Source organism: Tistlia consotensis USBA 355 (assembly GCF_900177295.1).
In the GTDB taxonomy this organism is placed as follows: Bacteria; Pseudomonadota; Alphaproteobacteria; order Kiloniellales; family DSM-21159; genus Tistlia; species Tistlia consotensis.
This window is the reverse complement of sequence record NZ_FWZX01000010.1, coordinates 1-54901: the sequence shown is the minus strand read 5'-3', so window position 1 is coordinate 54901 and position 54901 is coordinate 1. Positions and strand designations below refer to the sequence as shown.

Here is a 54901-nt window from a genome sequence, read left to right as displayed (position 1 = left end):
GGTCGACGTGGCTGCCCGAGATGATGCAGCCGCCCGAGACCATCGAGCTGGTCGCCGAGCCGCGCCGGTCCTCCTCGTCGTGGATGAACTTGGCCGGCGGCGTGATCTCGGCATGGGTCCAGATCGGCCAGCGGCGGTCGTAGAGGTCGAGGCCGGGATTGAAGTCGGTCAGGTCGATGTTGGCCCGCCAGTAGGCGTCGATGGTGCCGACGTCGCGCCAGTAGACCTCGGCCTCCGGCCCGTCGCGCACGCAGGAGTCGCTGAGCTTGTGGGCGACGGCACCGCCCTCGCGGACGATCGCCGGGATGATGTCCCTGCCGAAGTCGTGGCTCGAGGCCGGGTCCGCCGCGTCGGCGCGCAGCCGCTCGATCAGGTGCTCCGAGCGGAACACGTAGATGCCCATCGAGGCGAGCGCCTTGTCCGGCGCACCGGGCATGCCGGGCGGATCGGCCGGCTTCTCCAGGAAGTCGATGATGCGCTGGCTCTCGTCGATGTGCATGACGCCGAAGGCCGAGGCCTCCTCGCGCGGCACCTCGACGCAGCCGACGGTGACGTCGGCGCCGCTCTCGACGTGCTGGGCCAGCATGATCTCGTAGTCCTGCTTGTAGATGTGGTCGCCGGCCAGGATCAGGATGTACTCGGGCGCGTAGCTCTGGATGATGTCAACGTTCTGGAACACCGCGTCGGCGGTGCCGAGGTACCAGTTGCGCTCGTCGACGCGCTGCGAGGCCGGCAGGATGTCCAGACCCTCGCCGCGGTCGGTGCTCAGGAAGTTCCAGCCGCGCTGCAGGTGGCGGATCAGCGAATGCGCCTTGTACTGGGTCGCGACGCCGATGCGCCGGATGCCCGAGTTGATCGCGTTCGACAGGGCGAAGTCGACGATCCGGCTCTTGCCGCCGAAGGGGACGGCGGGCTTGGCGCGCCTGTCGGTCAGCTCCTTCAGGCGGCTGCCGCGGCCGCCGGCCAGGACGAAGGCCATGGAGTACCGGGCGATCTGATGGTGCGACGCGTCGGGCATTTCCGTCTCCCTTCCCCTGATTGTTCTCTTTGTCCGCCTGCCGGCCGAGCGCCCGGCCGGGCAGCCGCTCAGAATTCCGTCTCGGCGTTCCAGATCTCCTTGGCGTAGCCGCGGATCGCGCGGTCCGACGAGAACCAGCCGCAGCGCGCGACGTTGAGCACCGCGCTGCGGGTCCAGGCCGCGCGGTCACGCCAGGCCGCGTCGATCGCGCGCTGGCGCTGCCAGTAGGCCTCGAAGTCGGCGCAGACCAGGAAGCGGTCGTGGCCGCGCAGATCCTCGACGATCGCCCGGAAGCGCTCCGGCTCGTCGGGCGAGAAGCGGCCGCTCGCGATCTGCTCGACCGCCTCCGCGAGCCGCGGCGAGGCGGCGATGCAGGCGGCGGGGGCGTAGCCCTCGGCCCGGCGCCGGGCGACCTCCTCCGCGGTCAGGCCGAAGATGAAGATGTTCTCCTCGCCGACGCGGTCTCGGATCTCGACGTTGGCGCCGTCCAGCGTGCCGACGGTCAGCGCGCCGTTGAGGGCGAGCTTCATGTTGCCGGTGCCCGAGGCCTCGAGTCCCGCCGTCGAGATCTGCTCGGAGAGGTCGGCCGCCGGGATCAGCCGCTCGGCCATCGAGACGTTGTAGTTCGGCGGGAAGGCGACCTGCAGCCGGCCGCGCACCGCCGGGTCGTCGTTGACCGTGCGGGCGACGTCGTTGATCAGCTTGATGATCAGCTTGGCCATCCGGTAGCCGGGCGCCGCCTTGCCGCCGAAGACCTTCACGCGCGGCGTCCAGTCCACCTCGGGCGCCTGCCGCATCGCGTTCCAGAGCGCGACCGTCTCGAGCAGGTTGAGCAGCTGCCGCTTGTACTCGTGGAAGCGCTTGATCTGGACGTCGAGCAGGGTCTCGGGGGCGAGCTCGATGCCGGCCTGCTCGGCGAGCCAGGGCGCCAGCCGCACCTTGTTGGCGCGCTTGGCGGCGGCGAAGCGCTCGCGGAAGGCCGCATCGTCGGCGAGCGGCACCAGGGCCTCGAGGCGGTCGAGGTCGGCGACCCAGCCGTCGCCGATCGCCTCCTGCAGCAGGGCGCGCAGCGGCGGGTTGCAGCCGTGGAGCCAGCGCCGCGGCGTGACGCCGTTGGTCTGGTTGACGATGCGCTCCGGGTGCAGGGCGTGCAGCCCGCCGAACACCGTCTCCTGCATCAGCCGGGTGTGCAGCGCCGAGACGCCGTTGACGCGGCGCGCCGCGACGAAGGCGAGCGTGCCCATGCGGACCTCGCCGTCGCCGAGGATCGCCGTGCCGTCGTCGGACGGGCGTCCGGCGGCCGCGCTCTCGCGGGCGTGGCGCGCGTCGATGCGCTCGACGATCTCGAGGTGGCACGGCAGGACCCGCCCCAGCAGCTCCGCGGGCCAGCGCTCCAGCGCCTCCGGCAGCAGCGTGTGGTTGGTGTAGTGCAGACAGCCGCGCGCAATGTCGAAGGCCGCGTCGAAGGCAAGGCCGCGCTCGTCGACCAGCAGGCGGATCAGCTCGGGCCCGGCGATCGCCGGATGGGTGTCGTTGAGCTGGATCGCGACCTTGTCGGGCAGCGCGGCGAGATCGCCGTGCCGGCGCTCGAAGCGCTGCAGGATGTCGCGGATCGAGGCGGCGGTGAAGAAGTACTCCTGCTTCAGGCGCAGCTCGCGCCCCTGCGGCGTCGAATCGTCGGGATAGAGCACCCGGCTGATCGTCTCGGCCAGCACGGCGGGGGTGGCGGCGCCCAGGAAGTCGCCGCGATTGAAGGCCTGCAGCTCGAACTCGCGGGTCGGCTTGGCGCTCCAGAGCCTGAGGGTGTTGACCCAGCGGCCCTGCCAGCCCGGCACCGGGGTGTCGTAGGCGACGGCGATCACGGTCTCCGCGGGATGCCACGCGCCGGCATCGCCCGCGCCCGGCCCGACGCTGCCGCCGAAGCCGATCGGGAAGCTCGCCTCCGGTCGCTCGAACTCCCAGGGATGGGGCTGCGCCAGCCAGTCCTCGGCCTCCTCGGCCTGCCAGCCCGCCTCGAAGCTCTGCCGGAACAGGCCATGGTCGTAGCGGATGCCGTAGCCGAGGCCGGCGACGCCGACCGCCGACATCGAGTCGAGGAAGCAGGCCGCCAGGCGCCCGAGGCCGCCGTTGCCGAGCGCCGCGTCCGGCTCGTCGCGGACCAGCGCGTCGTAGTCGACGCCGAGCCCGGCCATGGCCTCCCGGGCCGCGCTCTCCAGCCCCAGGTTGGCGACCGCGTCGTCGAGCAGTCGGCCGATCAGGAACTCCATCGAGAGGTAGTAGACGCGCTTGCGGTCCGCGGCGTTGATGCGCTCGGCGGTCTGGAACCAGGGCACGACGATGCGGTCGCGGATCGCGTAGGACAGCGCGAGGCGCCAGTCCGCCAGACGTGCCGCCGTGGCTCCCCGGCCGATCGAGAAGACCAGGTGCTGCCCGACCCGCTCGCGCAGCTCGGCGGCGGAGACCGCGCCGGCATCGGGGGGAACTGTCAGCCCGACCTCGTCCATCTGCTCCCTGTCCCTTTCTCCCGCGGCGCCAAGAGGCCATAGCGGGGTGTCGCTGTCAATAACTAAATCAGAGTGGTTTTATAATCTGGCTTTCCGTCACGGCTCCTTCTCCCAGGGCGGCACCGGCGAGAAGCAGCCGACAAGATAGTCGATGAACAGGCGCACCTTGGCCGGAAGGTTCCGCTTGTCGGCATAGAGGGCCAGGATGTCGGAGCTCTCGTCGGCATAGTCGGGCAGCAGCCGGACCAGCCGGCCGCTCTCGAGGTCGCCGCCGATCAGGTAGGTCGAAAGCCGTGCGACGCCGATTCCGGCGAGCGCCGCGTGGTAGATCGCGTCGGCGCTGTTGGCCTCGAAGTTGCCGCTCGGCAGGCAGAGGGTCTCGCCGTCCGGCAGCTCCAGGTGCCAGTCGTTCCACTTCGCCACGGTCGAGAGGCGCAGGCAGTTGTGCCGGGCGAGATCGGCCTGGCGCTCGGGCGGGCCCTGGCGCGCGAGATAGGCCGGCGCGGCGCAGATGACCCGCCGGTTCCGGGCGATCTTGCGGGCGAAGACCGAGCTCTGGTCGAGCTGCTCGGTGAAGCGCACGGCGACGTCCGCCTCGTCCTCGGCGAGGTCGATCCGCCGGTCGGTCAGCTCCAGCGACACCCGGAGGTCGGGGTAGCGGTCGAGGAAGGCCGGCAGCACCGGGATCAGCTGGGCCTTGCCGAAGGCCACGGTCGCGACGACCCGCAGCACGCCCTGGGGATGGGCGCTGACCGCCGAGGCGAAGCGCTCGGCCTCGGCGACGCGCGCCGCGACGTCGGCGCAGGAGCGGTAGAAGGCCTTGCCCTCGCCGGTCGGCGAGAGGCCCTGGCTGGTGCGGTTCAGCAGCCGCACCCGCAGGCGGTCCTCGAGGTGGCCGATCTGCCGGCTGACCGCCGAGGGCGTGTGGCCCAGCTCGCGCGCCGCCGCCGAGAAGCTTGCGCACTCGACGACCTTGGCGAAGAGGATCATCTGGCTCGAGAGATCCATGCCCTGCCTTCCGCTGTGCCGGCGACGCACAGGCGCTTCGACCCGCGAGCGACTTCGCGGCGCCGGCCGCCAGTCCTATTTGTGCAGTGCAACATGAGAGGCCCGGTGCCGCGGCGACCGAAGGACAGTCGCCGGCCGGAGGGCGCCCGCCAACGATGCGGGCCGCCCCGGCGTGACGGACGGCCGGACCTCGCGACGGAAAGGAACTGCATCATGACCGCCAACTTCCTCGACCCCTCCGATTTCCCTGCCAGCCCGCTGCGGCGTTTCGGCCAGGCGATCGCGGAGCTCCGCCAGCGGGCCTTGCTGGCCGCCGACCGTCGAGCCCGGATCGCCCGCATCGTCCGCGAGCTCGAGAGCTACTCCGACCGCGGGCTCGCCGATCTCGGCGTCGCGCGCTGCGACATCCCCCGGATCGCACGAGCCAGCGTCGACGGCGCGCGGCCGGCGCGCTGACCGGCTCCGGTCTTCCCGTTCGTTCGTGGCGGCAGACCGGCCTTGCCGGCCGGCCGCGTCGGTTAGGCTCTGGCCGGGACGACGGCGCCGAGCCCGGCCGCCGTCCGTGCCAGGGCGGTGACCGCTGCCCAGTCGCCGGCCGCGACCAGCCCCCTGGGCGCGACCCAGGAGCCGCCGACGCAGAGCACGTTGGGCAGCCTCAGGTAGTCGGGCGCGTTCGCCGCGCCGATGCCGCCGGTCGGGCAGAAGCTCAGCCCCTTGAGCGGGCTGGCCCAGGCCTCGAGCACCGGCACGCCGCCATTGGCCTCGGCCGGGAAGAACTTCAGGATCTCGAGGCCCCGCTCGGCGCCGGCCATCGCCTCGCTCGGCGTCGCGACGCCGGGCAGCATCGGCAGGCCGGCCTCCTCGGCGGCGTCGAGCACCCTGGCGCTGAGCCCGGGCGAGACGCCGAAGCGGGCCCCGGCCTCGCGGGCGGCGCGCACGTCGGCCGGGCTGCGCAGCGTGCCGGCGCCGACCACCGCGCCGGGCGCGGCCTCGGCCATGATCCGGATCGCCTCCAGGGCCGCCGGGGTGCGCAGCGTCACCTCCAGGGCCTTGAGGCCGCCGGCGACCAGCGCCCGGGCCAGCGGCGCCGCATGGGCGATCTCCTCGACGACCAGCACCGGCACGACCGGGGCAAGGCGGCAGACTTCAGCGATCGACAGCGGCATGCTCATCCTTTCAGCTCCTTGATCCGGCCGACCAGGCCGCGGGTCGAGGCGTCGCCCGCCAGCGGCGCGTCGTCGCGCAGCGCGGGGATCAGGGCGCCGGCCAGGGCCTTGCCGAGCTCGACGCCCCACTGGTCGTAGGAGTTGACGTCCCAGATCGCGCCCTGGACGAAGACCTTGTGCTCGAAGAGCGCGATCAGCCGGCCGAGCGAGAAGGGGTCGAGCTCGCCGAACAGGATCGTCGTCGAGGGCCGGTCGCCGGGGAAGGTGCGGTGCGGCACCAGCCGCGCGATCTCCTCCGGGCTCCGGCCGGCGGCCGTCATCTCGGCCTCGACCTCCTCGGCGCTGCGGCCGAAGGCCAGGGCCTGGCCCTGGGCGAGGCAGTTGGCGAGCAGCAGGGCGTGGTGCTCCGGATCGGCCCGGCGCGGCCGGGCGGCGGCGACGAAGTCGACCGGCACGACGTCGGTGCCCTGGTGCAGCAGCTGGAAGAAGGAGTGCTGGGCATTGGTGCCCGGCTCGCCCCAGATCACCGGGCCGGTCGCCGTCGCGACCGGGCGGCCGTCGCGGGTCACGCGCTTGCCGTTCGATTCCATGTCGAGCTGCTGGACGTAGGCCGGGAAGCGCTCGAGCCGCTGGTCGTAGGGGATCAGCGCGACGGTCGGCCAGCCCAGGGCGTTGCGCCGCCAGATCCCGACCAGGCCGAGCAGCACCGGCAGGTTCCTGGCCAGCGGCGCCTCCCTGACGTGCTGGTCCATCGCCGCGGCGCCGGCCAGGAAGGCGCGGAAGCGCGCGGCGCCGATGCCGATCGCCAGCGACAGGCCGATCGCCGACCAGAGCGAGTAGCGCCCGCCGACCCAGTCCCAGAAGCCGAAGACCCGCTCGGCCGGGATGCCGAACGCGGCGCAGCCGGCGAGGTTGGTCGAGACCGCGGCCATCTGCCTCTCGGCATGGGGGCCGAGCCAGTCGCGCGCGAGCCGCGCGTTGGCCATGGTCTCCAGCGTCGTGAAGGTCTTCGACGAGACGATCACCAGGGTCCGCGCGGGATCGAGGTCGGCGACCGTGTCGGCGAGGTGCGCGCCGTCGACGTTGGAGACGAAGTGCAGCCGCGGCCCGTCGCGGTCGGGGCTGAGCGCACGGGCGGCCATGGCCGGGCCCAGGTCCGAGCCGCCGATGCCGATGTTGACGACGTCGCTGACGGGGCCGCCGGCGCCCGCGACCTCGCCCCGCCGCACCGCTTCCGCGAAGCCCAGGAAGCGGTCGAGCGTGCCGGCGACGTCGTCGCCGGCCGGCGGCTCGGCGCCGCCGCGCAACGCCATGTGCAGCACCGCCCGCTCCTCGGTCAGGTTGACCGGCTCGCCGGCGACCAGGGCGTCGCGCAGCGCCTCGACCCCGGCGGCGCGGGCGAGCTCGACGAGGGCCGCGAGCGCCTGCCCGTCGAGCTTCTCCTTGGAGAGGTCGATCGTCAGGTCGTCGAGGCGGAAGCAGAGCCCGCCGAAACGCCCCGCGTCGGCTGCGAAGAGCTCGCGCAGGTGGATCGGCCGGAGCCGCTCGGCCTCGGCCCGGACGGCGCGCCAGGCCCTGTCCAATGCGTCTGGGCGGTCCATCGTCGCTCCTCTTCTTCTTGTTCTTCAGACCGCGACGGCGGCGCCGGTCTCGGCCGGGCCGACGGCGGCGCGGAAGGCGCCGAACAGCTCGCGGCCGATGCCCTCGTGGTTCGCCGAGAGGTCCGGCCGGGCCGGCTCGCGGGCGGCGAACTCGGTGGCGTCGACCAGCACCTCCAGCGTGCCCGCCTGCGCGTCGAGCCGCACCCGGTCGCCGTCGCGCAGCCGCGCGATCGGCCCGCCGTCGGCGGCCTCCGGCGTCAGGTGGATCGCCGCCGGCACCTTGCCGGAGGCGCCCGACATGCGCCCGTCGGTGACCAGCGCCACCTTGTGGCCGCGGTCGAGCGTGACGCCGAGCGCCGGGGTCAGGGAATGCAGCTCGGGCATGCCGTTGGCCTTCGGGCCCTGGAAGCGGACCACGACGACCAGGTCCCGGTTCAGCTCGCCGGCCTTGAAGGCGGCCTTGACCGCGTCCTGGTCGTGGAACACGCGCACCGGCGCCTCGACCAGGTGGTTCTCGGGCTTGACCGCCGAGACCTTGACGACGGCGCGGCCGAGGTTGCCTTCGAGCAGCTTCAGCCCGCCGCTCGGCTGAAAGGGGTCGGCGGCCGGCCGCAGGATCTCGCGGCTGCCGCTCTCGACGGCGCCGGCGCCCCAGACGACCTGGGCCTCGCCGTTCGCGCCGGGCGCCAGCCGCGGCTCCTCGGTGTAGCGCCTCAGGCCCGGCCCGGCGATGGTCATGACGTCGTCGTGCAGCAGGCCCGCCTCCAGCAGCTCCCCGATCATGTAGCCGAGGCCGCCGGCGGCATGGAAGTGGTTCACGTCGGCGAGGCCGTTCGGATAGACCCGCGCCATCAGCGGCGTCGCCCCCGAGATCTCGGCCATGTCCTGCCAGTCGATCTGCACGCCGGCGGCGCGCGCCATGGCGACCAGGTGCAGCACCAGGTTGGTCGAGCCGCCGGTCGCGTTGAGCCCGACCATGCCGTTGACGAAGGCGCGCTCGTCGAGCACCTCGGAGACTGGGGTGAAGGCGTTGCCCCGGGCGGTGATCGCCAGCGCGCGGCGCGCTGCCTCGGCGGTCAGGGCGTCGCGCAGCGGCGTGTTCGGGTTGACGAAGCTGGCGCCCGGCAGGTGCAGGCCCATGAACTCCATCAGCATCTGGTTGGTGTTGGCCGTGCCGTAGAAGGTGCAGGTGCCCGGCCCGTGGTAGCTCGCCATCTCCGCCTGCAGCAGCTCGTCGCGGCCGATCTCGCCGGACGCGAAGCGCTGGCGGATCTTCGACTTCTCGTCGTTCGGCAGGCCGGAGGTCATCGGCCCGGCCGGCGCGAAGACCGCCGGCAGGTGGCCGAAGGTCGCGGCCGCGATGACCAGGCCCGGCACGATCTTGTCGCAGACGCCGAGGAAGATCGCCGCGTCGAAGCAGTTGTGGCTGAGCGCGACCCCGGCGGCGAGCGCGATGACGTCGCGCGAGAACAGCGACAGCTCCATGCCGGGCTGGCCCTGCGTGACGCCGTCGCACATCGCCGGCACGCCGCCGGCGACCTGCGCCGTGCCGCCGGCCTCGCGCGCCGCCTTCTTGATCAGCTCGGGGAAGCGCTCGAAGGGCTGATGGGCCGAGAGCATGTCGTTGTAGGCCGTGACGATGCCGATGTTGCCGCTGGCCTGGCCGGCGATCGCCGCCTTGTCGCGGCCGCTCGCGGCGGTCACGTGGGCGAGGTTGCCGCAGCTGAGGTGCGCGCGCGCCGGCCCGGCCTCGATGGCGCGGCGGCAGCGCGCCAGGTAGCGGCCGCGGCTGGCGCTCGAGCGCCGGCGGATGCGCTCGGTCACGGCTTCGATGGTGGGATGCATGGCGGCCTCCTGAAGGTCATTCGGCGAAGTGGACGAGGGCGCCGTCGAGCAGCGCGCAGACCGGCGCCGCGCGCGGATCGCCGATCGAGACGGCCCGCTCCAGCGCGGCGCGCTTGTCGGCACCGGCGATGAGGATGTGCCGCTCGCCGGCGGCCGCGAGCACGCGGGCCGGGAGCGTGATGCGGGGCTCGCCGCTGCCCGGCTGCACGGTCGCCACCGCGGCCGGCGCATCGGGGGCCAGGGCGGCCTCGAGCCCGGGCGCGCCGGGGAACAGCGAGGCGGTGTGCAGGTCCGTGCCCAGGCCGAGCACGGCGAGGTCGAGCGGCAAGGCCAGCCGTTCCAGCGCGGCGGCCGTTGCGGCCAGGCTTTCCCCGGGCTCGGCGCCGCCGTCGTAGAGCGGCACGAAGGTCGCAGCGGCGGCCCGGCCGGCGAGCAGCGTCTCGCCGAGCAGCCGCCGGTTCGAGCGCGGGTCCGAGGTCGGCACCCGGCGCTCGTCGGTCAGGGTCACCGTCACCGCCTGCCAGGGCAGCCCGGCGGCGCCGAGCCGGCTCAGCATCGGACCGGGCGTCGTGCCGCCCGGTACCGCGATGCGGGCCCGGCCGGTCTGCTCGACGCGTTGGCGCAGGCGATCGGCCAGGCGCCCGGCGAGCCCCGCGGCGAGGGCCTCGCGCGTCGGATAGACCAGGATCTCGGGGGCGGCCTGGCTCACGCCGCGATCTCCCGCCAGCGCCGGCCGTCGCGGTGCATCAGCATCAGCGCATCCTCGGGGCCGGAGGAGCCGGGATCGTAGGGTGCCGGCCGGTCGCCGCGCTCGTCCCAGGCGGCGATGATCGGGTCGACCCAGGCCCAGGCGGCCTCGACCTCGTCGCCGCGCATGAACAGCGTCTGGTCGCCGCGGATCACGTCCATGACCAGCCGCTCGTAGGCGTCCGGCATCCGGAGGTGGGCCTGGGCGAGCCGGTCGGCGAAGGTCATGTCGAGCTCGGCCGGGGCCAGGCGCAGGCCGCCCGGGCCGGGATCCTTGATGGTCATGCCGAGGGTGATGCCCTCGTCGGGCTGCAGGCGGATCGCCAGCACGTTCTGGCCGGTGCGGCCGGCCGAGCCCGGGAAGATCGAGTGGGGCGCGGGCTTGAAGGCGATCGCGATCTCCGAGACCCGGGCGCGCAGCCGCTTGCCGGTGCGCAGGTAGAAGGGCACGCCGGACCAGCGCCAGTTCGCGACCTCGGTCTTCAGGGCGACGAAGGTCTCGGTGCGGCTCTCCGCCGATTCCGCGTCCGCGGCATAGGCGGGCGTGCCGTTGGCCGCGGCGTACTGGCCGCGCACCACCGCCTCGAGGTCGGTGACCGGGGCGAGGGCGCGCAGCACCTTCAGCTTCTCGTCGCGCACGGCGTCGGGCTCGAAGCGCGCCGGCGGCTCCATGGCGATCAGGCAGAGCAGCTGCAGCAGATGGTTCTGCACCATGTCGCGCATCGCGCCGATGCCGTCGTAGTAGGGGCCGCGCTTCTCGACGCCGACGCTCTCGGCCACGGTGATCTGGACGTGGTCGATGTGCCGGGCGTTCCACAGCGGCTCGAAGAGCGCATTGGCGAAGCGCAGGGCCATCAGGTTCTGGACCGTCTCCTTCCCCAGGTAGTGGTCGATCCGGTAGATCTGGTGCTCTCCGAAGTGGCCGGCGAAACAGGCATTGAGCGCGCGCGCCGAGGCGAGATCGTGGCCGAGCGGCTTCTCGATGACGATCCGCGAATCGGGCCGCGCCAGACCGGCGCCGTGCACCCGCTCGGCGACCTGGCCGAAGAAGCGGGGCGCGACCGAGAGATAGAAGGCGCGCGGCCGCTCGTCGGCATCGGGCAGGGCGGCGCTGAGCTGGCCCCAGCCGTCGCTCGACAGGGCGTCGAGGCGGACATAGTCGATCGTCGAGAGGAAGCGCCGGCGGGCATCGGGGTCGAGTTCGCCGGCGCCGACGAACTCCTCGAGCGCGGCGTCCGCCATGCGCCGGAAGCCGTCCCTGTCCAGCTCGCCGCGCGCGGCGCCGACGATGCGTGCCTCGTCGGGCATCTGGCCGTCGTGGAGCCGGTGGTAGAGCGCCGGGATCAGCTTGCGCCGGGCCAGGTCGCCGGTCGCGCCGAAGACGACGAGATCGAAGGGGTCGACCGGGACGATGCGTGCGACCATCAGGTGATCTCCTCGGCGAGGGACGGCAACTCGGCGCGCCGCGGCAGGTCGGCGCCGCGGCGGGTGCAGGTGATCGCGGCGGCGCCGACGGCGAAGTCCAGGAGCCGGCCGACCTGCTCGCGATCGAGCGCGTCGAGCGCGGCCCGCCGGCGCACCCCGGCCTCGGCGAGACCGGCGATCAGCGCGGCCTGGAAGGTGTCGCCGGCGCCGACCGTGTCGACCACGGCGACCGGCCGCCCCGGCATCGCGACCCGGCCGGCCGCCGAGAAGGCTTCGGCGCCCTCCGCGCCGCGGGTCACGACGACCAGGCCGGCCCCGGCCGAAAGCCAGTGCCCGGCGATCTCGGCGGCGCCGGTCCCAGGATAGAGCAGCGCCAGGTCCTCGTCGCTGACCTTGACCAGGTCGCTGAGGCGCAGGAAACGGTCGACCCGGTCGCGCCAGAGGCCGGTGTCGGGCTCGACGGTGAGCCGGACGTTGGGATCGAGGCTGACCAGGCGGCGGCCGGCCTCGCGCTCGATCAGCGCCAGCAGGCTGGAGCCGACCGGCTCGACGGCGAGCGAGTAGGAGCCGGCGTGCAGCCCCCAGACCTCGGGGCCGAGCGCCGGCAGCTGGTCGGGCCGGACGCTGCGGTCGGCGGCACCCTCGCCGTAGAAGGCGTAGACCGGCACGCCGTCGGCGCCGAGATCGACGAGGCTGAGCGTGCTCGGCCGCGCGCTGCGGACCAGGAGGTCCGTCGCGACCCCCTCCCGGTCCAGCGCCTCGACCAGCCGGGTGCCGAGCCGGTCGGTCGAGATGCCGGTGAAGAGCGCCGCCGGCTGGCCGAGCCGGGCCAGCCCGACGGCGACGTTGAAGGGCGAGCCGCCGATCCGCGCGTCGAAGCGGAGGCTGTGCTCCGCCTCGACGGCGAACAGGTCCCAGAGCGCCTCGCCGCAGACCAGGAACATCAGTGCACCGCGGGGCTCGGCGTTCCGGGGCGCGGCGCGGCGCCGGCGGCGAGGCCGGCCGGCTGGGCGACCTCCTCCGGCGGCTCCATCGCGCCGGTCATGATCGCGACGGCATCGGACATCGAGAAATCCTCCGGCCGGATGACGGCGTGGCGGCGGCCCAGACGATGGATATGGATGCGGTCGGAGACCTCGAAAACGTGCGGCATGTTGTGGCTGATCAGGACGATCGGCAGGCCCTTGGCCTTGACGTCCTGGATCAGGTCGAGCACGCGACGGCTCTCCTTGACGCCGAGCGCGGCGGTCGGCTCGTCCATGATCACCGCGGTCCGGGCGAAGGCCGCCGCCCGGGCGACGGCGACGCCCTGGCGCTGGCCGCCCGACAGGGTCTCGACTGGCTGGCCGATGTTCTGGATGGTCAGCAGGCCGAGCTCCGAGAGGCGCTGGCGCGCCTGGCGGTGCATCTCGCGCCGGTCGAGCAGCCGGCACCAGCGTCCGAGCGGGCCCTTCTGGCGGATCTCGCGCCCCAGGAACATGTTGTCGGCGATCGACAGGGCCGGCGACAGCGCGAGGGTCTGGTAGACCGTCTCGATGCCGGCGTCGCGGGCGGCCATCGGGCCGTCGAAGCGCACCGCCTGGCCGTTGAGCTCGATCGTGCCCTCGTCCGGGGTCACGGCGCCGCAGAGCGCCTTGATCAGGGTCGACTTGCCGGCGCCGTTGTCGCCGATCACCGCGAGGATCTCGCCGGGGTAGAGATCGAAGTCGGCTCGGTTCATGGCGGTCACGTTGCCGTAGCGCTTGACGAGACCGCGCGCCTTCAGGACCGGGTTCATGGCGAAACCTTTCTCAGCCACTGGTCGATCGCGACCGCGACGATGATGAGGGCGCCGACGGCGAACTGCTGCCAGAGGACGTCGACGCCGGAGAGGTTGAGGCCGGAGCGGAACACGCCGACGATCAGCGCGCCGACCAGCGTGCCGAGGATCGAGCCACGCCCGCCGAACAGCGAGCAGCCGCCGATGACAACGGCCGTGATGGCGTCGAGGTTGCCCTCGTAGAAGCTCTGCGGGCTGACCGAGCCGACGCGGCCGATCGCGACCCAGGCGCCGAGCGCGCAGAGGAAGCCGGCCACGACGTAGACCGAGATCAGGACCCGGCCGGTCGGGATGCCGGACAGCGTCGCCGCGTCGCGGTCATCGCCGATGGCGTAGACGTGGCGGCCCCAGGCGGTCTTGTTCAGCAGGAACCAGAAGAGGCCGAAGAGCAGCAGCATCAGGATCGCGCCGCCGGTGAACTGGGCGCCGCCGAGGGCGAAGCGGTCGCCCCAGAACTTGAGCAGCGGCGCCGCCGCGTCGATGTCCTGGCTGCGGATCGACTCGCCGCCCGAGAGCCAGAGGTTGAGCGCGAAGAAGATCTTCCACGCGCCCAGGGTGACGATGAAGGGCGGCAGGCGGAACAGCGTCACGAGCACGCCGTTGAAGGCGCCGCAGAGCACGCCGATCAGCAGGCCGACCGGGATCGCGACGAGCGTCGGCACGCCCAGGTTGACGGCCAGGCTGCCCATGACCACGGAGCTCAGCACCATGATCGCCGCGACCGAGAGGTCGATGCCGGCGGTCAGGATGATCAGCGTCTGGGCGACGCCGAGGACGCCGATGATCGTCACCTGCTGGATGATCAGCGTCATGTTGAACGCGGTGAAGAAGTTGCCGGCGACCGTGCCGAAGACGGCGACCGACAGTGCGAGCACGACGATCGGGACGGCGGTCGGGTTGACGTGCAGGAAGTGATGGAGCTGCTGCAGGGGGCTGCGCTTCACGGCTTCGAAGCGGGCGACCTCGCCGCCCGTGCCGGCCGCCTTCTCGAAATCCTGCATGTCTCTGGCCTGGGCCATTGGATTCCTCCCGTTGCTGAACGACAGGGCGGGCATCGTTGCCCGTACCGCACGCGGGTGACCGCTCAGCCCCAGCAGAGCTTCAGGCCCTCCTCGGAGGTGATCGAGGGGATGCCGTCGATCGGCTTGTCCGTGACCAGCTGGACGCCGGTGTCGGTGAAGTCGAGCCCCGGCGTCGGCTTAGGCCTGGCGCCGGTCCTGGCGTAGTCGACCACCGCCTCGATGCCGAGCGAGGCCATGCGCAGCGGGAACTGCATGGAGGTCGCGCCGATCACGCCCGCCTTGACGTTCTTGACGCCCGGGCAGCCGCCGTCGATCGAGACGATCGTCGCCTGGCTGTCGAGCCCGAAGGAGCGCAGCGCCTCGTAGGCGCCGGCCGCCGCCGGCTCGTTGATCGTGTAGACGAGGTTGAGCGACGGATTGCGCTGCATCAGGTTCTCCATCGCGCGGCGGCCGCCCTCTTCGGCGCCCTGCGTGATGTCGTGGCCGACGATGCGGCCGTCCTTCTCGTCGCCGATCTGCTTCGGGTTGCCGATGTCGATGCCGAAGCCCTCGAGGAAGCCCTGGTCGCGGGCGACGTCGACCGAGATCTGGTTGGCGTTGAGGTCGAGCATGGCGATCTTGGCGTCCTCGGCCTTGTCGCCGAGCCGCGCCTTCGCCCACTCGCCGATCAGCTGGCCGGCCTTGAAATTGTCGGTCGCGAAGGTCGCGTCGGCGGCCGAGGCGGGATCGAGCGGCGTGTCCAGGGCGATGACCAGCAGGCCGGCCTTGCGGGCCCGGGCCAGCGCCGGCACGACCGCCGCCGAGTCGGAGGGCGTGATCAGGATGCCCTTGGCACCGGCGGCGATCAGGCTCTCGATCGCCTCGACCTGGCTCTCGACGTCGCCGTCGTACTTGCCGGCATAGGAGCGCAGCTCGACGCCGAGCTCCTTGGCCTTCGCCTCGGCGCCCTCGCGCATCTTCACGAAGAAGGGGTTGGTGTTGGTCTTGGTGACCAGGCCGACGATGGTGTCGGCCGCGGCAGCCGGTCCGGCGGCCAGGCAGGCGGCCAGGACGGTCGAAGCCATGAGGCGCAGTGCTCGTGTCATGTCGCTTCCTCCTCGAGCTTGGTTCCCTCCGCGGCGCCCGGTCCTTCTTGGCGGGATCGGCTGCGCCGTCGATGACAGGAAGCCATGGGCGGCCTCCTGGGTCAATAAATAAATCACATTGAGTTTGTTATTTGCTTCTCGTCCGGACCATGGTATATCGCGCAGCATCGGCAGCGGTATCGATGCGGCGGGGAGGCGGCATGAGGGGCGGCGACAGCAGTGGGCTCAGGGCCTACAACGAACGGCTCATCCTGAACGCGATCCTGCGCGCCGGCGCCCTGTCGAAGGCGGAGATCGCGCGCGCGACCGGGCTGAGCGGCCAGGCCGCCTCGGTGATCGTCAACCGCCTGCTCGAGGACGGGCTGCTGATCAAGCGCGACAAGGTGCGCGGCCAGGTCGGCCAGCCCTCGACGCCGATCGCCGCCAACCCCTCGGGGGCCTTCTCGCTCGGCGTCAAGATCGGCCGGCGCAGCGTCGACGCGGTGCTCGTCAACCTGCTCGGCGAGGTCATCGCCAGCCGCAGCCAGAGCTACCGCGTGCCCTATCCCGAGGCGACCGTCGAGACGGCGGCCCGCCAGGCGAACGGCCTGCTCGCCGAGCTCGACGAGGCCCGCCGCGAGCGGGTCGTCGGGCTCGGCATCGCGATGCCCGGCGAGCTGCACGGCTGGGCCACGGAGCTGGGGCTGGCGGCGGACGCGCTCGCCGGCTGGCGGGAGATCGATGCCGCGCGCGCCCTGGAGGAGGCGACGGGGCTGTCCTCGGCGCTCTACAACGACGGCACCGCCGCCTGCGCCGCCGAGATGATCGTCGGCGACGGCATCGTCCGGCGCAGCGCGCTCTACGTCTACCTCGGCACCTTCATCGGCGGCGGCGTGGTGCTCGACGGCCGGCTCTATCGCGGCGAGCAGCTCAACGCCGGCGCGATCGGCTCGATGCCGACCTGCGCGGGCGACCCGCAGGCGCGGCCCGAGCAGCTGATCCACCGCGCCTCCGTGATCGCCCTGGAGCGCGTGCTGGAGGCCGCCGGGATCGAGGCGGCGAGCGCGCTGTCCGGCGCGGACCTGCCGGCGGCCGAGCCGATCTTCGAGGCCTGGGCCGAGGGGGCCGTCGCCGTGCTCGCCCGCTCGGTGGTCTCCGCGCTCGCGGTCATCGACTTCGAGGCCGTGGTGGTCGACGGCCTGCTGCCGCCGTCCTGGCGCCGGCGCTTCACCCTGCGCCTGGCGGAGGCGCTCGAGGGATTCGACTGGACCGGCCTGCAGCCCGCCGAGATCCTGCCCGGCTCGATCGGCCCGATGGCCCGCGTGCTCGGCGCCGCCATGCTGCCGCTGAAGGCGCGCTTCTCGCCCGACGCCGAGCTCGTCGTGCGCAGCGTCGCGAGCCTGGTCGTCGGCCCGAACGGGGCCGCAGGCGAAGCCTCCGCCTGACCCGGCCGCGGCTCAGCCGCCGAGCCGGTAGAAGGCGGCGGCGTTGCCGCCGAAGACCGCGGCCCGCTCCGCCGCGTCGAGCCCCGACAGCAGCGACCGGGCCGCCGCGTGCCAGGCCCGGTAGCTGCCGGCCAGGGTCAGCACCGGCCAGTCGCTGCCCCAGATCAGCCGCTCGGGGCCGAAGCAGTCGAGCAGGTGCTCGACGTAGGGGCGCAGCCGTGCGGCACTCCAGCCCGGCCCGTCCTCGGTCGCGAGGCCTGACAGCTTGCAGACGGCCGGGGTCTCGCACGCCAGGCGCTCGATCCAGGGTGCCCAGTCGGCGAAGCCGCCGTCGCGGATGCGCGGCTTGGCGCCGTGGTCGATCACGGTCGGCAGGTCCGGGTGGCGTTCCAGCAGGCGCAGGACCTTCGGCAGGTGATGGGGATGGACGAGCGCATCGAAGCTCAGGCCGCAGGCGACCAGCGCCTCGAAGGCCGGCGCGCGCTCCGCGCGCAGCATCCAGTCGGGGTCGGGCAGGTCCTGGATCATCGGGCGCAGGCCCTTGAGCCCCGGCCGCTCGGCCAGCCGGGCGATGCGCTCCGGCGCGTCCGCCGCCTCGAAGTCGCTCCAGCCGACGACGCCGGCGACGAAGGGGTGGCGCCCGGCGAGGTCGAGCAGCCAGCCGGTCTCGGCCTCCGTCGGGGCCGCCTGGACCAGCACCGTGCGCGCGACGCCGCAGGCCTCGAGCTCGGGGGCCAGGTCCTCGGGCCCGAAGTTGCGGTAGAGCGGCGCGAGGTCCGGAGTCAGCCAGCCGTAGTCGCCGCGCTCGAGCCGCCAGAAGTGCTGGTGGGCGTCGACGGCACCGCTCATGGGCCGCCGTCCGGGACCGGCGCGTCGGCGCGCAGCAGGCCCTCGTGCCTCAGCTCGCGCCACAGCTCGGCGGGCACCGGCTGCCCGAGTGTGGCGACGTTGCGCGCGACCTCCGCCACGGTCTGGCCGCCGGGGATCACCGAGACGACCGCCGGATGGGCCAGGGGGAAGTGCAGGGCGGCCGTGGCGAGCGCCACGCCGTGGCGCTGGCAGACCGCCTCGATCGCCCGCACCCGCTCCACGACCTGCGGCGGCGCCGGCGCGTAGTCGTAGCGCGCGCCCGGCACCGGTCCGGTCGCCAGGATGCCGCTGTTGTAGGGGCCGCCGACGACCACGCCGATGCCGCGCTCGAGGCAGAGCGGCAGGAAGCTCTCCAGCGCCTCCTGCTCCAGCAGGGTGTAGCGGCCGGCCAGCAGGAAGAGGTCGAAGTCGCCGCGCCGCGCCAGGGTCTCGCAGACCTGCCATTCGTTGACCCCGGCGCCGATCGCGGCGACCGCGCCGGCCTCGCGCAGCTCGACCAGGGCCCGGTAGCCGCCCGCCATGACCTCCTCGACGCGCCGGTCCGAGGCCGCGCGCGAGCCGTGGGTGAAGGCGTCGACGTCGTGGATGTAGAGGAGGTCGAGACATTCGATGCCGAGCCGCCGCCGGCTGTCCTCCCAGGAGCGCAGCACCCCATCGTAGGAGTAGTCGTAGACGATGCGGGCGTGGGGCGTGTCGACGAAGTTGCCGGCCTGCTCCTCGCCCGCTGCACAGGGCTCCAGCAGCCGGCCGACCTTGCTCGACAGCAGGTAGGAGTCGCGCGGCCGGCCGCGCAGCGGCCGGCCCAGGCGCAGCTCGCTCAGGCCGTAGCCGTACTGCGGGGCCGTGTCGAAGTAGCGCAGGCCCGCCGCCCAGGCGGCCTCCAGCGTGCGCTCCGCCTCGGCCTCCGGGATCGCGCGGTAGAGGTTGCCGAGCGGCGCGCCGCCGAAGCCGAGGACGGTGAAGTCGAGCGGCACCCCCGCCCGGGTCGTGAAGCGTCGGGTCTTCATGGCGTCATGCTGGCGCCGGGCGGGCGGGCCCGGTCAAGTCCCGCGCGGGGGGGCGCCGGCCTGTGCCTAGCGACCGGCGCCGGCCCGGGAGCCGTCCCAGCCGGCGGCCTTGGCGTGGTTCGGCAGGCCGCGCACCGGCACGCCGAACAGGCCGCCAATCGCCTGGCCGACGCCGTTGATCATGCCGCTGACCGCATCGCCCAGGCCGCGGGCGAAGGTCTTGTTCGAGGCCAGCGACTCGCGCCCCATGCCGGATTGCAGGCGGCGCAGCAGCGCGACGTCGACGACGCCGTCGGGCGTCACGCCGATGCGGCGCTGGAAGGTCCGCACGGCGGCCCGGGTCCGCGGACCGGCGACGCCGTCGGCCGGGCCGGCATCGATGCCCCGGCGACGCAGCGCGCGCTGGACGCTGGCGACCAGCCGGCCGTGCTGCAGGCCGTCGCCGCGCGCGCCTGCCGCCACCGGGTCCGGCGGCTGCGGCGCGGGAGTCAGCTCGGCGACCTGGCGGCGCAGCGGAACCGAGGCGGCAAGCACGACCGGCAGGTCCTGCCCGGGAGCGCCCTCGACCGGGCGGACCTCGACCGCCGCGATCGCCTCGGGGGCGTCGGCGACGGCCCTGGCCAGGGGCGGCGAGCCCGGCGCCGGGGCCACGACGCCTGGCGGTCCTGCGGCCGGTGCCAGGGGGGCGGCTGCCACGGCCGGCGAGGCGCCCGGCTCCGCGACTGGCCTCGCCGGTGCGAAGGCGCGCGTCGGGACCAGAAGCTGGCGCCCGGCCGCCGCCGGCAGGGCGAGCGGCAGCGCGGCGACCGCATCGACTGGCGCCGGCGCGGCTGCGGCGACCACGATCGGCTCGGCCGCGACCCCGCCGGCGATCGGGCCCGGCCCGGCCGGGACGGCCGTGCCGGTCTCCGCCACGTCCGGCGCAGCCGCCGGCTCGGGCAAGGGGCCCGACGTCGGCGGGACAGGCAGGGCGGCGAGCAGGGGGCCGGGAGCGGCCGTATCGACGCGCGCGGTCGCCGTCGCGGCCGGCACGACGGTCTGCGGGCGTCGCACCGGCGCCTGGGCGGCGGCGGTCGGCGGGGCCGGCGGCGTCGCCTCGACCCACGCGACCTGCGCGTCCCGGACGTCGTCGGGCGGCGAGGCCGGAAGCAGCGACAGCACCGCGATCGCCAGGCCGGCCGATCCGGCGAGCGCCGCCGCGGCGAGGGCGGGGCGTGCGCCGGCGGGCCAGGCCGTGCTTCCGGGCCTTGCGGGGCGCTGTCGTCGTCCGGACGGCCGTTCCGCGGCCAGCGGCGGACGCGCGGCGGGTCCGCCGCGGCGCGGCTCCGGCGCCAGCCAGTCGAGCGCCTCGAAGGGCGGCGGTGCGTCGGCCGCCGCGGCATCCCGCTCGATCAGCCGGCGGTCCGACAGGCCCGCCGTCCACTCGGCCGCCCAGTCGATCGGCTGCCGGCCCGGTCCGGCCAGCGGCTCGGCCGGCTCGCCGGAGAAGCGCCGGCCGAGCGCGTCGATCTCCTCGGCCGCGCCGGGTCCCGGGTCCGCCGGCGCGCGGCTCCGGGCAGCCTGACCCCGGGCGGGTCGGCGTGCCGCCGGCAGGGCTTCGCCGCGTACGATCGCCGCGAAGCTGCTGTCCCAGTCGGCGGGCGGAGCATGGTCCCCGAACGAGGTTCGTCTGACGCGTCGCATGCGGCGGGATTCGTCTCCGGCTTGCAGGTTCCCGATGCCGCGCCGGCGGGCGCGGCCCCGGGATTCGAAGGGGCTGGCACGATCGCTTCAGACTCTGGCCATGGGAATCGGGCCATCTCGTGACGTCCGGGCGGACGACCGGAAGCGGTGTCGATCAGTGATATGTCTTTCTCAGATAGAGTCTCAGATGCCGGCCCCTACTTGCTGAAAATCAAAAGAAAATGAGAAATCACTGCGCGTCTATTTCGATATGCGAAATCGATGGCATCGAGGGCGAAGTAGGCGCTGAGTTGCGACGCCTTGACCATTGACGCACGGGGCGGCTTTTGAGAAGGTTCATTACCTCGATAGGCGTTCAGCCTATTGAACGGTGCGAACAAGGGCAGAAAAACTGCCCGCATACAAATGAATAAGCACGGATCGCCACAAGAGCGACCGTAATAAAAACATTGGGAGGACAGTCACAATGAGACTTCCATCAGCATTGGTATGTTCGGTGGCGCTGTCCCTCTTGGCGTGGTCCGGCCTCGCCTCGGCGGCAGGTCTCGACGAGCTGCCCAAGGACATCCAGCAGCGCCTCTACAACAAGGACATGCTGGATCCGCAGCAGCCGATCGGGCCGAGTGCCTATCGGGACTGGAAGGCGCCGCGCAAGGCGCCCTGGACGATCGGCTACGCCAGCTCCTATGCCGGCAACACCTGGCGCGCCATGGCCATGGACCGGCTGCAGAACGTGATCATCCCGAAGTGGAAGAAGCTCGGGCTGCTCAAGGACGTGCTGGTCACCCAGTCGAACCTGAAGGACTCGGTGCAGATCCAGCAGATCCGCCAGCTCGTCGACCAGGGCGTCGACGCGATCATCGTCTGCTGCTCCAATCCGACAGCGCTCAACCAGTCGGTCAAGTACGCCTACGACAAGGGCGTGCCGGTCTTCTCCTTCACCGGCTACCTGACCTCGCCCTACGCCGTGAACTCGTCGAACAACTATCAGCTCGGCGGCTTCCAGGTCGGCTCGGCGCTGGCCAATCAGATCGGCGGCAAGGGTAACGTCCTGGTCGTCGAGGGCATTCCCGGGACCTCGGGCTCCGACTCCCAGGACCGCGGCATGAAGGCGGGCCTGGCGTCGCATCCCGACGTCAAGATCACCGGCGACGTCGCCGGCATGTGGACCGACCAGATCGGCCAGGCCGAGGTCCAGAAGTGGCTGGCCACCCATCCCGGCAAGCTCGACGGCATCGTCGTGCAGTCGGCGGCCGAGCTCGGCGTGCTGCGGGCCCTGCAGCAGTCCGGCCGTCCGATGGTGCCGGTCACGATCGGCGGCGAGACCGGGGCGCTCTGCTACTGGCGCAAGCACCCCGAGTACCTCAAGGAGGCCTACCAGCTGTGGCCTCCGGGAGACGACATCGAGCTGACCTGGAACATCATGATGCGGACGCTCCAAGGCCAGGGTCCGAAGATCCAGTCGGTGCTCGTCGACTCGGTCAAGTTCACCTTCGACGACGTCAAGAAACGGATGGGCGAGGACTGCGACGAGAACTCCGACAAGTGGGAGAACGTCGGCATCGAGAACTGGGGCGGGACCGACTACCTCGACCAGTTCTTCCTGCGCCCCGCCGATCCGGAGAAGTACAAGCCCTAAGGCCGCCCGGACCCGTCTCGGCACTGTCCGCAGCATCGATTGCTTCGGGATCGATCGGCAGATGTCTCCTGACCAACCCGTCGGCCAGTCTGCCGGCCAGTCTGCCGGCCAGTCTGCCGGGCCGGGTCATCATTCGAGCGGTGCCGTCGAGGAAGCCTCGGCGGCACCGCCGATCTCCTCGACCGGCGACATCACGCTGACCGACGTGCGCAAGTCGTTCGGGGTCACCCGGGCGCTCGACGGCTGCACCTTCACCGCCTCGCTCGGCGAGATCCACGCCATCGTCGGCGGCAACGGCTGCGGCAAGAGCACCCTCGCCAAGGTCATGTCCGGGGTGCTGCCGGCCGATTCCGGCCAGGTCTCGGTGATCGGCCACACGCCCTCGACGCCGCACGAGGCGCGGGCCGCCGGCATCGCCACGGTGTTCCAGGAGGTGCTGGTCGCTGACGAGTGCTCGGTGGTCGACAACCTCTACCTCGGCGCCGACGAGCTCTGGTCGAAGGCGCTGCCGATGAAGGCGAAGATCCGCAACGCCACGGCGATGATGCGGGAGCTCGCCGCCGTCGAGCTCGACGTCGAGGCGCCGGCCGGCACGCTGCCGCTCTCGGTCAAGCAGTGGGTCACCATCGGCCGCGCGCTGCTGTGGCAGCCGAAGGTGCTGATCCTCGACGAGTCCTCGGCCGCCCTCGACCTCGATTCCACCGAGCGGCTCTTCGCCAAGATGCGCGAGCTGCGCGACCAGGGCTCGGCCGTGCTGATCGTCACCCACCGCATCGCCGAGCTGATCCGGATCAGCGATCGCGCGACCGTGCTGCGCGACGGCCGTGACGTCGGCGTGCTCGGCCGCGGCGAGATCACCGAGGAGAACCTGCTGGCCCTGATGACCGGGCGCAGCGAGCCGCCCCACGTCCCGGCCGCGGTCGCCCAGGAGGTGCTGCGCCACGACGTCGTCATGAAGACCAGCAAGCTGCGGGTCTGGCCCGAGGCCGAGCCGATCGACTTCGCCCTGCACAAGGGCGAGGTGCTCGGCATCGCCGGGCTCGACGGCCAGGGCCAGAGCGACTTCGTGACCGCCCTGGCCGGCGTCAGCCGGGCCGCCGAGGGCCTGCCGCAGGTCCGCACCGCGGCCGGCGGCTTCGCCGAGATCCGCGGCCTCGCCGACGCCGCCGCCGAGGGCGTCGGCTATGTCTCCGGCGACCGCAAGCGCGAGGGCATCTTCGCCAACCTCAGCATCTTCGAGAACCTGCTGATGCCGCTCTACCGGCGCACCGCGCTGGCCGGCAAGCTCGCGGTCATCGACTGGTCCAGCCTGACCGCGGCCTTCGAGTGGGAGGTCGAGCGGCTGGCCGTGCGCATGGGCGAGCGCTCCAACAAGATCACCTCGCTCAGCGGCGGCAACCAGCAGAAGGTGCTGATCGGCCGGGCCTTCGCCCTCAATCCCTCGATCCTGGTGCTCAACGATCCGGCGCGCGGCGTCGACGTCGGCGCCAAGGGCGAGCTCTACAAGCACCTCTCCGCCTTCGCCGAGCGCGGCCGCTCGGTCGTCTATCTCTCCAGCGAGATCGAGGAGTTTGTCGGCTTCGCGACGCGCGTGCTGGTGTTCCGCCACGGCACCCTGTTCGACGAGTTCGCCGGCGACGCGATCGAGCCGGCCAGCATCCTCGAGGCGATGTTCGGCCAGCGGCGCGGCACCGGGGCGCGCGGCACCGGGGGCCACGGCGCGCGGCGGCAGGGCGACGCCGCCGCCGGGCCGGAGGCGGAAGAGGGCGCCCGCAGGGTACCCGGCATGATCCCCGGCAGCGCCGGCCTGCCGCCCTGGATGCGCGGCACGCGCCGTGCGGGGCGCGACGCGGGCGACGGGGGCGGGCGATGAGCGACAGCCTTCCGACCGCGACGCCGCTCCGCGCCGGCGCCGCCGCGGCCAGCACCTACCTGCTGGTCCCGATCATGCTGTTCTTCGCCCTCTTGATCGTCGCGGTGCTGCGCAGCGAGAGCCTGGTGACCAGCGCCGGCCTGGGCAGCGCGGTCATCGTCGTGACCCCGCTGGTCCTGGCGACCTATGCCCTGATGGCCCTGGCGATCGCCGGGCGCGGCACGGTCGACCTCTCGATCGGGCCGCTGATCGGCTTCGTCAACGTCACGCTGATCCAGCTGTTCGACCAGCAGTTCCTCGATTCGCCGGTCGCCTTCGTGCTCTACGCGCTGGCCGTCGGCGTCGCCTACCAGCTGGTCATGGGCCTGATCATCGTCTTCGTCCGGGTGCAGCCGATCATCGTGGCGCTGAGCGGCTATCTCGCGCTGTCCGGCGTCAACCTGGTGATCATGCAGCGGCCGGGCGGCGTGGCGCCGGACTGGATGCAGTCCTGGGGCCTCGGCATCTCGGTCTTCTCGCCGGTCACCCTGATCCTGATCCTGGCCACGGTCGCCTGGCTGCTGTTCACCCGCACGGCCTTCTACGGCCACCTGCGGCTGATGGGCTCCGACGAGCGGGCCGCCTTCACCAGCGGCGTGCGCATCAACGTCGTGCGGCTCGGCGCCCACGCCATCGGCGGCCTGTTCGCCGGCCTGGCGGCGCTGACCTACACCTCGCTGATCAGCTCGGGCGACCCGACCCAGGGCACGACCTACACGCTGATCGCGGTGACCGCCCTGGTGCTCGGCGGCGCCAGCCTGGCCGGCGGCCGCGGCGGCGTCATCGGCTCGCTGCTCGGCGCGGTCAACATCTACCTGATTACCTACGTGCTCGCGACCTTCAACTTCGGCGCGGTGCAGAGCTTCGTCACCGACCTCGCCTACGGCACGATCCTGGTGCTCTCGCTGCTGCTCACCGTCGTCCTGCCGCACATCCGCGGCGTCGTGCGCAGCGTCTCGCCGCTGCTGTTCTTCGCCGTGCTGTCGCTGATCGCGCTCGGCGTCATCATCCACGCGACCTACGACTACTCGAAGCCCGGCGCGGAGGCCGGCGCCGGCGCGGGCAGCAGCGGCATCACGGTGCTCGGCGCCGAGCCGGCGGCGCCGGCCAGCGACTCGGGCTCCGGCATCACGGTGCTGGGCTCGGGGTCGAGCGCGCCGGCCGGCGATGCCGGCACGGGCATCACCGTGCTCGGCGGCCCGACCGAGCCCGCCGTCCCGGCGGCGCCCGCCGCTCCGGCCGCGGCGCCGCCGCCGCAGCCGGCGCCGGCCTTCATCTTCGAGGCGGGCAGCCCGGCGCCCGACGTCGAGGCACCGGTGCCGCCGTCGGCGCCCCGTCTCGCCGGCCCGCTGGCGATCGCCGGCCTGCTGATCCTGTCGCTGCTGGTCATCCTCAGGACCATGGTCGCCCAGGCCGGCGCCAGCCGCAGCCTGGCGCCGCTGGTCTATGTCGTGGTCGCCGCCGTGGTGCTGCTCGGCGTCTACGCCGCCGCCGATCCCTCGGGCGTCGGGCTGCTCGGCGGGCCCGCGGCGCGCACGGAGGGCCGCGGATGAGCCCGGCGACCGCGACCGCGCTGAAGTGGACCGGCCTCGCGGTTGCCGCGATCGTCGCCGGCGTCGGCCTGATCTTCGGCTTCTACGAGGGCGTGCCGGCCCAGCAGGTGATCCTCTACACCGCGGCGACCTTCGCCCTGGTCGCCTGGGTCTGGCGCAGCTACACGACGCGCTGGGCCGAGGGCGCGAGCGCCGTCGAGGCCTCCCGCGAGGGCGCCGGCAGCCGGCGCCGCGCCTGGCGCGCCTTCGCGCGCAACTACCGCTGGATCATCGCCGGGCTGGTCGTCCTGCTCGCCGTGTTCGGCATCTGCTCGGCGACCATCACCGGCTTCTTCTCGGTCCTCAACATCATCTCGCTGCTGGTCCTGATCGGGCTGCTCGTCTTCTCGTCCTTCATGAGCAGGTTCGTCGTCGAGAACCGCAGCGCCTTCATCGGCCTGACCGTGCTGGTCGGCCTCTTCGTGGTCGGCTCGCTGAAGGTCGAGGGCTTCGTCTACGCCAATAACATCAAGTCGATGCTGCTCTTCGCCTCGTTCCTGGGGCTGGCCTGCGTCGGCCAGACCATGGTCGCGCTGCTCGGCGGCCTCGACCTCTCGATCCCCTTCGTCATCGGCGCCGCCAACGTCGGCCTGCTCTACCTGATCGGGCTCGGCGTGCCCGCCTGGTTCGCGGTCGTCCTGATCATCCTGCTCGGCGTGGCGATCGGGCTGCTCAACGGCTTCCTCAGCTTCCGGCTGCAGGGCCAGGCGCTGATCCTGACCCTCGGCATCGGCTTCGCGGTCTCGGGCCTGACCCAGATCCTGACCAGCCTCGGCTCGCGCTTCGCCGGCAACGTCTTCGGCTCGGTCCCCGAGTGGCTGTCGAACCTCGCGGCGATGAACGGCCGGACCTTCGGGCTGGAGGTCCCGCCGGTGATCGTCATCTGGCTGGTCGTCGCGGCGCTGCTGATCGTCGGCATGAAGAACACCGTCTATGGGCGCTACCTCTACGCGCTCGGCGGCAACCGCGTCTCGGCGGCGCGCCTCTCGATCTCCGAGCGCGGCTACTGGACCGCGGCCTACGCGATCAGCGGCGGCGTCTCGGCGATGACCGGCGCGCTGCTGCTCGGCTGGAGCGGCGGCGGCTTCATCGGCGTCGGCCAGCCCTACCTCTTCATGACGCTGGCCGCCGTGGTCATCGGCGGGACCTCGCTGCTCGGCGGCCATGGCGGCTACGGCTTCACCGTGATCGGGGTGCTGGTCCTGCAGGTGCTGACCTCGTTCCTGGTCGGCATCGGCCTCGACTACCAGTGGCAGCAATTCATCTTCGGCCTGCTGATCCTGCCGATGGTCGCGCTCTACGCGCGCTCGCCGCACATCCGCACGCAGGTCTAGGCCGATCGGGGGACGGGAAATGGACGCATGGCGGACGGGTGGAACGGAAGCGGGGCGGCGGCCAAGCCGCCCGCGGGAGGTGTGCGATGACCGTTGAGCTGCTGCAGCCGACCGACGTGGCCGGCGGCACCTACTCGCTGGCCCTGGTCGGCATGCTCGGCACCGCCGTGCTGCTGTTCCTCGGCACCGGCTGGGTGTCCCGCCAGTGGAAGCTGCCGGTCGCGCTGGCCGGGCTGGTCGCGCTGATCGCCGCCGCCTTCTATCTCGAGGCGCGCGAGGCCTGGGCGGCCGCCCAGCACCTGCCGGTGATCTACCGCTACATCGACTGGCTGGTCACCGTGCCGATCCAGGTGCTGACGCTCTACTTCTTCATCGCCGCGGTGGCGCGGCCGCCGGTCGGCCTGTTCTGGCGCCTGCTGGTCGTCGCCGTCGTGATGATCCTGGCCCGCTACATGGGCGAGGTCGGCTTCATGCACCCGACGCTCGGCTTCCTGATCGGCATCGTCGGCTGGCTCTACATCCTCGGCGAGGTCTGTTTCGGCAAGCTCGGCGAGATCAACTCGAAGAGCGCCAGCGAGACGGTGCAGACCGGCTTCTTCTGGCTGCGCCTGGTGGTGACGGTCGGCTGGGCGATCTATCCGCTCTGCTACTTCATCGCCAGCTTCGCCGGCGGCATCGACGATGCGGCGCTCAGCATCGTCTACAACCTCGCCGATTTCGTGAACCGGATCCTCTTCGCGCTGATCGTGCTCTACGCGGCGCTGCGCGAATCGGTGTCGACGCGATGACCGGGCGATTCCCGCGCTTCGCCCCGGACCGCGACGGAGGCCGCGAACGCGGGCCTCACGGCCTTGACAAGGAGGCTTGAGAGATGAACGGCGCAAACATCATTGCCATCATCATCTTGGCGACGATCGTCGTGGCGGTCGCCGTCTACCTGCTGCACTGGCTCTACCGCCGCTCGACCAAGGACGTCTCCTTCGTGCGCACCGGCTTCGGCGGCGAGAAGGTCGTGATGGGCGGCGGCGCGCTGGTGCTGCCGATCGTCCACGACGTCACCGAGGTCAGCATGAACACGCTGCGCCTCGAGGTGCGGCGGGGCGCGGAGCACTCGCTGATCACCAAGGACCGGATGCGCATCGAGGTCACGGTCGAGTTCTTCGTCCGCGTCGTCCCGGCGCCCGAGGCGGTCTCCGCCGCGGCCCGCACCCTGGGCCGCCGGACGATGAACCCGGAGAGCCTCAAGGACCTGGTCCAGGGCCGCTTCGTCGACGCTATGAGCCTGGTCGCGGCGACCATGACCATGGAGGAGATCCACGAGCACCGCGGCACCTACATCAAGGGCGTCCAGGAGCAGGTCGGCGACGCGCTGACCAAGAACGGCCTGGAGCTCGAGGCGGCTTCGCTGACCAGCCTCGACCAGACCGACATCAAGCTGTTCAACCCCTCGAACGCCTTCGACGCCGAAGGCCTGACCCGCCTGACCGAGCAGATCCAGGCGCGCAAGAAGAAGCGCAACGACATCGAGCAGGACATGGCGATCGCCGTGCGCAACAAGAACCTCGAGGCCGAGAAGCTGGCGCTCGACATCGACCGGGACAGCGAATACTCGCGCCTCGCCCAGGAGCGCGAGATCGCCTTGCGCCGGGCCCAGCAGCGCGCCGAGATCGCGCTGGAGAAGACCCAGCGCGAGCGCGAGATCGAGGAGGCGCAGATCCGCGCCGACGAGGAGGTCGACCTCGCCCGGATCCGCAAGGAGCGGGCGATCGAGGCCGAGCGCATCGACCGCGAGCAGGAGATCGAGCGCCTGGAGGTGCAGCGGCGCCGCGCCCTCGAGATCGAGGAGCAGGAGCGCGCCATTGCCATCGCCGAGAAGTCCAAGGCGCAGTCGGAGGCCCAGGCCGCCGCCGAATCGGCGCGCTCGGCGATGGTCCAGGCCCAGGAGAAGGTGATCTCGCTGCGCGACAAGGAGATCGCCGAGCGGCGCAAGCTGATCGAGCTGATCGAGGCCGAGCAGGAGGCTCAGCGCGCGGCGATCAAGCTGGTCGCCCAGGCCGAGGCCGAGCGCAAGGCCGCGGCCGAGCGGGCCGAGGCCGAGAAGGTCTCGGCCGACGCCGCGAAGTACCGCTACGCCGTCGATGCCGAGGGCCAGCGCGCGCTCAACGAGGCCGAGAACCTGCGCTCCGACGCCAGCCGGCGCAGCGCCCTGCACCGCCGCCTGGTCGAGAACCTGCCGGAGATCATCCGCGAGAGCGTCAAGCCGATGGAGCGGATCGAGTCGATCCGCATCCTGCAGGTCGAGGGCCTGCCCGGCCTGAGCGGCGGCGCCGGCGGCGACGGTGCCGGCGAGCCGGGCGACCTGGCCGGCGGCGGCGAGGGAACGACGCGGCGGCGCAGCCTCGCCGACAGCGCGGTCAACGCCGCCCTGCGCTACCGCGCCCAGGCGCCCTTCGTCGACGACCTGCTGCAGCAGATCGGCATCTCCGCGGCCGAGGTCGGCAATCTCCAGAAGGTGCTGAAGGCGCCGCCGCCCCGGGACCCCGGCCCGCAGGAGACGGGCCCGGCCGGGAAGGCCTAGCGGCGCGGGACCGGGGGACGCCGGGACGGTGACGGAACCATGCTGACCATCCGACAGACCGAGCGCAGGCTGGCCGTCGTCGCCCTCTGGGGCGTCGCCGGCCCCTTCGGCCTGGGGCTGATCCAGTCGGGCCTGGGCCGCGGCAGCATCGCCCTGGGCCTGCTCGGCTTCGCCCTGCTGGTCGGCGGCTTCGTCGGCCAGGTGATCGTCAATGGCCTCTACGGCGGCGGCTTCAGCCGCGGCGAGATCGCCTTCGGCTTCACCGCCTTCGGGATCGCCGTGCTCGGCTTCGTCCTGGCCTGGGTCTTCGACCCGGCCTTCGGCACGGCCGACATCGTCGTCGGCCTGTCCGGCTTCGCCGCGCTGATCGCCTGCTTCCTGGTCTACCTGATCGCGAAGTACGGCCTGAAGGGCTCCTTCTCGATGTTCCATCGCACGGGGCGGCACTGATGGCCGGGCCGGGACAGCGCGGCGAAGTGGCCGGCGGGAGGGCGCCATGAGCCAGGGCACCGTCTGGCTGCTCGCCTTCGTCGCGGCCTATCTCGCCTACTGCCTCTACTGGGGCGCGGCCAGCGCGCGGCTGGTCGCCACGGCCAACGACTTCTTCCTGGCCGACCGGGGCATCTCGCCCTGGATCTTCGTGCTGGCGGCGACCGCGACCTCCTTCTCCGGCTGGGTCTTCCTCGGCCACACCGGCCTGGTCTTCGCCGACGGCTTCCAGTTCGCCCAGCTGTCGCTCTGCGCCGTCACCATCCCGCTGACCGGCATCGTCTTCCTGAAGCGCCAGTGGCTGCTCGGCCGGCGCTACGGCTACGTCACGCCCGGCGACATGTTCGCCGACTACTTCGGCGGCGAGGCGATGCGCCTGCTGGTCATGCTGGTCGCCCTGGTCTTCTCGGTGCCCTTCGTGGCGATGCAGCTCTCGGCCTCGGGCCGGCTGATCGCGATCCTGTCCGACGGCACGGTCGATGCGGTCGCGGCGACCTGGGTGCTGGCGGCGGCGCTGTTCCTCTACGTCGTCGTCGGCGGCCTCAGGGCCGTCGCCTATGTCGGCACGCTGCAGGGCCTGCTGCTGGCCGCGGGCCTGACGGCGCTCGGCCTCGTCGCCTACGGCAAGCTCGGCGGCTTTGCCGCCTTCAACGACGCCCTGGCCGCGCTGGGCGCCACCGACATCGGCCCCTGGGGCCGGACCGCCCAGGGCTACAACGGCTACCTGGAGATCCCGGGGGTCATCCAGTTCACCCGCGGCCTCGGCCTGGAGGCGCCGGTCGGCGGCCTCTGGACCGCCTCGATGATCCTCTCCTACAGCCTCGCGCTGATGGGCATCCAGGCCGCGCCGGCCTTCACCATCTGGGCCTTCGCCTGCCGCAGCGCCAAGGGCTTCGCGCCGCAGCAGGTCTGGGCCTCGGCGGCGGCCGTCGGCCTGATCCTGGTGTTCTTCGGGACCCTGGCCGCCATGGGCGCCCACTTCCTCGGCGCCTCCGCTGCGGTCACCGAGGACGGCCTGGCGCTGGCCCGCTGGCTGCCCGAGGCGGCCGGCCAGGATCCCGCGAACCTGGTCGCCCACTTCATCCGCGCGATCGGCGCCGGCGATCCCTGGTTCAACGGCCTGCTCGCGGTCTGCGCGCTGGCGGCGATCCAGGCCATGGTCGCGCTCAACCTCTCGGCCGCCGGCACGATCCTGTCGCGCGACCTCTGCCAGCGCTACCTCGATCCGGCGGCCGGCGACCGCGAGCTAAAGCTCTACGGCCGGATCAGCCTCGGCCTGGTGCTGCTGGCCGCCCTGCTCGTCGCCTCCTTCCTGCCGGCGACCGAGGGCGAGCTCGGCGCGCTGGCGCTGTCCTTCGGCTTCCAGCTCTGGCCGGCCCTGGCGGCGGTCTGCTGGCTGCCCTGGCTGACCCGCCAGGGCGTCGTCATGGGCCTGGTCGCCGGCCTCCTCGCCGTCGTCTTCACCGAGCCTTTCGGCCAGTCGGTCGCGGCCTTCCTCGGCTTCCATCTGCCCTGGGGCCGCTGGCCCTGGACGATCCACTCCGCGGCCTGGGGCATGTTCTTCAACCTGCTGGCCTGCCTTACCGTCTCGGTGCTGACCCGCGGCGGCAGCGAGCGCGCGCGCCGCGGGCGCTTCCACGCCTTCCTCGCCGCCGCCGCCGGGCCGACGGCGCAGCAGCGCCTGCTGCGGCCGGCCGCCTGGGTCATCGTGCTGGCCTGGCTGTTCTTCGCGGTCGGCCCCGGCGCGGTCTTCGGCAACGACGCCTTCGGCGCGCCGAACGCCGGGGTCAAGGCCTGGGTGCTGGGCGTGCCGTCGATCTGGGCCTGGCAGATCCTCTGGTGGGCGCTTGGCGTCCTGGTGCTCTGGTTCCTGGCCTACCGCATGGGGCTGTCGACGGCGCCGTCCGGCAGCTTCGAGACCGGCGCCGTCCACGAGCCGCCGCCGCTGAAGGCCGGCGCGCCGTCGGCCGACTGGCGCAACTGGTTCTGGGCCGCCGTCGTCGCGCTGGCGCTGCTGTCGGCGCTGCACTGGATGTTCGGCCGATGACAGACGGGGCCGCAGCGGCGGCCGCAGGCACCGAGACCGTTGCCCGGGCGAACTAGGGAAAGGGGCAAGCCATGGCTACCGACGTCAAGGGATGGGCGAGCAAGTTCAAGAGCCTGACCGACAGCGATCCGACCATCGCGGCGATGGGCAAGTACTACACCTGCACCTTCATGTACGACATGACCGACCGCAAGGTGATCGTCGAGATGCACGACGGCAAGGTGAAGAACATCAACACCGACCCCGGTCCGCTCGACGCCTACGACTTCGCCCTGCGCGCCAGCGCCCAGACCTGGCGGGAGTTCGCCCAGCCGGTGCCGCGCCCGATGTTCCACGGCATCTGGGCGGCCAGCTTCCGCGAGGACCTGAAGCTCGAGGGCAACCTGCTGGTGCTGATGCAGAACCTCAGGAACTTCACGGTGCAGTTCGAGCTGCTGCGCAAGTCCGGCGTCCCGGTCTGAGCCGGCGCCGACGCGAGCCGACGATCCCGCACCAGGACGAAACACTAGGCTGAGGAAACCGAAAGATGGCCCGTCATTCGCCCGTCACCGGACGCTACGTCACGATCGAGGTCGACGGCCTGGAGTACAAGGTCTTCTACCTGCACAACGGCACCGGCACGCCGCTGGTCTGCCAGCACACGGCGGGCTGCCACAATCACCAGTGGCGCGGCCTGTTGGAGGACGAGGAGATCACCAAGAACTACAACGTGATCGCCTACGACCTGGCGCGCCACGGCAAGTCGGACCCGCCGCTGAACGTCGAGTGGTGGAAGAGCGAGTACAAGCTGACCGCCGAGCACTACGTCAACTTCATCGTCAAGTTCTGCGACGCCCTGGAGCTGCGCGACCCGATCTTCATGGGCTCGTCGTTCGGCGGCAACGTCGCCCTGCAGCTGGCCCTGCACCGGCCCGACCGCTTCAAGGCGGTGATCCCGGTCGAGGCGGCCGACTACGCGCCCGGCTTCTTCCTCGACTGGTGGCGCCACCCCCACGCCAACGCCGCGCAGGTCTGCGCCAGCGGCGTCTGGGACCTGATGGCGCCGCAGTCGCCCGACAGGGACCGCTGGCTGACCTGGCACTACTACACCCAGGGCGCCGAGGTCTTCAAAGGCGACCTCTACTTCTATTCGGTCGACCACGACCTGCGCCGCCAGCTCGCCGACATCGACGGCAAGCGCTGCCCGGTCGTCATGATGACCGGCAGCTACGACTACCTGACGCCGCCCGAGGCGACCGAGAACACGGCGCGCCAGATCAAGAACGGGGTCTACATCGAGATGACCGACATCGGGCACTTCCCGATGAGCGAGAACTATCCCCTGTTCCGGGTCTACCTGAAGGAGGCCCTCCGGATCATCCGGGAGCGCACGGGCGACTGACCGAGGCGGGCGAGAGGAATCAGCAAGATGAAGATCATCGAGTTCGGCCAGGACGGCAGCAGGCACGAGACGACGCGAAGCCCCGGCAAGGGCGAGCGGATGAAGATCCTGGAATTCGGCGATTCCGGCGGCGGCGCGCGCCCGCGCTCCGAGAGCACCCGGTCGGCCGAGGGGTCGTCGGGTCCGGCGGGCCGCTGGGAGCCGGCGCCGCGCGGCGGCGGCAGCCTGGTCGAGCCGGTCAGGCCGAAGAGCCTGCCGGCGCGCCGCTCGGCGAGCCGCTCGCTCCGGATGCACGTGCTCGATCTTGGCAAGCTGCGCCTGGACAAGAACTTCATGGTCGCCAACTCGACCGTCGCCATGGCCAGGAACCCGAACCCGCCGGGCCAGCTGATCGACATCCCGGTCTCGGCCTATTACATCGAGCACCCCGACGGCAACGTGCTGTTCGACACCGGCTGCCACCCCGACTGGGGCGGCCCGGACGGGCGCTGGCCGGAAGGCATCCAGGACGTCTTCCCGGTGATCGGCGGCGAGGACTGCTACCTGCCGCACCGGCTCGAGGCGATGGGCATCGGGCCGAACCAGATCCGCCATGTCGTGCTGTCGCACCTGCACTGCGACCATGCCGGCTGCATCGAGTACTTCCGCAAGTCGAACATCATCGTCCACGAGGACGAGTTCGCCGCGGCCGCCCTGCACTACGTCAAGCGCATCCACACCACGCCCTACGCCCTCAAGGACATCGAGGCCTGGATGCGCCTCGACCTCAACTGGCGCGAGGTCGGCCGTCACGATCCCGACCGCAACATCGTTGAGGGGGTCAAGCTGCTCAACTTCGGCGCCGGCCACTCCTACGGCATGCTCGGCCTCCAGGTCGCGCTGCGCGACCATGCCGACGTCATCCTGGCCTCGGACGCCTGCTACACCTCGGAAAACTACGGTCCGCCGATGAAACCGCCCGGCATCAGCCACGATTCGATCGGCTTCGCGCGCACGATCCAGCGGATCCGCGCCCTGGCCGAGGACTGCGGTGCCGAGGTCTGGTTCGGCCACGACATCCCGCAGTTCGACTCGCTGCGCAAGGCGGACGAGGGTTGGTACGAGTAGTGCCGGACCCGGGCGCAGCGGCCGGGCACCTGTGAGCGCCATGTCGGACGAGCGCACGAAGGGGCTGCAGGACGAGGCCGGGGCCTTCCCGATGCCGGAGAGGGGCGTGCCCGCCCTGATCCGCGGCAGCCGGGTGCTCGATGCCGTCATGCTGTCGGAGCGGCCGCCGACCGTCTCGGACCTGGCGCGCCAGCTCGACCTCGCCAAGAGCACGGTGCACGGCCTCTGCTCGACCCTGGCCGGACTCGGGCTGCTGGCGCGCCGGCCCGGCAACGCCTTCGTGATCGGCCCGCACGTCATGCGCTGGGCCAACGCCTTCCTGGCCCAGACCGACCTGACCGCCGAGTTCTCGGCGCTCTGGGACGACCAGGCTGCGCTGACCGACGAGACCATCACGCTGTCGGTGCTCGACGGGCCTGAGGTCGTCTACATCGCCTGCCGCAACAGCGCCTCGCCGCTCGGCATCACCTTCCGCATCGGCATGCGGCTGCCGGCCGCCTTCACCGCGACCGGCAAGGCGATTCTCAGCACCATGCCGGACGCACAGGTGCGGGCGCTGTTCCAGGACGGCTGGCCCGAGCCCCTGACCCGCTACAGCGTCGGCGACGTCGAGGCGCTGCTCGGCGAGCTCGCCGATTGCCGGCGCCGCGGCTACTCGATCGACAACGGACAGACCCGCGAGGGCATGTACTGCTTCGGCACGCCGGTGCGCGACTCCTCGAACGAGGTCGTCGCCGGCGTCGCGGTCAGCCTGCTCGCCGCGCGCGTCGACGGGCCGACCACGGCGCTCGCCGCCGACTGCGTGTGCACCATCGCCCACCAGCTCTCCCTGCGCCTCGGCGCCGACGTCGAGGGCGAGCGGTAGCGTCGCCCCGTTGTCTTCCCTGCATTGCTGATCCGTGGTCGCGGGGCGGGCGGCCCGCGCGCCGCTTCGGGTAGGCTGGCCGCCGCAGCGAAGGAGAGTGGAGACGGCATGGCCCTGGTACGCAAGGACTTCGATCCCTCGGCCCGCGGGCCGCTCGACGGCGTGCGGGTGCTCGACCTGTCGCGGCTGGTCGCCGGGAACATGGCGACCCACGTGCTGGCCGACTTCGGCGCCGACGTCATCAAGGTCGAGCGGCCGGGCCGCGGCGACGACCTGCGGCACTGGCGGGTCGAGGGCCAGGAACTGTTCTGGAAGGTCTACGCCCGCAACAAGCGGTCGATCGCGCTCGACTTCAAGGCGCCCGACGGCCGCGAGGCGCTGCTGCGCCTGGTGCGCGGCAGCCAGGTGCTGGTCGAGAACTTCGTGCCCGGGACGCTGGAGCGCATGGGGCTCGGGCCCGAGGCGCTGCGCGAGATCAATCCGGCCCTGATCGTGCTGCGCGTCTCCGGCTGGGGCCAGACCGGCCCCTACAGCCAGCGCCCGGGCTTTGGCACGCTGGTCGAGGCGATGTCCGGTTACGCCTACCTCAACGGCTTCCCGGAGAACCCGCCGACCCTGCCGCCGCTGGCCATGGCCGACATGATCGCCGGCCTCTACGGTGCCTTCGCGACCGTGACGGCGCTGCGTGTCGCCGAGCGGGAGGGGCGCGGCCAGACCATCGACCTCTCGCTGTTCGAGCCGATCTTCTCGCTGATCTCCTCGGAGGCCGCGAAGGTCCGGGTCACCGGCGAGCCGACCGAGCGCGCCGGCAACCAGTCGACCCACACGGCGCCGCGCAACGTCTACCGCTGCCGGGACGGCCGCTACGTGGCGCTGTCCGGTTCGATGCAGTCGATGTCCGACCGCATCTTCGAGACGATCGGCCGGCCCGAGCTGAAGGACGACCCCCGCTTCCTGACCAACGACGAGCGGGTCCGGAACCGCGACGAGCTGGACGCCGTCATCGGCGGCTACATCGCCGGGCTCGACCAGGCGGAGGCCCTGGCGATCTTCGAGACGGCCGGCGTCACCGTCGGCCCGGTCTGCTCGGTCGCCGACCTTTTCGACCATCCCTTCGTCACCGGTCGCGGGGCCATGATCGACCTGGAGGATCCGGACCTCGGCCGGCTGCCGATGCACGACATCATCCCGCGGCTCGACGGCACGCCGGGCGTCCATCGCCGGCCGGCACCGAAGCTCGGCGAGCATACCGCCGAGATCCTGGCCGAGATCGGCCTCGCCGGCACCGAGGTGTCGTGATGGCCGGGTCGACGGCGACCGCAGGCGCCGCGCCGCTCTGGCGCTCGATGCTGTTCATCCCGGTGCTCAACGAGCGCTTCGTCGCCAGGGCCGGGGAGCGCGGTGCTGACGCGATCCAGCTCGACCTGGAGGACTCCATTCCGCCGGACCGCAAGGCCGAGGCGCGCGCGGCGGTCGCCGAGACGGCGGCCAGGGTCGCCGGAGCCGGCCGTGACGTGCTGGTCCGGGTCAACCGGCCCTGGAGCCTGCTGGTCCGCGACCTGGAAGCCAGTGTCTGCCGCGCGGTCGCGGCGATCAACCTGCCGAAGGTCGATTCGGCGGAGCACCTGCTGGCCGCCGTCGAGGTCATCGAGGAGGCCGAGCGGCGCCAGGGCCTGCCGCCCGGACACACGAAGATCCTGGCGATGATCGAGACGGCCAAGGGCCTGGAGAACGCTGGCGAGATCGCCCGCGCCCACCCGCGCTTGGTCGCGATGACCGCCGGTGCCGAGGACCTCGCCGTGTCCTTCGGCGGCCGGCCGACCGAGGACCTGCTCTACTATTCGAACCTGCGCGTGCTCTCGGCCGCGCGGGCGGCCGGCGTCATGCCGATCGGCTATTTCGCCTCGGTCGCCGACTATGCCGACCTCGGGCGCTTCCGGCAGGTCGCCGAGCGCTCGGCGGCCCTCGGCTTCGAGGGCGGCTTCTGCATCCACCCCTCGCAGGTCGGCCCGCTCAACGAGGCCTTCTCGCCCGCACCGGCCGAGGTCGAAAAGGCCGCGGCGATGGTCGCGGCCTACGAGGCGGCGAAGCGCGAGGGCTGTGGGGCGATCGTCCACGAGGGCCGCATGCTCGACCAGCCGATCGTCGACCAGGCGATGCGGCTGCTGCAGCGCCAGAGCGCGGTCGCGACCAGGACCGGCGGGTCGGGAGCACTCTAGCCGGGCTGGCCAAGGCCGGCCCGATCGGCGAGGCTGCGCTCGCCTGCGGAACGGGGAAAGGAAGGCCATGCTCTACGAACTCGACGGGGTCAGGCCCGAGATCCACGAGGAGGCCTGGGTCGCGCCCAGCGCGACGGTGATCGGCCGGGTCGTGCTGCATCGCCTGGCCAGCGTCTGGTTCGGCGCCACCCTGCGCGGCGACAACGACCGCATCGAGATCGGCGCGGAGACGAGCATCCAGGACGGCTCGGTCCTGCACACCGACCCGGGGCTGGCGCTCATCGTCGGTGCCGGCGTGACGGTCGGGCACCTGGTCATGCTGCACGGCTGCACGATCGGCGACGGCTCGCTGGTCGGCATCGGCAGCGTCGTGCTCAACGGCGCGCGGATCGGCCGGAACTGCCTGATCGGCGCCAAGGCCCTGGTCACCGAGGGCCTGGAGGTGCCGGACAACTCGCTGGTGCTGGGCGCACCGGCCAAGATCGTCAGGACCCTGAGCGAGGCCCACGTCGAACGGCTGCGCGCCTCGGCGCAGTCCTACGTCGACAAGTGCCGGCGCTACCGCAGCGGGCTGGTCGCCCTCGACTGAGCCGGCATCGGCGGGCGTCGCCGGACAGCCGCTCCACGGGGTGGGACATGACTCCACACGACTCCACATACCGCCGGCAAAGCTCCCCACCGGGATCGAGGCGCCTGCCTTAGGCTCGCCTGGTCCCGGCCTGCCTGTCCGGCGGCCCTTCAGGCCGCCCGGCCCGCCGGGTCGTGAGAAACCAGCGGGAAGGAAAGCGTCGTGAAGCTGAAGCATTTGACGGCCGGGGCCTGTGCCGCGGCCCTTGCCGTCGTCCTGTCTGCCGGCATGGCTCGGGCCAATGCCGTCGAGAAGGTCAGGCTCGAGGACAAGGACGGCATGATGACCCTGAAGGCGACGAAGACCGAGCTGCCGGCCGGCAAGGTCACCTTCGAGGTGAGCAACGCCGCCGACAGCACGTCGCAGCACGAGATGATCGTCGTCGGGCTGACGCCGGGCCAGGCCGCCCACCTCGACAAGCTGCCGACCGTCGACGACGGCGTCCGGCTCGACGAGGAGAAGATCAACGACCGCGGCGAGGTTTCCGAGCTGGATCCCGGCCAGTCCGGCAGCCTGACCATCACCCTGAAGCCGGGCCTCTACATGCTGCTCTGCAACGTCCCGGGGCACTTCTCGGCCGGCATGCACGAGCTCATCCACGTCAAGTAGGCCCGGCAGGCGGCCCGGTCCGGCAGCCGCCGGATCGCAGGTCTTCCTGGACGCGGCACCGCGGCCCGCGCCACCATCGCCCGATGGCGAAGGAGAGCGCGGGACTGCTGCTGTATCGTCGGCGCGGCGCCGCGACCGAGGTCTTCCTGGTGCACCCGGGCGGACCCTTCTGGGCGAAGCGCGACGCTGGCGCCTGGTCGATCCCCAAGGGCGAGCCGGCGCCGGGCGAGGAGCCGCTGGCGGCGGCCCGGCGCGAAGTGGCCGAGGAGACCGGCCTCGCGGTCGAGGGGCCGTTCCGGCCGCTCGAGCCCTGCCGGCAGAAGGGCGGCAAGCTGGTCCAAGCCTGGGCGGTCGAGGCCGGGGGCCTGGAATGGGACCCCGCGGCCTCGCGCGCCAACACCGTCGAGATCGAATGGCCGCCGCGCTCGGGCCGGACCCTGGCGGTGCCGGAGGTCGACCGCGCCGAGTGGCTCGGCCTCGCGGTCGCGCGCACGAAGATCAATCCGGCCCAGGCGGTCTTCCTCGACCAGCTGGAGCGGCTGCTCGATCCGTCCCGGGACGCGTGAGCGGCCTCAGGCCTGCTCGCTGCGGCCGGCGGCGCCGCCGCGCGGCTTGCCGCGGCCGAGGCCGACGACCTCGCGCGGCCCCAGGCAGGCGGCGATGGCGGCGCGGTCCAGGGTCTCCTTCTGCTCCAGGGCGGCGATCAGGCGCTCGATCTCGCCGCGGTGCTTGTCGAGCACCGCCCGGGCCCGCTCGTCGGCCTCCTGCAGCAGGTGGCGGACCGCCTTGTCGGCGATCTTCGCCGTCTCCTCGGAGAAGTGCCGCGGCTGGGCGATCTCGCGGCCGAGGAAGGGATGCTCGTCGCTCTCGCGCACGTCGACCGGGCCGATCTCCGGGGACATGCCCCAGCGCCCGACCATGCGCCGCGCCAGCTCGGTCGCCATGCGGATGTCCTCGTCGGCGCCGGAGCTCAGCGTGCCGAGGAAGCTCTGCTCGCTGGCCCGGCCGGCCAGCGCGATCGCCAGGCGGTCGCGCAGGTAGTCCTCGGGCAGGGTATGGCGCTCGAGCTCGGGCAGCTGGTGCGTCGCGCCGAGCGAGCGGCCGCGCGGGATGATCGTCACCTTGTGCAGCGGATCGCTGGTCGGCAGGTAGTAGGCGACGGCGGCATGGCCCGACTCGTGGACCGCCAGGCGGTGGCGCTCGTCGTCCTGGATCGCCATGGTCCGCAGGCTGCCCATCAGGATGCGGTCGCGCATCTCGTCGAAGTGCTTCGCCGTGACCTTCGAGACGTCCTCGCGGGCCGCCGCCATCGCTGCCTCGTTGACCAGGTTCTTGAGGTCGGCGCCCGAGAAACCCGGCGTGCCGGCGGCAATCTTCCTGAGGTCGACGTCGTCGGCCAGCGGCACCGCCTGGCAGTGCACGCGCAGGATCGCTTCGCGGGCGCCGAGGTCCGGCAGCTCCAGGGTGATGTGGCGGTCGAAGCGGCCCGGTCGCAGCAGGGCGGGATCGAGCACGTCGGGCCGGTTGGTCGCGGCCAGCACGACGACCGCCTCGTGGCCCTCGAAGCCGTCCATCTCGGCCAGGATCTGGTTCAGGGTCTGCTCGCGCTCGTCGTGGCCGCCGCCGAAGCCGGCGCCGCGGACCCGGCCGACGCTGTCGAGCTCGTCGATGAAGATGATGCTCGGCGCCGCCTTCTTGGCCTGGTCGAAGAGCTGCCGCACCCGGCTGGCGCCGACGCCGACGAAGACCTCGATGAACTCCGAGGCCGACATGTGGAAGAAGGGCACCTGGGCCTCGCCGGCCAACGCACGCGCCAGCAGGGTCTTGCCGGTGCCCGGCGGGCCCTCCAGCAGGATGCCGTGCGGCACCTCGGCGCCGACCTTGCGGTAGCGCTCGGGGTCGCGCAGGAACTCCAGCAGCTCGGCGACCTCGCGCTTGGCGTTGTCCTGGCCGGCGACGTCGGCGAAGCGGACCTTGGGCGCGTCCTGGCTCTCGATCTTGCGGCTCCGGCCGCGCAGGAAGCCCTGCAGGCCGCCGTCGCCGCCCATGCCGCCGGGCAGGCCGCCGCGGAACATGCGCCGCCACAGCAGGAACCAGACGCCGAGGATGATCGCCCAGGGCAGCAGGGCGCCGAGCCAGGCGCCCGAGCCGGCGCTCGGCGCCTCGGCATTGACCTCGACGTTGTGCTTGGCGAGCAGGTTCAGCAGGTCGGGATCGGAGACCGGCGGCAGGTAGCTGGTGAAGCGGTCCGACTGCACGCCCTTCGGCCCCTCGATCGCGGCCGTCAGCTGGCCGGTGATGCGGTCGCCGCGGAACTCGACCTTCTGGACCTGGCCCTGCTCGACCAGGCTCTTGAAGCGGAGATAGCCGAGCGCGACGCTCTGGCCTTCCTCGGCCCGGAAGGTCATGAGGTAGATCGTCGCGACGACGATCAGCGTCAGGACCCAGGGGAGCCATCCGCCGGTCGGCTGCTTCGGCGCTTCGGCCATGGACGCTCGTTCCTTTCGCTCGGCTGCAGCGACACTGCAGGGGCGACGGCTCGGCGGCCTTGACCTGGGTCAAGGTCGCCGGCTGCAGGCTCCCCTCAGATGGTGCACGATCCGCCGGATTCTGGCGAGAGGGGGGAACGATGGCGCAGCAGCTGATCCTGCATCCGACCGACGGCTCGTCGGCGGCCCGCAAGGCACTCGAATTCGCGGTCGACCTGGCGCGCGGACGGCAGGCGCGCCTGCTGATCCTGCACGTCCAGCGCAGCCATGGCAGCTATGCCGTCCCGGATGCCTTCAAGGACTTCGAGCGCGTCGAGCATCTGCACCTGAGCGAGCAGGAGGTGCTGGCCGGGGTGGCTGTCCAGATCGCCGAGGAGGCCGAGGCCGCGGCCCGCGCGCTCGGCCTCGCCGAGGTCGAGAGCCTGGTGATCGAGGGCGACCCGGCGCAGCGCATCCTGGAGACCGCCGAGACGCGCAAGGCGGACCTGATCGTGATGGGCAGCCGCGGCCTCGGCGACCTGCAGGGCATGCTGCTCGGCAGCGTTTCCCACAAGGTCGCGCACCTGGCCCCCTGCACCTGCGTGCTGGTGCGCTGAGGGACGGTCAGCCGGGCGTCTCGCGCGCGACCCAGGCGTCGCCGAGCTTCACGTAGGCGCGCTTGACTGCCGCCCAGGCGATGCGGTGCGCCGCCGCCTCCTGGCGCGGGTCGCCCTCGTGCGCCGCGAAGGCGTGGTTGAAGGCAGCGCGGAAGATGTCCTGGGCGTGCGCCGGCAGGTGCTCTCGGATCGCCGGCGGCAGGTCGGCGTTGCGGGCGTAGGGCATGGCGCCGACCTGCCGCTTCCGATCAGAGCGCGGCGGCGAGCAGGCCGAGGCCGGCCAGGGCGGCGAGGCCGCCGGCCGAGCGCGCGACCAGCGGGCCGTAGCGCTCGCTGGTCCGGCCGACCAGGACGCCGAGGCCGAGGCCGGCGAGGTGCAGCAGCGCCGTGGCGGCCAGGAAGCCGCCGCCGTAGGCGAGGCCGCCGGCGCTCTCCGGCATCTCGGCGCCGTGGGCGTGGCCGTGGAAGATCGCGAACAGGCCGACCAGGCCCGTGGCGACGGCGAGCGGCGCCTGGACGCCCAGCGCGACGACGGCGCCGAGCACGACCACCGAGAGCGCGATGCCGACCTCGACGAAGGGCAGGCCGATCCCGGCCGCGCCGAGCGCGCCGCCTGCTGCCATCACCGCGACGAAGGTCGCGGGCACCAGCCAGAGCGCCCGGCCGCCGAGCTGCCAGGCGAAGACGCCGACCATGACCATCGCCAGGACATGGTCGAGTCCCGAGAGCGGGTGCCAGAAGCCGTGCAGGAAGCCGCTGGTCGGGCCGACTCCGACATGGGCCTCGGCCACGGCCGGCAGCAGCGCCGCGGCGGCGGCGAGGGCGATCATCGGGTGCTTCCTGGGCATCGGGGTCTTCCTTCCTGTTCCGGGTTGATGGGGGCGCATCGGCGGTGCGGAAGGAGTCGTCGCACGGATCGGTGTATGAGGAAACAGTAAAAAAATCATACGAGCGCGGCGGGTCAGTCCTCGCTGCGGCCAGCCTGCCGGTGATCGGCATGGGGATGGGCCGCACCGGTCTCGGCCGGGATGACGTGCAGGTTGCCGAGCCGCACGCCGCGCTGGGTCACGACGCTGTCGGCCAGCGCGCGGACCTCGCCCACCGTGCCCTTGAGGATCGCGACCTCCAGGCAGTCGTGGCTGTCCAAGTGCACGTGCAGGGTCGAGACCGAGAGATCGTGGTGATGGTGCTGCGCGGTGGTCAGCCGGCGGGCGAGATCCCGGGTCTCGTGCTCGTACACGTAGGACAGCGCGGCGAGGCAGGGCGTCGAGGCGTCGAGGCCGACCTGCTGCCGCGTCAGGGCGTCGCGCAGCAGGTCGCGCAGGGTCTCGGAGCGGCTGGCGTAGCCGCGCCGCGCGCCCAGCGCGTCGACGGCCTCCAGCAGGTCGTCGTCGATCGTGATCGTGATTCGCTGCACGGCTGGCTCCCCGGTTCGGAGCCGGCAGCCTAGCGCATCCGGGGCCGGGCGTATCGCCCGCGCAGGCCGCCGGCGGCACGTCTTGACCGGCCGCCGAGCACAGGCCTATCGTCCGGCCGTCGATGGTTCCCCGACGGACCAAGTCCAGGGGATTAATAGGGAACACGGTGCGGACGACCCAATCGGGGCCAAGACCGTGGCTGCCCCCGCAACTGTGAGCGGATAGTTCGACGTCGCAGCGAGACCACTGGGGCAACCCGGGAAGGTCGGCGTCGGACAGCGACCCGCGAGCCAGGAGACCTGCCAGCGACCGTGTCATTGCCGTGCGGGACGGGGCGTTCCCGAGGGCTATGGAGTCGAACCGCTCGACGCCTTCCGCCGGCCGCGACACGCGTCCCGTCAGCCTGGATCGGAGGGATTCATGCACATCATGGAAGGCTTCCTGCCCGCCACGCACTGCGTCGGCTGGGCGCTCGCCTCGGCGCCCTTCGTGGCCGCCGGCGCGGTCCGGATCCGGCGCGTCGTGCGCCAGCATCCGGAGGTCAAGCTGCTGCTCGGCGCCTCGGGCGCCTACGTCTTCGTCCTCTCGGCGCTGAAGCTGCCCTCGGTCACCGGCAGCTGCTCGCATCCCACCGGCACCGGCCTCGCGGCCTCGCTCTTCGGGCCGACCGTGACGACGGTGCTCAGCGCCATCGTCCTGCTGTTCCAGGCGCTGCTGCTGGCGCACGGCGGCCTGACGACGCTCGGCGCCAACATCTTCTCGATGGGCATCGTCGGGCCCTTCGTCGCCTGGGGCCTCTACCGCGGCCTGAGCGCGGCCGGGGCCAGCCTGGCCGTGGCGATCTTCTTCGCGGCGGCGCTCGGCGACCTCTCGACCTACGTCGTGACCTCCTTCCAGCTCGCGCTGGCCTTCCCCGACCCGGCCGGCGGGGTGGCCGGCGCGGCCGGCAAGTTCCTCGGCGTCTTCGCCGTCACCCAGGTGCCGCTGGCGATCAGCGAGGGCCTCTTGACCGTGGTCGTCATGAACCTGCTGGGCAAGTACAGCGCCGGCGAGCTGAGCGCCCTGTCGGTGCTGTCGCGGAGGAGCGCCTGATGCTGAGACGCAACCTGCTGCTGCTCGCCGCCGTCGTCGCCCTGGCCGTCGCGCCGCTGCTGATCCACGGTCCGCACGCGGCGTTCTCCGGCTCCGACGGGCAGGCCGAGCAGCTGATCACCAGGATCGATCCCGGCTACGTGCCCTGGGCGGCGCCGCTCTGGGTGCCGCCGAGCAGCGAGATCGAGAGCCTGCTGTTCGCCCTGCAGGCCGCGCTCGGCGCCGGGCTGCTCGGCTACTACTTCGGCCGCAGGCGGGCGCTGAGCGAGCTCGACCGCAGGCCGTCGCCGGACGTGCCCGGCCATGCGCCTGATTGACCGCCACGCCCAGACCAGCCGCTACCGCCACCTGCCGGCCGCCGAGAAGCTGATCGCGGCGACCGGCGCCATGGCCGTCGCCCTGACCGCGGAGAGCTTCCTGGTCGAGGCGGCGGTCCTGGCCGCGGCGGTCGCGCTGCTGACCCTCGGCGCGCGCGTCGGCCCGCGTGACCTCTGGCGGGCGGCGCGCGTGCCCGTCGGCTTCGTGCTGGCCGGCTCGCTGGCCCAGGCGACCAGCCTCTCCCTCCACGGCGGCCTGCCGAGCCTCGCCTGGCCGGTCGGGAGCCTGGAGCCGGCCGCCTTCGTCGCGCTGCGCAGCCTGGCCTGCATCGCCGCCCTGCTCGGCCTCGCCCTAACCACGCCGCTCGCCGACCTGCTGCACCTGCTGCGGCGCGGCGGACTCGGCCGCGAGCTCGGCGACATCGCCTTCCTGATGCTGCGGATCATCTGGGTGACGCTCGACTGCCTCACCGAGGGCCTGCGCTCCCAGGCCAACCGCCTCGGCTTCGTCGGCTACCGGCGCAGCCTCCGCTCGCTCGGCCTGCTGCTGGCGGCGCTGCTGCCGCGCACGCTCGGCCGCGCCCGGCGCCTGGAGACCGGGCTGGCGGCGCGCGGCTACGACGGCGCGCTGTGCTTCCTCAGGCAGGAGCAGCCGGTCTCGGCGCTCAGGCTCGGGATGATCCTCGGCGGGCTGGCGGCGCTGGCGACGCTGGCGAGGCTCGGCGCCTGATGCTCGAGCTGGCCGGCGTCTCCTACAGCTATCCCGGCGCCGTGAGGGCCCTCGACGGTGTCGACCTTGCCGTCCGGCCGGGCGAGAAGCTGGCGATCCTGGGCGCGAACGGCGCCGGCAAGAGCACGCTGCTGCTGCTGCTCAACGGCAGCTTGCGCCCGGCTGCCGGCGAGGTCCGGCTGCACGGCGCGCCGGCGCGCTACGACAGGGCCGCGCTCGCCGACTGGCGCCGCGCCGTCGGCCTGGTCCTGCAGGATCCCGACGACCAGCTCTTCGCCGCCACGGTCTTCGAGGACGTCTCCTTCGGCCCGCTCAACCAGGGCCTCGGAGAGGCCGAGGTGCGCGAACGGATCACCGAGGCCCTGGAGACGCTGCGCATCGCCGAGCTCGCCGACCGGCCGACCCACATGCTCTCCTTCGGCCAGCGCAAGCGCGTCGCGCTGGCCGGCATCGTCGCGATGCGTCCGGAGGTGCTGCTGCTCGACGAGCCGGGCGCCGGCCTCGATCCGCTCGGCGTCGCCCACCTGATGGCGGCGCTCGACCGGCTGTCGGGGCGCGGCACGACGATCGTGCTGACGACCCACGACATGGATCTCGCCTATGGCTGGGCCGACCGCATCGCGATCTTCGGCGAGGGCCGGGTCGCGGCGGCCGGCAGCGCCGACGCCGTCTTCGAGGACGCCGATCTGCTCAAGCGCCTGCACCTGCGCCGGCCGCTGGTCTGGGAGGTCGGGCGGCTGCTCGGAAGCCGGGGACTGCTCCCGGACGACGCTCCGCTGCCGCGCACCCGCCGGCAGCTGCTCGAGCTGCTGCAGGCCGGGGACGAGGACGCCGCCGCCCGCCTGGCCGGCTGAGCGTCCGTGCCGATTGTCGCGCTCTCGGCCTCTGACCCCCGAAAGGCCTTAACCGTCGCGGGGCAATGTGGGAGCATGACCGCCGGCAGCCGACGAGGATGCGAGACGCCGAGAGCCGATGACCAGCGACCGTCCCGCCGTGCTGACGCTCGAAGGACTCCAGGGCCTGATCGAGGCCCTGGCCGCCGAGGGCTACCGCGTGCTCGGGCCGACCCGGCGCGACGGGGCGATCGTCTACGACGCGATCGCCGGCCTGGACGACCTGCCGGCCGGCTGGGGCGACGAGCAGGACGGCGGCCGCTACCGGCTGGTCGAGCGTGGCGACGCGGCGCTGTTCGGCTATGCCGTCGGCCCGCACTCCTGGAAGCGCGAGCTGCACCCGCCGCACCTGACGCTGTTCCGCACGCGGCGCGAGGCCGACGGCTTCTCGGTCGAGGCCGCGGCGGACGAGCCGGAGCCGACCGCCTTCCTCGGCGTGCGTGCCTGCGAGCTGGCGGCCATCGCGGTCCAGGACCGCACCTTCCTCGAGGGCCCGCAGGCCGACCCGCACTATGCGCGCCGGCGCGCCGGCAGCTTCCTGGTCGCGGTCAACTGTGGCGAGCCCGCGGGCACCTGCTTCTGCGTCTCGATGGAGACCGGCCCCCGGGCGCGCGGCGGCTACGACCTGGCGCTGACCGAGCTGCTCGACGCGGCCGGGCATCGCTTCCTGCTGGAGGTCGGCAGCGAGCGCGGCCGGGCGCTGGCGGAGCGGCTCGACGCCCGTCCGGCCGAGGCGGCCGACCTCGCGGCGTCCCGCGCCGTCAGCGAGCGCGCCGCCGGCCGCATGGGCCGACGCATGGAGACCGGGGGCATCAAGGCCCTGCTGCAGGAGAACCAGGAGCACGCGCGCTGGGACCAGGTCGCCGAGCGCTGCCTGAGCTGCGCCAACTGCACGATGGTCTGCCCGACCTGCTTCTGCACGACGGTCGAGGACACGAGCGACCTGAGCGGCGAGACGGCCGCGCGGGTGCGGCGCTGGGACTCCTGCTTCACCCTGGACTTCTCCTACATCCACGGCGGCACGGTGCGCGGCTCGACCAAGGCGCGCTACCGGCAGTGGATGACCCACAAGCTGGCGTCCTGGTACGACCAGTTCGGCGTCTCGGGCTGCGTCGGCTGCGGGCGCTGCATCGCCTGGTGCCCGGTCGGCATCGACATCACCGAGGAGGTCGCGGCGATCCGCGGCGAGAAGAATCCGGAGAGCGCGGGATGACGGTCGAGACGCTGGAGCGCTACATCCTGGAGCATCGCTTCTTCGAAGGGCTGGAGCCGGCCTTCGGCTCGCTGATCCGCGGCTGCGCGCGCAACGTCCGCTTCGAGGCCGGGCAGTACCTCTGCCGCGAGGGCGAGCCGGCCGACCAGCTCTACCTGGTTCGCCACGGCACGGTCGCCCTGGAGATCTCGGCGCCGGGCCGCGGCGCGCTGACCTTCCAGACCGTCCACGAGGGCGAGATCGTCGGCGTCTCCTGGCTGGTGCCGCCCTACCGCTGGACCTACGACGCGCGCGCCGCCGAGCTGGTTCGCGCGATCGCCCTCGACGCCCGCTGCCTGCGCGACAAGGCCGAGCGCGACCACGACCTCGGCTACGAGCTGATGAAGCGCTTCGTCCCCGTGCTGGTCGAGCGGCTGCACGCCACCCGCCTGCAGCTGCTCGACCTCTACGCGCCGCCGGCATGAGCGCGATGGCGGCAGGAGCCGCGGCGACCGATCCGATGCTGCCGGCCGTCGCCCGGGTCGTCGGCCGGCGGCGCGAGACCGCGGACGTCTGGACCCTGGAGGTGGCGCCGCCCGATGGCTGGGCGGGCTTCGCGCCGGGCCAGTTCAACATGCTCTACCTGCCGGGCCTCGGCGAGGTGCCGATCTCGATGAGCGGCGACCCGGCGGCGCCGGGGCCGATCCGCCACACGGTGCGCGCCGTCGGCGCGGTCAGCGCGGCGCTGGCGGCGCTGCGCCCGGGCGCGGCGGTCGGCCTGCGCGGGCCCTACGGCAGCGCCTGGCCGGTCGCCGAGGCGGCCGGCGCCGACGTCGTGGTCATGGCCGGCGGGCTCGGCCTCGCGCCGCTGCGCCCGGCGCTCTACCGGCTGCGCGCCGAGCGCGCCCGCTACGGCCGCGTCGCGCTGCTCTACGGCACGCGCAGCCCGGCCGACATCCTGTTCCGGCGCGAGCTGGAGCGCTGGCGGCGGCAGCTCGACCTGGAGATCGAGGTGACGGTCGACAGGGCCGCCGGCGACTGGCGCGGCAGCGTCGGCGTGGTGACCAGGCTGCTGCCGCGGATCGCCTTCGAGCCGGTGAGCAGCGTCGCCCTGGTCTGCGGGCCCGAGGTGATGATGCGCTTCGCCGCCGACGCCCTGCTCGACGCCGGGGTGCCGGAGCCGCGCATCCACCTCTCGATGGAGCGCAACATGCGCTGCGCGATCGGCCAGTGCGGCCACTGCCAGTTCGGCGCCGACTTCGTCTGCAAGGACGGGCCGGTGATGTCCTACGACCGGCTGCGCGCGCGCCTCAAGATCCGGGAGCTCTGAGCCGTGGCGAGCCCGACCAGGAAGCCCCGCCTCGCCGTCTGGAAGTTCGCCTCCTGCGACGGCTGCCAGCTCAGCCTGCTCGACTGCGAGGACGAGCTGCTGGCGGTCGCCGGCGCCCTCGACATCGCCTACTTCATGGAGGCGACGCGCGGCCGCATCGAGGGCCGCTACGACCTGTCGCTGGTCGAGGGCTCGATCACCACGGCCCACGACGCCGAGCGGATCCGCGAGGTGCGCCGGCGCTCGCGCAGGCTGGTGACGATCGGCGCCTGCGCCACGGCCGGCGGCATCCAGGGCCTGCGCAACTTCGCCGACGTCGCGGAGTACGCGGCAGCGGTCTACGCCCGGCCCGACTACATCGCGACCCTGGCGACCTCGACGCCGATCGCCGAGCACGTGCCGGTCGACTTCGAGCTGCGCGGCTGCCCGATCTCCAAGCGGCAGCTGCTCGAGGTCGTCTCGGCCTTCCTGGCCGGGCGGCGGCCGGTGACGCCGGCGCACAGCGTTTGCGTCGAATGCAAGCTGCGCGGCACGGTCTGCGTCATGGTCGCCCACGGCACGGCCTGCCTGGGGCCGGTGACCCACGCCGGCTGCGGCGCGCTCTGCCCGGCCTACGACCGCGGCTGCTACGGCTGCTTCGGGCCGAAGGAGACGCCGAACCCCGCCTCGCTGAGCGGCCGCCTGGCCGCGCTCGGCATGGACGGCGGGCAGCTCGGGCGCGTCTACCGCAGCTTCAACGCCAACGCCCCCGAGTTCCGCCAGGAGAGCCAGCGCCATGGCCGGCAAGACGAGCCGCAAGACGATCAGGGTTGACTACCTCGCCCGGGTCGAGGGCGAGGGCGCGCTGGAGGTCGTGGTGCGCGACGGCCGGGTGCAGTCGGCCGCGCTCTCGATCTTCGAGCCGCCGCGCTTCTTCGAGGCCTTCCTGCGCGGCCGCGCCTTCGGCGAGGTGCCGGACATCACCGCGCGGATCTGCGGCATCTGCCCGGTCGCCTACCAGATGAGCTCGGTCCACGCCCTGGAGCGGGCGCTCGGCGTCACGGTCGAGGGGCCGCTGCGCGCGCTGCGACGGCTGCTCTACTGCGGCGAATGGATCGAGAGCCACACGCTGCACGCCTACCTGCTGCACGCCCCCGACTTCCTGGGCTACGCCGGCGCGATCGACATGGCCGGCGACCACGGCGAGATCGTCAAGCGCGGCCTGCAGCTCAAGAAGGTCGGCAACGAGATTCTGACTCTCGTCGGCGGCCGCGAGATCCACCCGATCAACGTCCGGGTCGGCGGCTTCTACCGGGTGCCGAGGCGGCGCGAGCTGGCGCCGCTGGCCGAGCGCCTGAAATGGGCGCGCGAGGCGGCGCTGGAGACGGTGCGCTGGGTCGCCGGCTTCGACTTCCCCGAGGCCGAGCGCGACTACCTCTTCGTCGCGCTCCGCCATCCCGGGGAGTACCCCTTCAACGAGGGCCGCATTGTCTCCGGCCGCGGCCTCGACATCGAGGCGGCGGACTGGGAGAACCACTTCGAGGAGATCCACGTCGCCCGCTCGACGGCGTTGCAGGCGCGGCTGAAGAGCGGCGAGAGCTACCTGGTCGGCCCGCTGGCCCGCTACGCCCTCAACGCCGACCGCCTGTCGCCCCTGGCCCGCGAGGCGGCGACGGAGGCCGGGCTGGGCGCGGTCTGCCGCAACCCCTACCGCAGCATCGTCGTGCGCGCCGTCGAGGTGCTCTACGCCTGCGACGAGGCGCTGCGCATCATCGAGAGCTACGAGGAGCCGGACGCCCCCGCCGTGCCGGTCGAGCCGCGCGCCGGCAGCGGCTGCGCGGCGACCGAGGCGCCGCGCGGCCTGCTCTGGCACCGCTACCGCCTGGCCGAGGACGGCAGCGTCGCCGAGGCGCGCATCGTGCCGCCGACCTCGCAGAACCAGGCGGCGATCGAGGAGGACCTGGTCGCGCACATCCAGGGCTGCCTCGAGCTGCCCGACGAGGCGCTGCGCGAGCGCTGCGAGCTGACCGTGCGCAACTACGACCCCTGCATCTCCTGCGCGACGCACTTCCTGAAGCTGACGATGGACCGGGGCTGAGGCCCGTGGCGGGGGCGGGGGCGGGGGCGGAGGCGGCCGGCCGCTGCCTGGTGATCGGCCTCGGCAACCCGGACCGCGGCGACGACGGCCTGGGCCGCGCCGTCGCCCGGGCCCTCCTCGGCGGCAGGCTGCCGCCCGGGATCGAGGTGGTCGAGGCCGAGGGCGAGGCGACGGCCCTGCTGGCGCGGCTGGAAGGCGCGGCCGCGGCCTTCCTGGTCGATGCCTGCGTCTCCGGTGCCCCGGCCGGGACGATCCGCCGCTTCGACCTCGGCGTGTCGGCCCAGGCGCCCGACGCCGCCCCGGTCAGCAGCCACGGCCTGGGCCTGGCCGAGGCGGTCGGGCTGGGTCGGACGCTCGGCCTGCTGCCGCCGCGCTGCATCCTCTACGCCGTCGAGGGCGCCTGCTTCGAGGCCGGTGCGCCGCTCACGCCCGCGGTCGCCGCCGCGGTCGACGAGGTCGCGGAACGGCTGCGCGCGGAGCTTCGGTAAGATGCCCGCCGACTTTCCCTCTCCGCCCTCGGGGGCGGAGAGGGTAGGGAGAGGTGGGGGAGTGCGACGTTGCCTCTTGCAGGCCCATCGCGTGCAGAAGGCCAGGGCCGTCCCGCGTCGCCCGCTGCGAGGGTGCCAAGATACGGCCCGCTGTAAGCCCGTCGATCGGCCGGCCCCCCACCTCTCCCTGACCCTCTCCGCCCCGGGGGGGCGGAGAGGGGACACTCGCGCAGGCCGGCCCTTCCGTCTGGCGGGTTCTGCCGGGGCCCCGGCCGTGCTATTCGAACGCCGAAAATCGGACGGGAGCGCCGCGAAGCCGCGGGCGCGCCGCCGGAAGAGGGAACGCGGGATGACGGGACAGCGGGTGGCCAGGCCATGATGGACAAGCGGGTGCCGGACGTGCCGGCGGCGCTGGCGGACGTGCAGGACGGCGCGATGGTGCTGATCGGCGGCTTCGGCGAGTCGGGCAGCCCGATCGAGCTGATCCACGGCCTGATCGACCAGGGCGCGCGCGGCCTGACCGTGGTCAGCAACAACACCGGCAACGGCGAGGTCGGCCTGGCCGCGCTGATCAAGGCCGGGCGCGTCGCGAAGATGGTCTGCTCCTACCCGCGCTCCTCCAACTCCAAGGTCTTCCCGGAGCTCTACCGCAAGGGCGAGATCGAGCTGGAGCTGGTGCCCCAGGGCACCCTGGCCGAGCGGATCCGCGCCGGCGGCGCCGGCGTGCCGGCCTTCTACACCCCGACCGGCGCCGGCACGGTGCTGGCCGAGGGCAAGGAGACGCGCGACTTCGACGGCCGCACCTACGTCATGGAGCGGGCGATCAGGGCCGACTTCGCGCTGGTCCGCGCCGAGCTCGGCGACCGCTTCGGCAACCTGACCTTCAACAAGGCGGGGCGCAACTTCGGCCCGGTCATGTGCATGGCCGCGAAGACCGCGATCGCCCAGGTCCGCCGCTTCGTGCCGGCCGGCGAGATCGACCCGGAGCACGTCGTGACCCCCGGCATCTTCGTCGGCCGCGTCGTCGAGGTGCCGGAGCCGGCCCAGGAATCGGCCCTGATCGAGCAGGGAGTGAGCTACCCATGAGCGACAAGACCCGAACCGGGCTCAGCCGCGCCCAGATGGCCTGGCGCGCCGCCCAGGACATCCCCGACGGCGCCTACGTCAACCTCGGCATCGGCATCCCCGAGCTGGTCGCCGACTACGTGCCGGCGGGGCGCGAGGTCGTCTATCACACCGAGAACGGCATCCTCGGCTTCGGCCCGGCGCCCGAGCCCGGCCAGGAGGACCCGGACCTGATCAACGCCGGCAAGAAGCCGGTGACCCTGCTGCCCGGCGCCGCCTTCTTCCACCACGCCGACTCCTTCGCGATGATCCGCGGCGGCCACATCGACTACTGTATCCTCGGCGCCATGCAGGTCGCGGCCAACGGCGACATCGCCAACTGGTCGACGGGTGCTGCCGGCGCGATCCCCGCGGTCGGCGGCGCCATGGACCTGGTCGCCGGCGTGCGCAACGTGCTGGTCATCACCGAGCACACGACCCGCGAGGGCGAGCCCAAGCTGATGGAGCGCTGCAGCTATCCCCTGACCGCGCCCGGCGTGGTCAAGCGGGTCTTCACGACCTTCGGCGTCTTCGACGTCACCGCCTCGGGCTTCCTCCTGCAGGAGATCGCGCCGGGCGTCCCGGTCGAGCAGGTCAGGGCCGCCACCGCCGCCCCGCTCGCCGTCGCCGACAGCCTGAAGGAAGTCGCCGCCCCCCAGCCGGAGAAAGCCGCCGCCCATGTCTGAGGCCTTCATCTGCGATGCCGTCCGCACGCCCATCGGCCGCTTCGGCGGCGCCCTCGCCGGCGTCCGCGCCGACGACCTGGCGGTCGTGCCGATCAAGGCCCTGGCCGCGCGCAACCCCGGCCTCGACTGGGAGGCGCTGGACGACGTGATCCTGGGCTGCGCCAACCAGGCCGGCGAGGACAACCGCAACGTCGCGCGCATGGCCGTGCTGCTGGCCGGCCTGCCGGACCGCGTGCCGGGCTCGACGATCAACCGCCTCTGCGGCTCGGGCATGGACGCGATCGGCACCGCGGCGCGGGCGATCAAGGCCGGCGAGGGCGCGCTCTGGCTGGCCGGCGGCGTCGAGTCGATGTCGCGCGCGCCCTTCGTCCTGCCGAAGGCCGAGACCGCCTTCTCGCGCAAGGCCGAGATCTACGACACGACGATCGGCTGGCGCTTCGTCAACCCGCAGATGAAGCAGGTCTTCGGCGTCGATTCGATGCCCGAGACCGGCGAGAACGTCGCCGCCGACTTCGGGATCAGCCGCGAGGACCAGGACGCCTTCGCCTTCCGCAGCCAGCAGCGCGCCAAGGCGGCGATCGAGGCCGGGCGCCTGGCCGAGGAGATCGTCCCGGTGACGATCCCCCAGCGCAAGGGCGACCCCGTCGTCGTCGAGGCCGACGAGCACCCGCGCCCCGAGACGACCCTGGCGCAGCTCGCCAGGCTGCCGACCCCCTTCCGGCGCGAGGGCGGCACCGTCACCGCCGGCAACGCCTCGGGCGTCAACGACGGCGCCTGCGCGGCGATCGTCGCCTCGGAGGCAGCGGCGAAGGCCCAGGGCCTGACGCCGCGCGCCCGGGTCGTCGCGACCGCGACCGCCGGCGTGCCGCCGCGCATCATGGGCATGGGCCCGGCGCCGGCCAGCCGCAAGGTGCTGGAGAAGACCGGCCTCAAGCTCGAGCAGATGGACGTGATCGAGCTCAACGAGGCCTTCGCCGCCCAGGGCCTCGCCGTGCTGCGCGACCTCGGCCTCGCCGACGACGACGCCCGGGTCAACCCCAACGGCGGCGCCATCGCCCTCGGCCACCCCCTGGGCATGAGCGGCGCCCGCCTGGTCACCACCGCGACCTACGAGCTGGCGCGGCGGCAGGGGCGCTACGCGCTCTGCACCATGTGCATCGGCGTCGGCCAGGGCATCGCGATGGTGATCGAGCGGGTGTAGGGGCGGGGCGGGGCGAGCCGCGGGCCACCAGCCCATACCCCGATCTGTCGTCCCGGAGGCGCAAGGCGAGCGCCGCCGCCTGGACCTGGACCCAGGGGCATGCCCTCCATCCGCGCGGGGCCGGGCCCGCCGCTTCTGCGCCACCTGCGGCAGCGCCTTGGCCTCGGACGCGGAGAAGGCCTTGCTTCCTCTCGTTTGGCCGCCTGGGCTGTTCCGAGCCGGTTCATCGTCGAGCACCGCTGTCGCATCGACGGTCGCCTGCCCAGCGTGAACTGTCGGGCGTCAGCGACCGACCGCAGTTGACCCTGGCTGTGTGAAAACGCGTCGGCTGCTACGATTCCTCGTCGGAGCCGACGGGGGCGGTGATGAAGCGCTTTGTCGAGGGTGTGGATCGCAATCAGTCGACACTGTTTCCGGAAAGCCTCGAAGATTGGGTGCACCAGGATAATCCGGTTCGGGTGATCGATGCTTTCGTGGGGGAGCTGGATCTCGCCGCGCTGGGCTTCGGCGGTGTCGATCCTGCGGCGACTGGACGGCCGAGCTATCATCCTGCGGTGCTGCTGAAGCTCTACGTCTACGGCTATCTCAACCGGGTCCAATCGAGCCGGCGCATCGAGCGTGAGGCCGGCTGCAATGTCGAAGTGATGTGGCTGACCGGGCGGCT

General features: G+C 72.5%; 53 protein-coding genes and 1 riboswitch (1 of these 54 cut by a window edge). Of the genes, 34 read left to right on the top strand and 19 right to left on the bottom strand.

Going from position 1 to position 54901, the window contains the following annotated elements:
• The 3 genes from glgC to B9O00_RS13820 all read right to left on the bottom strand — a co-directional run.
• Window positions 1-1018: the 5' portion of a glucose-1-phosphate adenylyltransferase gene (glgC, locus tag B9O00_RS13830; RefSeq protein WP_085123278.1), read on the bottom strand. It extends 245 nt beyond the left edge of the window; only the first 1018 of its 1263 coding nucleotides appear in the window; its start codon is at window positions 1016-1018; its stop codon lies beyond the left edge, outside the window.
• Window positions 1019-1086: 68 nt separating this feature from the next.
• Window positions 1087-3522, bottom strand: a complete 2436-nt coding sequence (locus tag B9O00_RS13825; RefSeq protein ID WP_085123277.1) for a glycogen/starch/alpha-glucan phosphorylase — start codon at window positions 3520-3522, stop codon at window positions 1087-1089.
• 96 nt (window positions 3523-3618) lie between these two features.
• Window positions 3619-4530 (bottom strand): LysR family transcriptional regulator, encoded by a 912-nt coding sequence (locus B9O00_RS13820; protein WP_085123276.1) that lies wholly within the window; start codon window positions 4528-4530, stop codon window positions 3619-3621.
• A gap of 213 nt (window positions 4531-4743) precedes the next feature.
• Here B9O00_RS13820 and B9O00_RS32500 point away from each other — a divergent pair, with 213 nt between their 5' ends.
• On the top strand, window positions 4744-4986 hold the full coding sequence (locus B9O00_RS32500) for a DUF1127 domain-containing protein (RefSeq protein WP_143596233.1): 243 nt from the start codon (window positions 4744-4746) through the stop codon (window positions 4984-4986).
• Window positions 4987-5048: 62 nt separating this feature from the next.
• Here the strand turns inward: B9O00_RS32500 and eda are convergent, their stop codons facing one another.
• The 9 genes from eda to B9O00_RS13770 form a co-directional block, all read right to left on the bottom strand.
• On the bottom strand, window positions 5049-5702 hold the full coding sequence (eda, locus tag B9O00_RS13810) for a bifunctional 4-hydroxy-2-oxoglutarate aldolase/2-dehydro-3-deoxy-phosphogluconate aldolase (protein ID WP_085123274.1): 654 nt from the start codon (window positions 5700-5702) through the stop codon (window positions 5049-5051).
• Entirely contained in the window at window positions 5699-7297 is a 1599-nt protein-coding gene (gene pgi, locus B9O00_RS13805; protein WP_085123273.1) for a glucose-6-phosphate isomerase, read from the bottom strand. The genes eda and pgi overlap by 4 nt, the downstream gene beginning before the upstream one ends.
• Before the next feature lie 24 nt (window positions 7298-7321).
• Window positions 7322-9142, bottom strand: a complete 1821-nt coding sequence (gene edd / locus B9O00_RS13800) for a phosphogluconate dehydratase (protein ID WP_085123272.1) — start codon at window positions 9140-9142, stop codon at window positions 7322-7324.
• Between the two features lie 16 nt (window positions 9143-9158).
• On the bottom strand, window positions 9159-9851 hold the full coding sequence (gene pgl / locus B9O00_RS13795) for a 6-phosphogluconolactonase (protein ID WP_085123271.1): 693 nt from the start codon (window positions 9849-9851) through the stop codon (window positions 9159-9161).
• Window positions 9848-11314, bottom strand: coding sequence for a glucose-6-phosphate dehydrogenase (gene zwf / locus B9O00_RS13790; RefSeq protein WP_085123270.1), 1467 nt, complete (start codon window positions 11312-11314; stop codon window positions 9848-9850). Before zwf ends, pgl begins: the two co-directional genes overlap by 4 nt.
• Window positions 11314-12258, bottom strand: a complete 945-nt coding sequence (locus B9O00_RS13785; protein WP_085123269.1) for a carbohydrate kinase family protein — start codon at window positions 12256-12258, stop codon at window positions 11314-11316. Before B9O00_RS13785 ends, zwf begins: the two co-directional genes overlap by 1 nt.
• Window positions 12258-13091 carry an ATP-binding cassette domain-containing protein gene (locus tag B9O00_RS13780; protein WP_085123268.1) on the bottom strand — a complete coding sequence of 278 codons (834 nt, stop codon included), beginning with the start codon at window positions 13089-13091 and terminating at the stop codon, window positions 12258-12260. The genes B9O00_RS13785 and B9O00_RS13780 overlap by 1 nt, the downstream gene beginning before the upstream one ends.
• On the bottom strand, window positions 13088-14152 hold the full coding sequence (locus B9O00_RS13775; RefSeq protein ID WP_085123267.1) for an ABC transporter permease: 1065 nt from the start codon (window positions 14150-14152) through the stop codon (window positions 13088-13090). The genes B9O00_RS13780 and B9O00_RS13775 overlap by 4 nt, the downstream gene beginning before the upstream one ends.
• A gap of 65 nt (window positions 14153-14217) precedes the next feature.
• Window positions 14218-15240 carry a sugar ABC transporter substrate-binding protein gene (locus B9O00_RS13770; protein ID WP_085123266.1) on the bottom strand — a complete coding sequence of 341 codons (1023 nt, stop codon included), beginning with the start codon at window positions 15238-15240 and terminating at the stop codon, window positions 14218-14220.
• A gap of 200 nt (window positions 15241-15440) precedes the next feature.
• Between B9O00_RS13770 and B9O00_RS13765 the strand changes: the two genes are divergently transcribed.
• Window positions 15441-16664 (top strand): ROK family transcriptional regulator, encoded by a 1224-nt coding sequence (locus tag B9O00_RS13765; protein WP_218822909.1) that lies wholly within the window; start codon window positions 15441-15443, stop codon window positions 16662-16664.
• A 12-nt stretch (window positions 16665-16676) separates the two neighbouring features.
• Here the strand turns inward: B9O00_RS13765 and B9O00_RS13760 are convergent, their stop codons facing one another.
• The 3 genes from B9O00_RS13760 to B9O00_RS13750 form a co-directional block, all read right to left on the bottom strand.
• On the bottom strand, window positions 16677-17513 hold the full coding sequence (locus B9O00_RS13760; protein WP_085123264.1) for an amidohydrolase family protein: 837 nt from the start codon (window positions 17511-17513) through the stop codon (window positions 16677-16679).
• Window positions 17510-18541 (bottom strand): aldo/keto reductase, encoded by a 1032-nt coding sequence (locus B9O00_RS13755; protein WP_085123263.1) that lies wholly within the window; start codon window positions 18539-18541, stop codon window positions 17510-17512. Before B9O00_RS13755 ends, B9O00_RS13760 begins: the two co-directional genes overlap by 4 nt.
• 66 nt (window positions 18542-18607) lie before the next feature.
• The gene (locus B9O00_RS13750) at window positions 18608-20224 is read right to left on the bottom strand and encodes a peptidoglycan-binding domain-containing protein (RefSeq protein ID WP_085123262.1); all 1617 of its coding nucleotides are present in this window, start codon (window positions 20222-20224) and stop codon (window positions 18608-18610) included.
• Window positions 20225-20720: 496 nt separating this feature from the next.
• Between B9O00_RS13750 and B9O00_RS13745 the strand changes: the two genes are divergently transcribed.
• From B9O00_RS13745 to B9O00_RS13665, 17 genes are all read left to right on the top strand, one after another.
• Complete coding sequence (locus B9O00_RS13745) at window positions 20721-21863, top strand: ABC transporter substrate-binding protein (protein WP_200808504.1); 1143 nt, start codon at window positions 20721-20723, stop codon at window positions 21861-21863.
• Window positions 21864-21924: 61 nt separating this feature from the next.
• Complete coding sequence (locus tag B9O00_RS13740) at window positions 21925-23736, top strand: sugar ABC transporter ATP-binding protein (protein ID WP_085123260.1); 1812 nt, start codon at window positions 21925-21927, stop codon at window positions 23734-23736.
• On the top strand, window positions 23733-25328 hold the full coding sequence (locus B9O00_RS13735; RefSeq protein WP_085123259.1) for an ABC transporter permease: 1596 nt from the start codon (window positions 23733-23735) through the stop codon (window positions 25326-25328). The genes B9O00_RS13740 and B9O00_RS13735 overlap by 4 nt, the downstream gene beginning before the upstream one ends.
• The gene (locus B9O00_RS13730; RefSeq protein ID WP_085123258.1) at window positions 25325-26701 is read left to right on the top strand and encodes an ABC transporter permease; all 1377 of its coding nucleotides are present in this window, start codon (window positions 25325-25327) and stop codon (window positions 26699-26701) included. Before B9O00_RS13735 ends, B9O00_RS13730 begins: the two co-directional genes overlap by 4 nt.
• Window positions 26702-26787: 86 nt before the next feature.
• The gene (locus B9O00_RS13725) at window positions 26788-27489 is read left to right on the top strand and encodes a bacteriorhodopsin (protein ID WP_085123257.1); all 702 of its coding nucleotides are present in this window, start codon (window positions 26788-26790) and stop codon (window positions 27487-27489) included.
• An 83-nt stretch (window positions 27490-27572) separates the two neighbouring features.
• Window positions 27573-29279: a flotillin family protein gene (locus B9O00_RS13720; protein ID WP_085123256.1), complete on the top strand. Its 1707-nt coding sequence runs from the start codon at window positions 27573-27575 to the stop codon at window positions 29277-29279.
• A gap of 39 nt (window positions 29280-29318) precedes the next feature.
• Complete coding sequence (locus tag B9O00_RS13715; protein WP_085123255.1) at window positions 29319-29729, top strand: hypothetical protein; 411 nt, start codon at window positions 29319-29321, stop codon at window positions 29727-29729.
• A 46-nt stretch (window positions 29730-29775) separates the two neighbouring features.
• On the top strand, window positions 29776-31815 hold the full coding sequence (locus B9O00_RS13710; RefSeq protein ID WP_085123254.1) for a sodium:solute symporter family protein: 2040 nt from the start codon (window positions 29776-29778) through the stop codon (window positions 31813-31815).
• Between the two features lie 71 nt (window positions 31816-31886).
• Entirely contained in the window at window positions 31887-32276 is a 390-nt protein-coding gene (locus tag B9O00_RS13705; RefSeq protein WP_085123253.1) for a hypothetical protein, read from the top strand.
• Window positions 32277-32341: 65 nt separating this feature from the next.
• Window positions 32342-33196, top strand: a complete 855-nt coding sequence (locus B9O00_RS13700) for an alpha/beta fold hydrolase (RefSeq protein WP_085123252.1) — start codon at window positions 32342-32344, stop codon at window positions 33194-33196.
• Between the two features lie 27 nt (window positions 33197-33223).
• Complete coding sequence (locus tag B9O00_RS13695; RefSeq protein ID WP_235017127.1) at window positions 33224-34303, top strand: N-acyl homoserine lactonase family protein; 1080 nt, start codon at window positions 33224-33226, stop codon at window positions 34301-34303.
• A gap of 40 nt (window positions 34304-34343) precedes the next feature.
• Complete coding sequence (locus B9O00_RS13690) at window positions 34344-35168, top strand: IclR family transcriptional regulator (RefSeq protein ID WP_089229764.1); 825 nt, start codon at window positions 34344-34346, stop codon at window positions 35166-35168.
• 108 nt (window positions 35169-35276) lie between these two features.
• Entirely contained in the window at window positions 35277-36467 is a 1191-nt protein-coding gene (locus B9O00_RS13685) for a CaiB/BaiF CoA transferase family protein (RefSeq protein ID WP_085123251.1), read from the top strand.
• A complete protein-coding gene (locus B9O00_RS13680) occupies window positions 36467-37387 on the top strand; it encodes an HpcH/HpaI aldolase/citrate lyase family protein (RefSeq protein ID WP_085123250.1) in 921 nt (306 codons plus the stop codon). The genes B9O00_RS13685 and B9O00_RS13680 overlap by 1 nt, the downstream gene beginning before the upstream one ends.
• A gap of 67 nt (window positions 37388-37454) precedes the next feature.
• The gene (locus B9O00_RS13675; protein WP_085123249.1) at window positions 37455-37976 is read left to right on the top strand and encodes a gamma carbonic anhydrase family protein; all 522 of its coding nucleotides are present in this window, start codon (window positions 37455-37457) and stop codon (window positions 37974-37976) included.
• Between the two features lie 201 nt (window positions 37977-38177).
• Window positions 38178-38624: a plastocyanin/azurin family copper-binding protein gene (locus tag B9O00_RS13670; protein ID WP_085123248.1), complete on the top strand. Its 447-nt coding sequence runs from the start codon at window positions 38178-38180 to the stop codon at window positions 38622-38624.
• Between the two features lie 83 nt (window positions 38625-38707).
• Window positions 38708-39190, top strand: a complete 483-nt coding sequence (locus B9O00_RS13665; RefSeq protein WP_085123247.1) for an NUDIX hydrolase — start codon at window positions 38708-38710, stop codon at window positions 39188-39190.
• Window positions 39191-39196: 6 nt separating this feature from the next.
• Here B9O00_RS13665 and ftsH read toward each other — a convergent pair whose 3' ends face one another.
• Complete coding sequence (ftsH, locus tag B9O00_RS13660) at window positions 39197-41113, bottom strand: ATP-dependent zinc metalloprotease FtsH (protein ID WP_085123246.1); 1917 nt, start codon at window positions 41111-41113, stop codon at window positions 39197-39199.
• Between the two features lie 140 nt (window positions 41114-41253).
• Between ftsH and B9O00_RS13655 the strand changes: the two genes are divergently transcribed.
• Window positions 41254-41709, top strand: coding sequence for a universal stress protein (locus tag B9O00_RS13655; RefSeq protein ID WP_085123245.1), 456 nt, complete (start codon window positions 41254-41256; stop codon window positions 41707-41709).
• A 7-nt stretch (window positions 41710-41716) separates the two neighbouring features.
• Here the strand turns inward: B9O00_RS13655 and B9O00_RS13650 are convergent, their stop codons facing one another.
• From B9O00_RS13650 to nikR, 3 genes are all read right to left on the bottom strand, one after another.
• Complete coding sequence (locus tag B9O00_RS13650; RefSeq protein ID WP_085123244.1) at window positions 41717-41935, bottom strand: ChaB family protein; 219 nt, start codon at window positions 41933-41935, stop codon at window positions 41717-41719.
• A gap of 22 nt (window positions 41936-41957) precedes the next feature.
• Window positions 41958-42557: a HupE/UreJ family protein gene (locus B9O00_RS13645; protein ID WP_085123243.1), complete on the bottom strand. Its 600-nt coding sequence runs from the start codon at window positions 42555-42557 to the stop codon at window positions 41958-41960.
• A gap of 113 nt (window positions 42558-42670) precedes the next feature.
• Window positions 42671-43126: a nickel-responsive transcriptional regulator NikR gene (gene nikR / locus B9O00_RS13640; RefSeq protein WP_085123242.1), complete on the bottom strand. Its 456-nt coding sequence runs from the start codon at window positions 43124-43126 to the stop codon at window positions 42671-42673.
• 106 nt (window positions 43127-43232) lie between these two features.
• A riboswitch (cobalamin riboswitch) is annotated at window positions 43233-43448 on the top strand.
• Window positions 43449-43547: 99 nt separating this feature from the next.
• On the opposite strand from nikR, the gene B9O00_RS13635 reads away from it, so the two are divergent.
• The 14 genes from B9O00_RS13635 to B9O00_RS13570 all read left to right on the top strand — a co-directional run.
• Complete coding sequence (locus tag B9O00_RS13635; RefSeq protein ID WP_085123241.1) at window positions 43548-44219, top strand: energy-coupling factor ABC transporter permease; 672 nt, start codon at window positions 43548-43550, stop codon at window positions 44217-44219.
• Complete coding sequence (locus B9O00_RS13630) at window positions 44219-44536, top strand: energy-coupling factor ABC transporter substrate-binding protein (protein WP_085123240.1); 318 nt, start codon at window positions 44219-44221, stop codon at window positions 44534-44536. The genes B9O00_RS13635 and B9O00_RS13630 overlap by 1 nt, the downstream gene beginning before the upstream one ends.
• Window positions 44523-45266 carry a CbiQ family ECF transporter T component gene (locus tag B9O00_RS13625; RefSeq protein WP_085123239.1) on the top strand — a complete coding sequence of 248 codons (744 nt, stop codon included), beginning with the start codon at window positions 44523-44525 and terminating at the stop codon, window positions 45264-45266. The genes B9O00_RS13630 and B9O00_RS13625 overlap by 14 nt, the downstream gene beginning before the upstream one ends.
• Window positions 45266-46120, top strand: coding sequence for an energy-coupling factor ABC transporter ATP-binding protein (locus B9O00_RS13620; protein ID WP_085123238.1), 855 nt, complete (start codon window positions 45266-45268; stop codon window positions 46118-46120). Before B9O00_RS13625 ends, B9O00_RS13620 begins: the two co-directional genes overlap by 1 nt.
• Before the next feature lie 118 nt (window positions 46121-46238).
• On the top strand, window positions 46239-47372 hold the full coding sequence (locus B9O00_RS13615; protein WP_085123237.1) for a 4Fe-4S dicluster domain-containing protein: 1134 nt from the start codon (window positions 46239-46241) through the stop codon (window positions 47370-47372).
• Window positions 47369-47836 carry a cyclic nucleotide-binding domain-containing protein gene (locus B9O00_RS13610; protein WP_085123236.1) on the top strand — a complete coding sequence of 156 codons (468 nt, stop codon included), beginning with the start codon at window positions 47369-47371 and terminating at the stop codon, window positions 47834-47836. Before B9O00_RS13615 ends, B9O00_RS13610 begins: the two co-directional genes overlap by 4 nt.
• A 5-nt stretch (window positions 47837-47841) precedes the next feature.
• On the top strand, window positions 47842-48681 hold the full coding sequence (locus B9O00_RS13605; protein WP_179243979.1) for an FAD/NAD(P)-binding protein: 840 nt from the start codon (window positions 47842-47844) through the stop codon (window positions 48679-48681).
• Between the two features lie 3 nt (window positions 48682-48684).
• Window positions 48685-49494, top strand: coding sequence for an NADH-quinone oxidoreductase subunit B family protein (locus tag B9O00_RS13600; RefSeq protein ID WP_085123234.1), 810 nt, complete (start codon window positions 48685-48687; stop codon window positions 49492-49494).
• Window positions 49457-50758, top strand: coding sequence for a Ni/Fe hydrogenase subunit alpha (locus B9O00_RS13595; RefSeq protein ID WP_085123233.1), 1302 nt, complete (start codon window positions 49457-49459; stop codon window positions 50756-50758). Before B9O00_RS13600 ends, B9O00_RS13595 begins: the two co-directional genes overlap by 38 nt.
• Before the next feature lie 5 nt (window positions 50759-50763).
• On the top strand, window positions 50764-51246 hold the full coding sequence (locus B9O00_RS13590) for a hydrogenase maturation protease (RefSeq protein ID WP_085123232.1): 483 nt from the start codon (window positions 50764-50766) through the stop codon (window positions 51244-51246).
• Between the two features lie 375 nt (window positions 51247-51621).
• Window positions 51622-52332 (top strand): 3-oxoacid CoA-transferase subunit A, encoded by a 711-nt coding sequence (locus B9O00_RS13585; RefSeq protein WP_089229765.1) that lies wholly within the window; start codon window positions 51622-51624, stop codon window positions 52330-52332.
• Window positions 52329-53036, top strand: coding sequence for a 3-oxoacid CoA-transferase subunit B (locus tag B9O00_RS13580; protein WP_085123231.1), 708 nt, complete (start codon window positions 52329-52331; stop codon window positions 53034-53036). The genes B9O00_RS13585 and B9O00_RS13580 overlap by 4 nt, the downstream gene beginning before the upstream one ends.
• Window positions 53029-54237, top strand: coding sequence for a 3-oxoadipyl-CoA thiolase (pcaF, locus tag B9O00_RS13575; RefSeq protein WP_085123230.1), 1209 nt, complete (start codon window positions 53029-53031; stop codon window positions 54235-54237). Before B9O00_RS13580 ends, pcaF begins: the two co-directional genes overlap by 8 nt.
• Before the next feature lie 365 nt (window positions 54238-54602).
• The coding region (locus B9O00_RS13570) for a transposase (protein WP_143596232.1) at window positions 54603-54901 on the top strand (299 nt) is incomplete at its 3' end.

What these genes read in the sequence shown, in the direction of transcription:
- B9O00_RS13735 (WP_085123259.1), top strand. Translation starts at nt 23,733, where the DNA reads ATGAGCGACAGCCTTCCGACCGCGACGCCGCTCCGCGCCGGCGCCGCC.
- B9O00_RS13710 (WP_085123254.1), top strand. Translation starts at nt 29,776, where the DNA reads ATGAGCCAGGGCACCGTCTGGCTGCTCGCCTTCGTCGCGGCCTATCTC.
- B9O00_RS13650 (WP_085123244.1), bottom strand. Translation starts at nt 41,935, where the DNA reads ATGCCCTACGCCCGCAACGCCGACCTGCCGCCGGCGATCCGAGAGCAC.
- B9O00_RS13695 (WP_235017127.1), top strand. Translation starts at nt 33,224, where the DNA reads ATGAAGATCATCGAGTTCGGCCAGGACGGCAGCAGGCACGAGACGACG.
- B9O00_RS13625 (WP_085123239.1), top strand. Translation starts at nt 44,523, where the DNA reads ATGCGCCTGATTGACCGCCACGCCCAGACCAGCCGCTACCGCCACCTG.
- B9O00_RS13755 (WP_085123263.1), bottom strand. Translation starts at nt 18,541, where the DNA reads ATGAAGACCCGACGCTTCACGACCCGGGCGGGGGTGCCGCTCGACTTC.
- zwf (WP_085123270.1), bottom strand. Translation starts at nt 11,314, where the DNA reads ATGGTCGCACGCATCGTCCCGGTCGACCCCTTCGATCTCGTCGTCTTC.
- ftsH (WP_085123246.1), bottom strand. Translation starts at nt 41,113, where the DNA reads ATGGCCGAAGCGCCGAAGCAGCCGACCGGCGGATGGCTCCCCTGGGTC.
- B9O00_RS32500 (WP_143596233.1), top strand. Translation starts at nt 4,744, where the DNA reads ATGACCGCCAACTTCCTCGACCCCTCCGATTTCCCTGCCAGCCCGCTG.
- B9O00_RS13785 (WP_085123269.1), bottom strand. Translation starts at nt 12,258, where the DNA reads ATGTTCCTGGTCTGCGGCGAGGCGCTCTGGGACCTGTTCGCCGTCGAG.
- B9O00_RS13605 (WP_179243979.1), top strand. Translation starts at nt 47,842, where the DNA reads ATGGCGGCAGGAGCCGCGGCGACCGATCCGATGCTGCCGGCCGTCGCC.
- B9O00_RS13765 (WP_218822909.1), top strand. Translation starts at nt 15,441, where the DNA reads ATGAGGGGCGGCGACAGCAGTGGGCTCAGGGCCTACAACGAACGGCTC.
- B9O00_RS13780 (WP_085123268.1), bottom strand. Translation starts at nt 13,091, where the DNA reads ATGAACCCGGTCCTGAAGGCGCGCGGTCTCGTCAAGCGCTACGGCAAC.
- B9O00_RS13630 (WP_085123240.1), top strand. Translation starts at nt 44,219, where the DNA reads ATGCTGAGACGCAACCTGCTGCTGCTCGCCGCCGTCGTCGCCCTGGCC.
- edd (WP_085123272.1), bottom strand. Translation starts at nt 9,142, where the DNA reads ATGCATCCCACCATCGAAGCCGTGACCGAGCGCATCCGCCGGCGCTCG.
- B9O00_RS13775 (WP_085123267.1), bottom strand. Translation starts at nt 14,152, where the DNA reads ATGGCCCAGGCCAGAGACATGCAGGATTTCGAGAAGGCGGCCGGCACG.
- eda (WP_085123274.1), bottom strand. Translation starts at nt 5,702, where the DNA reads ATGAGCATGCCGCTGTCGATCGCTGAAGTCTGCCGCCTTGCCCCGGTC.
- B9O00_RS13740 (WP_085123260.1), top strand. Translation starts at nt 21,925, where the DNA reads ATGTCTCCTGACCAACCCGTCGGCCAGTCTGCCGGCCAGTCTGCCGGC.
- B9O00_RS13645 (WP_085123243.1), bottom strand. Translation starts at nt 42,557, where the DNA reads ATGCCCAGGAAGCACCCGATGATCGCCCTCGCCGCCGCCGCGGCGCTG.
- B9O00_RS13820 (WP_085123276.1), bottom strand. Translation starts at nt 4,530, where the DNA reads ATGGATCTCTCGAGCCAGATGATCCTCTTCGCCAAGGTCGTCGAGTGC.
- B9O00_RS13720 (WP_085123256.1), top strand. Translation starts at nt 27,573, where the DNA reads ATGAACGGCGCAAACATCATTGCCATCATCATCTTGGCGACGATCGTC.
- B9O00_RS13700 (WP_085123252.1), top strand. Translation starts at nt 32,342, where the DNA reads ATGGCCCGTCATTCGCCCGTCACCGGACGCTACGTCACGATCGAGGTC.
- B9O00_RS13680 (WP_085123250.1), top strand. Translation starts at nt 36,467, where the DNA reads ATGGCCGGGTCGACGGCGACCGCAGGCGCCGCGCCGCTCTGGCGCTCG.
- B9O00_RS13825 (WP_085123277.1), bottom strand. Translation starts at nt 3,522, where the DNA reads ATGGACGAGGTCGGGCTGACAGTTCCCCCCGATGCCGGCGCGGTCTCC.
- B9O00_RS13595 (WP_085123233.1), top strand. Translation starts at nt 49,457, where the DNA reads ATGGCCGGCAAGACGAGCCGCAAGACGATCAGGGTTGACTACCTCGCC.
- B9O00_RS13620 (WP_085123238.1), top strand. Translation starts at nt 45,266, where the DNA reads ATGCTCGAGCTGGCCGGCGTCTCCTACAGCTATCCCGGCGCCGTGAGG.
- B9O00_RS13725 (WP_085123257.1), top strand. Translation starts at nt 26,788, where the DNA reads ATGACCGTTGAGCTGCTGCAGCCGACCGACGTGGCCGGCGGCACCTAC.
- B9O00_RS13615 (WP_085123237.1), top strand. Translation starts at nt 46,239, where the DNA reads ATGACCAGCGACCGTCCCGCCGTGCTGACGCTCGAAGGACTCCAGGGC.
- B9O00_RS13750 (WP_085123262.1), bottom strand. Translation starts at nt 20,224, where the DNA reads ATGCGACGCGTCAGACGAACCTCGTTCGGGGACCATGCTCCGCCCGCC.
- B9O00_RS13760 (WP_085123264.1), bottom strand. Translation starts at nt 17,513, where the DNA reads ATGAGCGGTGCCGTCGACGCCCACCAGCACTTCTGGCGGCTCGAGCGC.
- B9O00_RS13580 (WP_085123231.1), top strand. Translation starts at nt 52,329, where the DNA reads ATGAGCGACAAGACCCGAACCGGGCTCAGCCGCGCCCAGATGGCCTGG.
- B9O00_RS13665 (WP_085123247.1), top strand. Translation starts at nt 38,708, where the DNA reads ATGGCGAAGGAGAGCGCGGGACTGCTGCTGTATCGTCGGCGCGGCGCC.
- B9O00_RS13715 (WP_085123255.1), top strand. Translation starts at nt 29,319, where the DNA reads ATGCTGACCATCCGACAGACCGAGCGCAGGCTGGCCGTCGTCGCCCTC.
- B9O00_RS13610 (WP_085123236.1), top strand. Translation starts at nt 47,369, where the DNA reads ATGACGGTCGAGACGCTGGAGCGCTACATCCTGGAGCATCGCTTCTTC.
- B9O00_RS13585 (WP_089229765.1), top strand. Translation starts at nt 51,622, where the DNA reads ATGATGGACAAGCGGGTGCCGGACGTGCCGGCGGCGCTGGCGGACGTG.
- B9O00_RS13730 (WP_085123258.1), top strand. Translation starts at nt 25,325, where the DNA reads ATGAGCCCGGCGACCGCGACCGCGCTGAAGTGGACCGGCCTCGCGGTT.
- B9O00_RS13655 (WP_085123245.1), top strand. Translation starts at nt 41,254, where the DNA reads ATGGCGCAGCAGCTGATCCTGCATCCGACCGACGGCTCGTCGGCGGCC.
- B9O00_RS13675 (WP_085123249.1), top strand. Translation starts at nt 37,455, where the DNA reads ATGCTCTACGAACTCGACGGGGTCAGGCCCGAGATCCACGAGGAGGCC.
- B9O00_RS13690 (WP_089229764.1), top strand. Translation starts at nt 34,344, where the DNA reads ATGTCGGACGAGCGCACGAAGGGGCTGCAGGACGAGGCCGGGGCCTTC.
- B9O00_RS13770 (WP_085123266.1), bottom strand. Translation starts at nt 15,240, where the DNA reads ATGACACGAGCACTGCGCCTCATGGCTTCGACCGTCCTGGCCGCCTGC.
- B9O00_RS13685 (WP_085123251.1), top strand. Translation starts at nt 35,277, where the DNA reads ATGGCCCTGGTACGCAAGGACTTCGATCCCTCGGCCCGCGGGCCGCTC.
- B9O00_RS13705 (WP_085123253.1), top strand. Translation starts at nt 31,887, where the DNA reads ATGGCTACCGACGTCAAGGGATGGGCGAGCAAGTTCAAGAGCCTGACC.
- B9O00_RS13635 (WP_085123241.1), top strand. Translation starts at nt 43,548, where the DNA reads ATGCACATCATGGAAGGCTTCCTGCCCGCCACGCACTGCGTCGGCTGG.
- pcaF (WP_085123230.1), top strand. Translation starts at nt 53,029, where the DNA reads ATGTCTGAGGCCTTCATCTGCGATGCCGTCCGCACGCCCATCGGCCGC.
- pgi (WP_085123273.1), bottom strand. Translation starts at nt 7,297, where the DNA reads ATGGACCGCCCAGACGCATTGGACAGGGCCTGGCGCGCCGTCCGGGCC.